The 56,670-nt window shown below is 61.4% G+C and carries 52 protein-coding genes (2 of these 52 running past the window's edge); 14 read left to right on the plus strand and 38 right to left on the minus strand.

Annotated elements, in window-relative coordinates; translation table 11 throughout:
* Positions 1–1,013: the 3' portion of a CaiB/BaiF CoA-transferase family protein gene (locus tag J4E53_RS00930; RefSeq protein WP_103307908.1), read on the plus strand. 187 nt of this gene lie to the left of the window's left edge; only the last 1,013 of its 1,200 coding nucleotides appear in the window; its start codon lies beyond the left edge, outside the window; it ends in the stop codon at positions 1,011–1,013.
* Between the two features lie 327 nt (positions 1,014–1,340).
* Here J4E53_RS00930 and J4E53_RS00935 read toward each other — a convergent pair whose 3' ends face one another.
* The 11 genes from J4E53_RS00935 to ffh form a co-directional block, all read right to left on the minus strand.
* A complete protein-coding gene (locus J4E53_RS00935; RefSeq protein WP_060739052.1) occupies positions 1,341–1,628 on the minus strand; it encodes a DUF3509 domain-containing protein in 288 nt (95 codons plus the stop codon).
* A 163-nt stretch (positions 1,629–1,791) separates the two neighbouring features.
* Positions 1,792–3,180: a transporter substrate-binding domain-containing protein gene (locus J4E53_RS00940; RefSeq protein WP_103307909.1), complete on the minus strand. Its 1,389-nt coding sequence runs from the start codon at positions 3,178–3,180 to the stop codon at positions 1,792–1,794.
* 120 nt (positions 3,181–3,300) lie between these two features.
* Positions 3,301–4,710 (minus strand): threonine synthase, encoded by a 1,410-nt coding sequence (gene thrC, locus J4E53_RS00945; RefSeq protein WP_060739054.1) that lies wholly within the window; start codon positions 4,708–4,710, stop codon positions 3,301–3,303.
* A 104-nt stretch (positions 4,711–4,814) separates the two neighbouring features.
* The gene (locus tag J4E53_RS00950; protein ID WP_060739055.1) at positions 4,815–6,119 is read right to left on the minus strand and encodes a homoserine dehydrogenase; all 1,305 of its coding nucleotides are present in this window, start codon (positions 6,117–6,119) and stop codon (positions 4,815–4,817) included.
* 132 nt (positions 6,120–6,251) lie between these two features.
* Positions 6,252–6,983 carry a bifunctional protein-disulfide isomerase/oxidoreductase DsbC gene (dsbC, locus tag J4E53_RS00955; protein ID WP_060739056.1) on the minus strand — a complete coding sequence of 244 codons (732 nt, stop codon included), beginning with the start codon at positions 6,981–6,983 and terminating at the stop codon, positions 6,252–6,254.
* A 260-nt stretch (positions 6,984–7,243) separates the two neighbouring features.
* The gene (gene xerD, locus J4E53_RS00960; RefSeq protein WP_103307910.1) at positions 7,244–8,140 is read right to left on the minus strand and encodes a site-specific tyrosine recombinase XerD; all 897 of its coding nucleotides are present in this window, start codon (positions 8,138–8,140) and stop codon (positions 7,244–7,246) included.
* 132 nt (positions 8,141–8,272) lie between these two features.
* Entirely contained in the window at positions 8,273–8,623 is a 351-nt protein-coding gene (gene rplS, locus J4E53_RS00965) for a 50S ribosomal protein L19 (protein WP_003175895.1), read from the minus strand.
* Positions 8,624–8,668: 45 nt separating this feature from the next.
* Positions 8,669–9,442 carry a tRNA (guanosine(37)-N1)-methyltransferase TrmD gene (gene trmD, locus J4E53_RS00970; protein ID WP_170845966.1) on the minus strand — a complete coding sequence of 258 codons (774 nt, stop codon included), beginning with the start codon at positions 9,440–9,442 and terminating at the stop codon, positions 8,669–8,671.
* Positions 9,424–9,960: a ribosome maturation factor RimM gene (rimM, locus tag J4E53_RS00975; RefSeq protein ID WP_058544503.1), complete on the minus strand. Its 537-nt coding sequence runs from the start codon at positions 9,958–9,960 to the stop codon at positions 9,424–9,426. Before rimM ends, trmD begins: the two co-directional genes overlap by 19 nt.
* A 5-nt stretch (positions 9,961–9,965) precedes the next feature.
* Positions 9,966–10,217, minus strand: a complete 252-nt coding sequence (gene rpsP / locus J4E53_RS00980; RefSeq protein ID WP_003198088.1) for a 30S ribosomal protein S16 — start codon at positions 10,215–10,217, stop codon at positions 9,966–9,968.
* A 251-nt stretch (positions 10,218–10,468) separates the two neighbouring features.
* Complete coding sequence (gene ffh / locus J4E53_RS00985) at positions 10,469–11,845, minus strand: signal recognition particle protein (RefSeq protein ID WP_060739058.1); 1,377 nt, start codon at positions 11,843–11,845, stop codon at positions 10,469–10,471.
* 195 nt (positions 11,846–12,040) lie between these two features.
* Here ffh and J4E53_RS00990 point away from each other — a divergent pair, with 195 nt between their 5' ends.
* The 8 genes from J4E53_RS00990 (at position 12,041) to cmoB (ending at position 21,523) form a co-directional block, all read left to right on the plus strand.
* Positions 12,041–12,853, plus strand: a complete 813-nt coding sequence (locus J4E53_RS00990; RefSeq protein ID WP_060739059.1) for an inner membrane protein YpjD — start codon at positions 12,041–12,043, stop codon at positions 12,851–12,853.
* A 12-nt stretch (positions 12,854–12,865) separates the two neighbouring features.
* Positions 12,866–14,107, plus strand: a complete 1,242-nt coding sequence (locus J4E53_RS00995) for an HlyC/CorC family transporter (protein ID WP_060739060.1) — start codon at positions 12,866–12,868, stop codon at positions 14,105–14,107.
* A 392-nt stretch (positions 14,108–14,499) separates the two neighbouring features.
* Complete coding sequence (locus tag J4E53_RS01000) at positions 14,500–15,813, plus strand: MFS transporter (protein WP_060739061.1); 1,314 nt, start codon at positions 14,500–14,502, stop codon at positions 15,811–15,813.
* Between the two features lie 152 nt (positions 15,814–15,965).
* Positions 15,966–18,380: an endopeptidase La gene (lon, locus tag J4E53_RS01005; RefSeq protein ID WP_103307911.1), complete on the plus strand. Its 2,415-nt coding sequence runs from the start codon at positions 15,966–15,968 to the stop codon at positions 18,378–18,380.
* A 215-nt stretch (positions 18,381–18,595) separates the two neighbouring features.
* A complete protein-coding gene (locus J4E53_RS01010; RefSeq protein WP_103307912.1) occupies positions 18,596–18,988 on the plus strand; it encodes a protease inhibitor I42 family protein in 393 nt (130 codons plus the stop codon).
* Positions 18,989–18,990: 2 nt separating this feature from the next.
* Positions 18,991–19,626, plus strand: a complete 636-nt coding sequence (locus J4E53_RS01015; RefSeq protein ID WP_060739064.1) for a lysoplasmalogenase — start codon at positions 18,991–18,993, stop codon at positions 19,624–19,626.
* A 200-nt stretch (positions 19,627–19,826) separates the two neighbouring features.
* A complete protein-coding gene (gene cmoA, locus J4E53_RS01020) occupies positions 19,827–20,570 on the plus strand; it encodes a carboxy-S-adenosyl-L-methionine synthase CmoA (protein ID WP_018611163.1) in 744 nt (247 codons plus the stop codon).
* Entirely contained in the window at positions 20,567–21,523 is a 957-nt protein-coding gene (gene cmoB, locus J4E53_RS01025) for a tRNA 5-methoxyuridine(34)/uridine 5-oxyacetic acid(34) synthase CmoB (RefSeq protein WP_103307913.1), read from the plus strand. Before cmoA ends, cmoB begins: the two co-directional genes overlap by 4 nt.
* A gap of 144 nt (positions 21,524–21,667) precedes the next feature.
* Here cmoB and tadA read toward each other — a convergent pair whose 3' ends face one another.
* The 8 genes from tadA to J4E53_RS01060 all read right to left on the minus strand — a co-directional run bounded on the left by tadA (position 21,668) and on the right by J4E53_RS01060 (position 30,902).
* Complete coding sequence (gene tadA, locus J4E53_RS01030; RefSeq protein WP_060739067.1) at positions 21,668–22,165, minus strand: tRNA adenosine(34) deaminase TadA; 498 nt, start codon at positions 22,163–22,165, stop codon at positions 21,668–21,670.
* Entirely contained in the window at positions 22,165–23,541 is a 1,377-nt protein-coding gene (locus J4E53_RS01035) for a multicopper oxidase family protein (protein WP_060739068.1), read from the minus strand. The genes tadA and J4E53_RS01035 overlap by 1 nt, the downstream gene beginning before the upstream one ends.
* A 153-nt stretch (positions 23,542–23,694) precedes the next feature.
* The gene (locus J4E53_RS01040; protein WP_103307914.1) at positions 23,695–26,412 is read right to left on the minus strand and encodes an AAA domain-containing protein; all 2,718 of its coding nucleotides are present in this window, start codon (positions 26,410–26,412) and stop codon (positions 23,695–23,697) included.
* Between the two features lie 56 nt (positions 26,413–26,468).
* Entirely contained in the window at positions 26,469–26,993 is a 525-nt protein-coding gene (locus J4E53_RS01045) for an AlpA family transcriptional regulator (RefSeq protein WP_103307915.1), read from the minus strand.
* 4 nt (positions 26,994–26,997) lie between these two features.
* A complete protein-coding gene (locus tag J4E53_RS30655) occupies positions 26,998–27,273 on the minus strand; it encodes a hypothetical protein (RefSeq protein ID WP_103307916.1) in 276 nt (91 codons plus the stop codon).
* A 243-nt stretch (positions 27,274–27,516) separates the two neighbouring features.
* Positions 27,517–27,924: a DUF6632 domain-containing protein gene (locus J4E53_RS01050; protein WP_060739070.1), complete on the minus strand. Its 408-nt coding sequence runs from the start codon at positions 27,922–27,924 to the stop codon at positions 27,517–27,519.
* Between the two features lie 123 nt (positions 27,925–28,047).
* Positions 28,048–30,027 (minus strand): lipopolysaccharide assembly protein LapB, encoded by a 1,980-nt coding sequence (locus J4E53_RS01055; protein WP_103307917.1) that lies wholly within the window; start codon positions 30,025–30,027, stop codon positions 28,048–28,050.
* 317 nt (positions 30,028–30,344) lie between these two features.
* Complete coding sequence (locus J4E53_RS01060) at positions 30,345–30,902, minus strand: hypothetical protein (RefSeq protein WP_103307918.1); 558 nt, start codon at positions 30,900–30,902, stop codon at positions 30,345–30,347.
* 185 nt (positions 30,903–31,087) lie between these two features.
* On the opposite strand from J4E53_RS01060, the gene J4E53_RS30660 reads away from it, so the two are divergent.
* Complete coding sequence (locus J4E53_RS30660; RefSeq protein WP_103307919.1) at positions 31,088–31,399, plus strand: hypothetical protein; 312 nt, start codon at positions 31,088–31,090, stop codon at positions 31,397–31,399.
* Positions 31,400–31,519: 120 nt separating this feature from the next.
* Here the strand turns inward: J4E53_RS30660 and J4E53_RS01065 are convergent, their stop codons facing one another.
* The 4 genes from J4E53_RS01065 to J4E53_RS01080 form a co-directional block, all read right to left on the minus strand.
* Complete coding sequence (locus J4E53_RS01065) at positions 31,520–32,383, minus strand: class I SAM-dependent methyltransferase (protein ID WP_103307920.1); 864 nt, start codon at positions 32,381–32,383, stop codon at positions 31,520–31,522.
* A gap of 66 nt (positions 32,384–32,449) precedes the next feature.
* Positions 32,450–33,295, minus strand: coding sequence for an alpha/beta fold hydrolase (locus J4E53_RS01070; RefSeq protein ID WP_063321978.1), 846 nt, complete (start codon positions 33,293–33,295; stop codon positions 32,450–32,452).
* Positions 33,296–33,464: 169 nt separating this feature from the next.
* Positions 33,465–33,842, minus strand: coding sequence for an antibiotic biosynthesis monooxygenase (locus J4E53_RS01075; protein ID WP_072408112.1), 378 nt, complete (start codon positions 33,840–33,842; stop codon positions 33,465–33,467).
* Positions 33,843–33,898: 56 nt separating this feature from the next.
* A complete protein-coding gene (locus tag J4E53_RS01080; RefSeq protein WP_103307921.1) occupies positions 33,899–34,792 on the minus strand; it encodes an NAD(P)/FAD-dependent oxidoreductase in 894 nt (297 codons plus the stop codon).
* A 105-nt stretch (positions 34,793–34,897) separates the two neighbouring features.
* Between J4E53_RS01080 and J4E53_RS01085 the strand changes: the two genes are divergently transcribed.
* Positions 34,898–35,527, plus strand: coding sequence for a TetR/AcrR family transcriptional regulator (locus tag J4E53_RS01085; protein WP_103307922.1), 630 nt, complete (start codon positions 34,898–34,900; stop codon positions 35,525–35,527).
* Between the two features lie 220 nt (positions 35,528–35,747).
* Here the strand turns inward: J4E53_RS01085 and guaA are convergent, their stop codons facing one another.
* The 4 genes from guaA to J4E53_RS01105 all read right to left on the minus strand — a co-directional run bounded on the left by guaA (position 35,748) and on the right by J4E53_RS01105 (position 40,510).
* A complete protein-coding gene (gene guaA / locus J4E53_RS01090) occupies positions 35,748–37,325 on the minus strand; it encodes a glutamine-hydrolyzing GMP synthase (RefSeq protein ID WP_045155136.1) in 1,578 nt (525 codons plus the stop codon).
* Positions 37,326–37,404: 79 nt separating this feature from the next.
* A complete protein-coding gene (gene guaB, locus J4E53_RS01095; RefSeq protein ID WP_060739079.1) occupies positions 37,405–38,874 on the minus strand; it encodes an IMP dehydrogenase in 1,470 nt (489 codons plus the stop codon).
* Between the two features lie 253 nt (positions 38,875–39,127).
* Complete coding sequence (locus J4E53_RS01100; protein WP_103307923.1) at positions 39,128–39,676, minus strand: sugar ABC transporter ATPase; 549 nt, start codon at positions 39,674–39,676, stop codon at positions 39,128–39,130.
* Positions 39,677–39,742: 66 nt separating this feature from the next.
* Positions 39,743–40,510, minus strand: a complete 768-nt coding sequence (locus J4E53_RS01105; RefSeq protein WP_103307924.1) for a sulfite exporter TauE/SafE family protein — start codon at positions 40,508–40,510, stop codon at positions 39,743–39,745.
* A gap of 245 nt (positions 40,511–40,755) precedes the next feature.
* Here J4E53_RS01105 and xseA point away from each other — a divergent pair, with 245 nt between their 5' ends.
* From xseA to leuA, 3 genes are all read left to right on the plus strand, one after another.
* Complete coding sequence (gene xseA, locus J4E53_RS01110) at positions 40,756–42,135, plus strand: exodeoxyribonuclease VII large subunit (RefSeq protein WP_103307925.1); 1,380 nt, start codon at positions 40,756–40,758, stop codon at positions 42,133–42,135.
* A gap of 3 nt (positions 42,136–42,138) precedes the next feature.
* Positions 42,139–42,960: a peptidoglycan DD-metalloendopeptidase family protein gene (locus J4E53_RS01115; RefSeq protein ID WP_060739083.1), complete on the plus strand. Its 822-nt coding sequence runs from the start codon at positions 42,139–42,141 to the stop codon at positions 42,958–42,960.
* A 488-nt stretch (positions 42,961–43,448) separates the two neighbouring features.
* Positions 43,449–45,128: a 2-isopropylmalate synthase gene (leuA, locus tag J4E53_RS01120; RefSeq protein WP_103307926.1), complete on the plus strand. Its 1,680-nt coding sequence runs from the start codon at positions 43,449–43,451 to the stop codon at positions 45,126–45,128.
* Between the two features lie 198 nt (positions 45,129–45,326).
* Here leuA and J4E53_RS01125 read toward each other — a convergent pair whose 3' ends face one another.
* The 11 genes from J4E53_RS01125 to rlmN form a co-directional block, all read right to left on the minus strand.
* The gene (locus J4E53_RS01125) at positions 45,327–45,740 is read right to left on the minus strand and encodes a hypothetical protein (RefSeq protein WP_060739085.1); all 414 of its coding nucleotides are present in this window, start codon (positions 45,738–45,740) and stop codon (positions 45,327–45,329) included.
* Between the two features lie 63 nt (positions 45,741–45,803).
* Entirely contained in the window at positions 45,804–46,598 is a 795-nt protein-coding gene (locus tag J4E53_RS01130) for an amidohydrolase (RefSeq protein ID WP_060739086.1), read from the minus strand.
* Complete coding sequence (locus J4E53_RS01135) at positions 46,586–47,734, minus strand: pyridoxal phosphate-dependent aminotransferase (protein WP_103307927.1); 1,149 nt, start codon at positions 47,732–47,734, stop codon at positions 46,586–46,588. The genes J4E53_RS01130 and J4E53_RS01135 overlap by 13 nt, the downstream gene beginning before the upstream one ends.
* A gap of 235 nt (positions 47,735–47,969) precedes the next feature.
* On the minus strand, positions 47,970–49,442 hold the full coding sequence (gene der, locus J4E53_RS01140; protein ID WP_053118638.1) for a ribosome biogenesis GTPase Der: 1,473 nt from the start codon (positions 49,440–49,442) through the stop codon (positions 47,970–47,972).
* A gap of 201 nt (positions 49,443–49,643) precedes the next feature.
* Complete coding sequence (gene bamB / locus J4E53_RS01145; RefSeq protein WP_060739088.1) at positions 49,644–50,795, minus strand: outer membrane protein assembly factor BamB; 1,152 nt, start codon at positions 50,793–50,795, stop codon at positions 49,644–49,646.
* On the minus strand, positions 50,788–51,429 hold the full coding sequence (locus tag J4E53_RS01150) for a tetratricopeptide repeat protein (RefSeq protein WP_003198017.1): 642 nt from the start codon (positions 51,427–51,429) through the stop codon (positions 50,788–50,790). The genes bamB and J4E53_RS01150 overlap by 8 nt, the downstream gene beginning before the upstream one ends.
* Before the next feature lie 40 nt (positions 51,430–51,469).
* Entirely contained in the window at positions 51,470–52,759 is a 1,290-nt protein-coding gene (gene hisS / locus J4E53_RS01155) for a histidine--tRNA ligase (RefSeq protein WP_025212010.1), read from the minus strand.
* Between the two features lie 22 nt (positions 52,760–52,781).
* The gene (ispG, locus tag J4E53_RS01160; protein WP_003185136.1) at positions 52,782–53,891 is read right to left on the minus strand and encodes a flavodoxin-dependent (E)-4-hydroxy-3-methylbut-2-enyl-diphosphate synthase; all 1,110 of its coding nucleotides are present in this window, start codon (positions 53,889–53,891) and stop codon (positions 52,782–52,784) included.
* A gap of 3 nt (positions 53,892–53,894) precedes the next feature.
* On the minus strand, positions 53,895–54,929 hold the full coding sequence (locus J4E53_RS01165) for a RodZ family helix-turn-helix domain-containing protein (protein WP_103309424.1): 1,035 nt from the start codon (positions 54,927–54,929) through the stop codon (positions 53,895–53,897).
* Positions 54,929–55,687, minus strand: coding sequence for a type IV pilus biogenesis/stability protein PilW (pilW, locus tag J4E53_RS01170; RefSeq protein WP_060739090.1), 759 nt, complete (start codon positions 55,685–55,687; stop codon positions 54,929–54,931). Before pilW ends, J4E53_RS01165 begins: the two co-directional genes overlap by 1 nt.
* A 12-nt stretch (positions 55,688–55,699) precedes the next feature.
* Positions 55,700–56,670: the 3' portion of a 23S rRNA (adenine(2503)-C(2))-methyltransferase RlmN gene (gene rlmN / locus J4E53_RS01175; RefSeq protein WP_053118626.1), read on the minus strand. It continues 178 nt past the right edge of the window; 971 of the gene's 1,149 nt are visible here — the last part of the coding sequence; its start codon lies off the right edge, out of view — the gene reads right to left on this strand; it ends in the stop codon at positions 55,700–55,702.

Below are 56,670 nucleotides of genomic sequence, written 5' to 3' on the forward strand. Positions count from 1 at the left end.
TCGTCCAGGCACGCAACAAGAAGTCCCTGACCTTGAACCTCAAGCACCCCGAAGGCCTGGCGATCCTGAAAAAACTGCTCGGCGAGGCCGACATCCTGATCGAGAACTTTCGCCCCGGCGTGCTGGAAAAGCTCGGCCTGGGCTGGGAGGTGCTGCATGCACTGAACCCGAAACTGGTGATGGTGCGGCTTTCGGGCTTCGGCCAGACCGGGCCGATGAAAGACCAACCGGGGTTTGGCGCGGTGGGCGAATCCATGGGCGGCCTGCGCTACATCACAGGGTTCGAAGACCGCCCGCCGGTGCGCACCGGGATTTCCATCGGCGACTCCATCGCCGCCCTCTGGGGGGTGATTGGCGCATTGATGGCCCTGCGTCACCGGGAGATCAACGGCGGCACCGGACAAGTGGTGGACGTGGCCTTGTACGAGGCGATTTTCGCCATGATGGAAAGCATGGTGCCGGAGTTCGACGTGTTCGGTTTCATCCGCGAGCGCACCGGCAATATCATGCCCGGCATCACCCCCTCGTCCATCCACACCAGCGCCGATGGCAAGCACGTGCAGATTGGCGCCAACGGCGATGCGATCTTCAAGCGTTTCATGCAGATCATCGGCCGTGACGACCTGGCCAATGACCCGCAACTGGCCAGCAATGATGGCCGTGACAGCCGGCGTGACGAGCTGTACGGGGTCATCGATCGCTGGGTCAACGCGCTGCCGCTCGATAGCGTTATCGACCAACTGAACCAGGCCGGGGTGCCGGCCAGTCGGATCTTCAGCGCCGAGGATATGTTCAGCGACCCGCAGTTCCTCGCCCGTGAGATGTTCCTGCAGGCCAAGCTGCCGGACGGCAAGGCGTTCAAGCTGCCGGGGATCGTACCGAAGCTCTCCGACACCCCGGGCACCTGCGAATGGGTCGGGCCGGCACTGGGTGAACACAACGCACAAGTGCTCGGTGAGCTGGGCTACGACCCACAGCAGATCGCCAAACTGCGCAGCGACGGCGCCATTTGAGGCACCGCAGGGAGGCAGTCACTGGAGATCAAACCGTGGGAGCGAGCTTGCTCGCGATAGCGTCAGATCAGCCGCATCGATATCGACTGACACTCCGCTATCGCGAGCAAGCTCGCTCCCACAAAAGCGTCCTGCGCCCGACAGAACACACCAAAAAACATAAACGCCGGGCAAAAAGAAACCCCGAGAAGTGGGGAGACGACTCGGGGTTAAACGTGACCATTCAAGGTACGTACAACAAGCGACAAGCACCGGAGCACAATGCTCGCTCTTGCTGGTAAAGGGTCTGACTGGTCAAGGCGTAGGAAGGTTCCCACAAAAGCCCAGTCAATTCGCCGCGACCATGACCTTGTCGCGCGCCAGATTGCGCAGCGCCGCAATCACACAGGGCTCCAGGCGCCCCTCGGCAATCAGCACATCGCGATGCAGGCCATCGACTACGTCCGTCAACTGACGCTTGTCGGTCAATTGGGCCTGATTGAACACTCGCTCGACCATGATGACCCCGCTGGCATTCTTCAGCGTCACCCGGCATTCGCCCTTGGCGCCGGAGGGAGTCAGCGAGACCTGATACGGGCTCAAGGCTTCATTCAGCAATAGGCTGATACTTTCCATTCGCTCACCCTTCAATAGTCCGAAACAACTGCATGTGCACAGTAAATGACCGTGGGCCGCAGCAGAAAGTTCGTCAGCGCACCGAACCGGCATGCCTTCAACCTGTTCAACCGAGCATGCGCGTCCAATATGACAGGCAAACAACAGCGCTCTGCGAGAGCCGTTACGAGGTGACGGCCGGCTCAGCCAGGCCCCTGTCGCAACGACGCCACCGCCGCCCGACATCGGTCCAGCCGCCCAGAATGCCGCGCAGCTGCCCATCAGCCCCATAGAACGGCACCGACCAATGATAGATTTCCCGCAATCCGCCGCTGAACATCAATTGCCGGTCGACGAATCGAGATTGGCCGGTGCGCAATTGCTCCATCACTTCCCCGTGCAGCAGCTCGGCGGTGGCCGGCGGGAATGATGCCGAGTCGGTAAGCCGCGTGCCCCGCAGTTTTTCGAAGCGGGTCGCAAACTGATCTTCATAGCTTTTGTTGCACATGATCAGGCGCCCTTCCAGATCACAGATGAAAATCGGGTCGGGAATGGCATCCATCAAGGCCCGCTGGAGCATCAACTGGTCCTTGAGGACCGCTTCGGCCTTGAGGCGTTGGTCGATCTGTATCTGCAGGCGGCGGTTCCACAGCAGGGACAAGAGGCCAAACACTACGACCACGGTCACACACCAGTAACCCCAGCGGGACATCCGCTCCCAGATCGATGGCGCCTGGACGGGCGTAGCACCGGCCATCCATTTCGAACGCAGTGCACGCATGTCCTCGGCGGGGAAGGCTTCCAGCGCTTTATTCAAGATACTCAACAGCACGGTCAGGTCCTGGCGCACTGCCAGGTAGTCCGGTTCCCACTTGCCCTCAAGGCCGCTGCCGACCTGCAACTGCCCGGCGGGATAGAGATGCACCCCGGTTTCATTTTCGATGGTGGCATAGGCTTCCCGGCTCTCCACCAACGCCCGCGCCTCGCCAAAGGTCTTGGTCGTACGCAATTTGATCGCCGGGTAATCGCGCCTGATTTCCGCCTCCAATGCATGCCGTGCCGGCAGTGCCAGGACCTTCCCTTCGAGCTGCTCCAGCGAATGGAGGGACGATTCCCCGTCACGGCCGACGAATACCCAACCGGAACCCCCGAATGCGTGGCTGAAACTCAGGAAGTCCCGACGTTCTTCATTCATCGCCAGCAGGGTCGTCATGTCGGCCTCGCCATTCTCCAGCATTGTCAGCAACTCGCCGGGGGAGAACGATTCACGATGCACGAACTCAAGACCGGTCATGTGCGCGATGCGCTGGAGAACGTCGTGGTTCAGCCCATTCCACTGCCCCTGTTCGTTCTTGAACAGGTACAACGGAAACTGCATCGTGGCCACGATGACCCGGGGGTTCTCCTTGATCCACTTCAACTCCTGCGCGTCCAGCACCAGCCGTTCGCCAGGGTTGGGCGGTGGCGTTTCGAAAGCCGCCAGCGGCGCCGCGTTGCCTCCCTGCGTCCAGTACATCAGGGCCAGGCCCATTACCCAGCCCAGGGCCGGTTTGCCTTTGATAAAAAACGACATCTGCATTTCCTTCGAGATGACTCGCCCATCCCTCCAAGGGCGAAAACCCGGCCAGTTTGGCATGCAGAAACAAGAAAGCCCGTCAGGAGACGGGCTTCAAAATGTGACAGGTTTACCCGGTCAGAGAGGCTTGCCGCGATTGCCATGCTGGCTGACAAAGGCCTGCACGGCTTTCAAGTCGTTGGGCAACACGGTGCAACGCTCATCTCGCTCAAACAAATCAGAAAGATGCGCAGGCAGTTCGAGCGCTTTTCCTACACCGGCTTTCTCCACCGCTTCCGGGAACTTGACCGGGTGAGCGGTGCCCAGGATCACCATCGGGAGGTCCAGGCTGCGACGGCATTCACGGGCCGCCCTGACGCCGATGGCCGTGTGCGGGTCGAGCAGTTCGCCGCTCTGTGCGAACACCTCGGCGATGGTTTCGCAGGTTTGCTCATCGTCCACGGCCAGGGAGTCGAACAACTTGCGGGCTTCGGTCCAGCGCTCAGGCTCGACGCTGAAACCGCCGCCCTGGCGGAAGCTGTCCATCAGCCCGGCAATCGCCGCACCGTTGCGACCGTGCAGGTCGAACAGCAGGCGCTCGAAGTTCGACGACACCATGATGTCCATCGAAGGCGACAGCGTGGCGTGCAGGGTTTCCTTGACGTACTGGTTGCCGCTCATGAAGCGGTGCAGGATGTCGTTGCGGTTGGTGGCGACGATCAATTGGTTGATCGGCAGCCCCATGTTGCGCGCCAGGTAACCGGCGAAGATATCGCCGAAGTTGCCGGTCGGCACCGAGAACGATACGGAACGGGCCGGACCGCCCAATTGCAGGGCCGCGTGGAAGTAATAGACGATCTGGGCCATGATCCGCGCCCAGTTGATCGAGTTCACCGCCACCAGCCGCGTGCCCTTGAGGAAGCTCTGGTCGGCGAAGCTGGCCTTGACCATTTCCTGGCAGTCATCGAAGTTGCCTTCGATGGCGATGTTGTGGATGTTGTCGCCGAAAATCGTCGTCATCTGGCGACGCTGCACTTCCGAGACGCGGTTGTGCGGATGCAGGATGAAAATGTCGACGTTTTCGCAATGCTTGCAGCCTTCGATGGCCGCCGAACCGGTGTCGCCAGAGGTGGCACCGACGATCACCACGCGCTCGCCACGCTTTTGCAGCACGTAGTCCAGCAGGCGACCGAGCAGTTGCAGGGCGAAGTCCTTGAACGCCAGGGTCGGGCCGTGGAACAGTTCCATGACCCATTCGTTACCGTTGAGCTGGCGCAGCGGTGCGATGGCATTGTGGGAAAAGACGCCATAGGTCTCTTCCAGGATCTTTTTGAAATCGGCGTCCGGGATGCTGCCGGTGACGAACGGGCGCATGACCCGGAACGCCAGCTCGTGATACGGCAGGCCGGCCCAGGAAGCGATTTCCTCCTGGGTGAAGCGCGGCAGGTTTTCCGGCACATAGAGACCGCCATCCGTGGCCAGGCCGGCCAGGAGGACATCTTCGAAATTCAGGGCCGGTGCCTGGCCGCGGGTGCTGATATAGCGCATTTTTTGGCAAACCTTCGGTTTGAGCTTCAAGGTCAAGCGGCAAGCGACAAGTCAAAGCGGCTCAGCTTCTACTTGCGGCTTGCAGCTTATAACTTGCCGCTAAATTAATTCAAATGTTCGACACGGATACGGACCACCGGCCCAACGACACCCTGGAGCGCTTCCAGCGCCGCAATCGCGTCGTTGATGCTCTGCTCGACCACCCGGTGGGTCAGCAGGATCATCGGCACCAGGCCGTCGTGTTCCTCGACTTCCTTCTGCATGATCGACTCGATGTTGATGCCGCGTTCCGAAAGGATACTTGCCACTTGGGCCAGCACGCCTGGATGGTCCTTGGCCTGGATACGCAGGTAGTAGGAGCTTTCGCACGCCTCGATCGGGAGAATCGGGTGCGCCGACAGCGAATCCGGCTGGAAGGCCAGGTGCGGTACACGGTTTTCCGGGTCCGAGGTCATGGCGCGAACCACGTCCACCAGGTCGGCAATGACCGAAGAGGCCGTCGGTTCCATGCCCGCGCCGGCGCCGTAGAACAACGTCGAGCCCGAGGCATCGCCGTTGACCATCACCGCGTTCATCACGCCGTTGACGTTGGCGATCAGGCGGTCGGCCGGGATCAGCGTCGGGTGCACGCGCAGCTCGATGCCGCTGGCGGTGCTGCGCGCCACGCCCAGGTGCTTGATGCGGTAGCCCAAGGCTTCGGCGTAGTTCACGTCAGCGGTGGTCAGCTGGGTGATGCCTTCGGTGTAGGCCTTGTCGAACTGCAACGGAATGCCAAACGCAATGGACGCCAGGATCGTCAGCTTGTGCGCTGCGTCGATGCCTTCCACGTCGAACGTCGGATCGGCCTCGGCGTAGCCCAGGGCCTGGGCTTCGGCCAGCACGTCTTCGAAGGTGCGACCCTTCTCGCGCATCTCGGTGAGGATGAAGTTGCCGGTGCCGTTGATGATCCCCGCGACCCAGTTGATGCGGTTGGCCGACAGGCCTTCGCGGATCGCCTTGATCACCGGGATACCACCGGCCACGGCGGCTTCGAATGCCACGATCACGCCCTTCTCGCGGGCCTTGGCGAAAATCTCATTACCGTGAACAGCGATAAGCGCCTTGTTCGCGGTGACCACATGCTTGCCATTCTCGATGGCCTTGAGTACCAACTCGCGGGCAACGGTATAGCCGCCCACCAGCTCTATGACGATGTCGATCTCAGGGTTCGTGGCCACTTCGAAGACATCGTTGGTAATCGCAATACCGGTCGTCTGGAACTGAGGCTTTGGCGTGCGCATGGCAATTTGTGCCACTTCGATCCCACGCCCGGCACGACGAGAAATTTCCTCGGCGTTGCGCTGAAGTACGTTGAAGGTGCCGCCACCGACGGTACCTAACCCACAGATGCCTACTTTGACCGGATTCACTCTTGACTCCCCATGAAACGGCCGACGCAAGGTCGGCCGTGAAATACAGCCGCGAAGCTACGCGACTCTGTGTTTAACGGCCCGACGAATGTGTTCGTCGAGCCGTGATCTTCAAAAGCGCACCGCACATGATCATTTCGCGCCCAGGGCCAGTTTGGCCACTTGTGGCGCCGGCTGGTAGCCCGGAATTACCTGACCATCGGCCAAAACAATCGCCGGCGTACCGTTCACACCTATTGACTGTCCGAGCGCAAACTGCTTGGAAACCGGGTTATCGCACTTGGCGGCCTTGATTTCCTTGCCGTCGACCATCTTGTCCATGGCCGCTTTCTTGTCCTTGGAGCACCAGACCGCCTGCAACTGCTCATCGCCCGGCGAACCCAGGCCCTGGCGCGGGAACGCCACATAGCGCACTTCGATGCCGCGCTTGTTCAGTTCCGGCACTTCGGCGTGCAGCTTGTGGCAATACGGGCAGGTAGTGTCGGTGAACACGGTGATGTGGGACTTGGTTTCGCCGATCGCCGGATAAACCACCGTTTCAGCGACCGGAATGCCGTTGATCAACTTGGAAATGCCCTGGCGCTCGGTCATCTCCGTGAGGTTGACCGGCTTGCCGTCCTTGAGCTCGAACAGGTTGCCCTGGACGATGTACTGGCCGTCGGCGCTGGCGTACAGCACGCGGCTGCCCTTGAGCTTGACTTCATACAGGCCGGCCATGGGGCTGGCCGAGATGGCTTCGATCGGCACTTCAAGCTGAAGGTTTTCCAGGCTCTTGCGGATAGCCTTGTCGGCCGCGTCATCGGCGATGGCAAAGGTACTGGCCAACGCAATGGCGGCGGCGGTGAACATCTGGATCAAACGCATGGGGACTCCTGAGGCGAACAAATGAGACGGGAAACGCCGACCCGCAGATTCGGGTTCCAACCGCCCACTGTGCAAACCGGCAAAGCCTACCACATAAGGCTGGCGTGGCCGAATGCCGCTGACGCACGACATGGGTGGAGGCTTTCTGTGGGAGAGGGCTTGTGGGAGCAAGGCTTGCCCGCGATGAACGATAACGCGGTTCAGTTGTTACACCGCGGCGCGGCCATCGCGGGCAAGCCTTGCTCCCACAGGGATTTCATTCAGCCCCGTGGATGATGCTTGGCATGCAAGTCCTGCAACCGCGCCCGGGCCACATGGGTGTAGATCTGGGTGGTGGACAAGTCGCTATGGCCGAGCAGCATCTGCACCACCCGCAAGTCGGCACCGTGATTGAGCAGGTGCGTGGCGAAGGCATGGCGCAAGGTGTGGGGCGAGAGGGACTTGCCGATCCCGGCCACCTTGGCCTGGTGCTTGATGCGGTGCCAGAACGTCTGGCGAGTCATCTGCTCGCCACGCAGGCTGGGGAACAGCACATCGCTGGGACGCCCGCCCAGCAATTCATGACGGGCATCGCGCATGTAACGCTCGACCCAGACAATCGCTTCCTCGCCCATCGGCACCAGGCGCTCCTTGCTGCCCTTGCCCATCACTCGCAGCACGCCCTGGCGCAGGTTGACCTGCTCCAGCGTCAAGCTGATCAACTCGGTGACGCGCAAGCCACAGGCATACAGGACTTCCAACATGGCCCGGTCGCGCTGACCGATGGCCTCGCTGAGATCAGGTGCCGCCAGCAGCGCTTCGACATCGGCCTCCGACAGGGACTTGGGCAGCGGACGCCCCAGTTGCGGCATTTCCACACGCAAGGTCGGGTCTACCGCGATCAGCTTTTCCCGCAGCAAATAGCGATAAAACCCACGCAGACCGGAGAGAAACCGCGCGGTCGAGCGGGGTTTGTAGTTCTGCTCCAGGCGCCACGCCAAGTGATCGAGGATCAACTCGCGACCGGCATTGACCAGTTCCAGGTGATTTTCCTGCAACCAGCCGTTGAACAACGCCAGGTCGCTGCGGTAGGCATCGCGGGTGTTATCGGACAGGCCCTTCTCCAGCCACAGGGCGTCGAGAAACTGGTCTATCAGCGGATGATCGATGGCTGGCATAAGAACTCTTGAAGGATGCGGGCACACACGGCATCGAAATGGAAAATGAAGCTATGCAGGGTGCTCAAAGCGCAAATCGCAGGCAACAAAAAAGCAGCCCGCAGGCTGCTTTTTTTGCATCGGAAGCTGGACTTAAGCCAGTTTTTCCTTGATGCGAGCTGCTTTACCCGACAGGTCACGCAGGTAGTACAGCTTGGCTTTACGTACGTCACCGCGACGCTTGACAGCCATGCTGTCGATTTGCGGGCTGTAGGTCTGGAAAGTACGCTCTACGCCAACACCGTTGGAGATTTTACGAACGGTGAACGCACTGTTCACGCCACGGTTACGCTTGGCGATAACGACGCCTTCGAACGCTTGCAGACGGGAACGGTCGCCTTCCTTCACTTTCACCTGGACGACAATGGTGTCGCCTGGGGCAAAGGTAGGGATTTCTTTGGTCATCTGCTCTGCTTCGAGTGCAAGGATGATTTTGTTAGTCATGCTGTGCTCCTAAGGCGAGTCGTCGGACTCACCATCGATACGTTGTTAACTATCGTCCCGCTCGCGGATGTATTCCTCGAGCAGCTTCTTCTCTTCTCCAGAAAGCGAGCGGCTTTCCAGAAGATCGGCGCGTCGTTCGTAGGTCCGACCAAGGGACTGCTGCAAACGCCAACGCCGGATGTGCGCGTGGTTGCCACTTAGCAACACGTCGGGAACACGCTGATCCGCATACACCTCCGGTCGGGTGTAGTGCGGGCAATCCAGCAGACCATCCGTAAAGGAATCTTCCTCAGCGGAATCCGCATGCCCTAAAGCTCCAGGCAGCAGTCGTGTAACCGCATCGATCAGGACCATCGCCGGCAGCTCGCCGCCAGACAGTACATAGTCGCCAATCGACCACTCTTCATCGACATGAGCTTCAATGAAACGCTCGTCAATGCCTTCATAACGGCCGGCAATCAGGATCAATGCATCCGAATTCGCCAGCTCGCGTACCGCCGACTGAGTCAGCTGGCGGCCTTGGGGCGACAGGTAGATCACCTTCGCACCCTCCCCGGCTGCCGTCCTGGCCTGAACCAGCGCATCTTCCAGGGGCTTGATCTTCATCACCATGCCCGGACCACCGCCAAACGGGCGATCGTCCACAGTGTGATGCCGATCCGTGGTGTAGTCCCGCGGATTCCAACAGGTGAGCTGCAACAGCTCCTGTTTCACCGCGCGGCTGGTTATGCCGTACTCGCTGATGGCGGAAAACATCTCGGGAAACAATGTGATGACTTCAACGCGCAAATTAGCCACGTTTAGAAATCCGCATCCCATTCCACCTTCATCTCGCCTGCGGCAAGGTCGACGGCCAACACGCATTGCTCGGTATAGGGCAACAGGCGTTCGCGATCATCCAGGCTGCCGACGCAAGGCTTGACCACCATGACATCGTTCGAACCGGTCTCGAGCAGGTGATCGATTTTCCCGAGCAATTGCCCGAGGTGGTCGATGACCTTCAGACCCACCAGCTGGTACCAGTAGTACTCGCCGTCGGTCAGTTCAGGGAACAGGTTGCGCGGCACGCAGATCTCATAACCGGCCAGAAGACGAGCTTCCTCACGATCATCGAGACCCTTGAGCTTTGCGACCAGGAACTTGTCGTTCCCGCGTCCGCTGACCAGCTCCACCTGTTTCACGCTACCTTCGCGCTTGAGCGTCCAGGTTTTGTAGTCCAACAGGTTCTTGATCGGATCAGTAAAGGAATACACCTTCACTTCGCCGCGAACGCCATGTACAGAATAGATCTTGCCGACAACGATCAAATCATCAGCATCTTTTGGCGTCGCGTTCATATTGCTCAGGCCGCAGCCTTAGCCGATTCCTTCAACAACTGAGCAACGCGCTCAGAAGGTTGTGCACCAACGCTCAGCCAGTAGGCTACGCGCTCTTGGTTCACGGACAGACGAACTTCCTGACCACGGGCAACAGGGTTGAAGAAACCAACCTGCTCCTTGTGGGAACCGTCACGCGGGTTGCGGCTGTCGGTTACGGTCAGGTGGTAAAACGGGCGCTTTTTGGAGCCGCCAAGGGCAAGACGGATTGTTAGCATGTGAACATCGTTCCTGTAGTCGGTGCTGCAAATCTAAATGCACAGCGGGCATAGGTGCCCGAAAGGCCGCATATTCTAAGGAATATCCGGACTTTTGCAAATGTCTTTTTCCGGCGCCATGCGCCATGCGATCAAGATTTGCCATAGAGCCGTCATGAAAAACGGCAGGTCAGCTCCCGCATAGCACGGGTTTGCTGGAGATCCCCGCATCCGTGCGGGGCAACGCCGGCATGACAGCCGGCGCAGATTCTTTACATTTTCGGCATGCCGCCGCCGGGCAACATACCGCCCATGCCGCGCATCATCTTGGCCATCCCGCCCTTGGCGGAGAATTTCTTCATCATCTTCTGCATCTGCTTGTGTTGCTTGATCAAGCGACCGATGTCCTGCACCTGGGTGCCGGAACCCATGGCGATGCGGCGCTTGCGCGAACCGCTGATCAGCTCAGGGTCGCGGCGCTCGGCCGGGGTCATGGAGTTGATGATGGCTTCCATCTGCTTGAACTGCTTTTCAGCCGCGCCCTGGGCATTGCCCATCTGCGCCAGGTTCACGCCACCGATGTTCGGCAGTTTGTCCATGAGGCCGCCAAGGCCGCCCATGTTCTTCATTTGTTGCAGCTGGTCACGGAAGTCTTCGAGGTCGAAGCCCTTGCCCTTCTTCAGCTTCTTGGCCAGTTTGTCGGCCTTGTCCTTGTCGAGGGTCTGCTCGGCCTGCTCGATCAGGCTGAGCACGTCGCCCATGCCGAGGATGCGCGAAGCGATACGCTCGGGGTGGAACGGCTCGAGCGCTTCGCTCTTCTCGCCCATGCCGATGAACTTGATCGGCTTGCCAGTGATGGCCCGTACCGACAGCGCGGCACCGCCACGGGCGTCACCGTCGACCTTGGTCAGGATCACGCCGGTCAGCGGCAGTGCATCACCGAACGCCTTGGCCGTGTTGGCCGCGTCCTGGCCGGTCATGGCGTCGACCACGAACAGGGTTTCCACCGGGTTGATCGCGGCATGCAGCGCCTTGATCTCGCCCATCATCTCTTCATCGATGTGCAGGCGACCGGCGGTATCGACGATGACCACGTCGATGAACTTGAGCTTCGCTTCCTTAATAGCCGCCTGGGCGATGTCCACCGGCTTCTGGCTCAGGTCGGACGGGAAAAACGTCACGCCGATGTCGTTGGCCAGGGTTTCCAGCTGCTTGATCGCCGCCGGACGGTAGATGTCCGCCGACACCACCATCACCGACTTCTTCTTGCGCTCTTTAAGGAAGCGCGCCAGCTTGCCGGCGGTCGTGGTCTTGCCCGCGCCCTGCAGACCGGCCATCAGCACCACCGCTGGCGGTACGGCGGCGAGGTTCAGGTCCTCGTTGGCGGCGCCCATCAGGCTTTCGAGCTCGGCCTGGACGATCTTCACGAACGCCTGGCCCGGCGTCAGGCTGCGCGACACTTCGGTGCCGACGGCGCGTTCCTTGACCGAATTGACGAAGTCCTTGACCACCGGCAGGGCGACGTCGGCTTCGAGCAACGCCATGCGCACTTCGCGCAGGGTGTCTTTGATGTTGTCCTCGGTCAGTTTCGCCTTGCCGGTGACATGGCGCAGCGTCTGCGAGAGACGGTCGGTTAGGTTTTCAAACATGCGCGATCCTTTCAGGCCCAGATGAGACCGGGATAATGGCGGCCCAGACCGTGAAAAATGTGCTCGGCGAGCCTGCGGCGTGGGCAGGTCGCGGATTATAGCGAAGAAGCGTGCGGCGTACACCTGCTGTGGTCTTTCGTGTGGAGGGGGTTCTATGCCAAACTCAGCGCCTTTCGGGCTTGCCTAACAGGATTTATGCTCCCCTTGTCACCCAGCTTGCTTGCCACCCTCGCCGCCGCTTGCCTTTATGCCGCTGCGACCCTCTATCAAGGCACCCGCCTGGCCACCGGCGCCAAGGCGAACAAACGCCTGCTGGTCACGCTTGGCGTGCTGGCGGTGCTCGGCCACGCGGCCAGCCTTTATACCCACCTGATGACGCCGATCGGCCTGGGCCTGGACTTTTTCAACGCCGCCAGCCTGATCGCCGTCGCCGTGATCGCCCTGACGTTGCTGGCCTGCTCGCGCATCCCGGTGGAAAACCTGCTGGTGCTGCTGTTCCCACTGGGGCTGGCCACGGTGTTGCTGGCGCAGTTCGCGCCGTCGGGCACCGTGCAGATCATCGACGAAGAGCCGGGCATCCTCGCCCACATCCTGCTGTCGATCCTCGCCTACGGCCTGTTCACCATCGCCGTGTTCCAGGCCCTGTTGCTGCTGGTACAGGACCACCAGCTCAAGAACAAGCACCCCTCCGGACTGATCCGCAACTTCCCGCCGCTGCAAACCATGGAAAGCCTGTTGTTCGGTTTCCTCTGGGCCGGCTGGAGCCTGCTGTCGCTGTCATTGATCTCCGGCTGGTTGTTCGTCGAGAACCTGTTCGCCCAGCACCTGGTACACAAGACCCTGCTGGCCTGCCTGGCGTGGGTGGTCTTCAGCGTGCTGCTGTGGGGCCGCAACCGCCTCGGCTGGCGTGGGCACAAAGCGATTCGCTGGACCCTGGCCGGTTTCTGCCTGCTGATGCTGGCGTACTTCGGCAGCAAGCTGGTCCGTGAATACATCCTGCATATCTGACGGACGGACCTGATGGATACGTTGCCCGTAGCGCCGTTGTTCGCCGTGCTGGTGGTGCTGATCCTCTGGTCGGCCCTGTTCACGGCCATCGAAGCCGCCCAGCAACACCTGCTGGCCCAGCGCACGGCTTCGCGCGCCAGTGACAAACCACTGGCGACACTGACCTTCCCGCTGCCCAGCCTGATCCTGTGCAATACCCTCTGTCGCGCCCTCGCCGTGGTCATCGGCACCTTGCTGGCGATTTTTACCTGGCTGGAAAACGGCCCCTGGGTCGCCTGGCTCGGCACCAGCGCCGCCCTGCTGGTGTTCGCCGACTACCTGCCGCGCACCCTGGCCACCCGCCAGCCCGACGCGGTGCTGGCACTGGGTAACACCTTGCTGGGCATACCGTTGAAGATCCTCTATCCATTTGCCTGGCTGTTGAATGGCGCCAGCCAGTTGTTGCTGCGTCCATTTGCCCGCAAGCCCGGCATGGTGCAGCAGAGCGACGACGAAATGCCCGCGCCACCGCGCAGCGAGCAAGAGTCAGAGCAAGGCAGTGGCCGGCTGCATCCGATTTCCGGCATCCACGCCCTGGACAACATCACCGTCAACGATATCCTCGTGCCCCGCAGCGAGGTCGATGGGATCAACCTCGACGACCCCATCGGCGAGATCATCGAACAGTTGCGCCTGAACCGACGGACGCGCCTGCCGGTGTTCCACAGCGATATCAACCAGGTCGAAGCAGTGCTCAACACTCGCCAGATCCGTCACCTGCTGGCGGACGCGAGCCTGACCAAGGAAGCGCTGCTGGCCGCCTCCCATGAACCCTACTTCGTGCCCGAAAGCACACCGTTGCAGCTGCAACTGCTGAATTTCCACAAGCAGCAGCGGCGCCTGGGCATGGTGGTGGACGAATACGGTGAAGTACTGGGCATCGTCACCCTGGAAGACATCCTCGAAGAAATCGTCGGCGAATTCGAGAGTCAGCACAGCCTCGACAACCCCCACGTCCATCCCCAGCCCGATGGCCGCCTGATGATCGATGGCGCGGCGTCGATCCGCGAATTGAACAGGACCCTGGGCTGGCATCTGCCTTGCGACGGCCCCAAGACCCTCAACGGGCTGGTGACCGAAGCCCTGGAAACCATCCCCGAAAGCCCGGTCTGCCTGAAGATCGGGCGTTATCGCCTGGAAATCATCGAGACCGTGGACAACCGCGTCAGCCAGGTGCTGGCGTGGCATAACAGTTCGGTGCCCACGGCGCTCTAAACCCCTTTGTGGCGAGGGAGCTTGCTCCCGCTAGGTTGCGAAGCGGCGCCGAACCAGGCAGCGCGGTGTATTAGTCGGGCTGGGGTCGCTGCTTTGGGGTTGCTTCGCAACCCAGCGGGAGCAAGCTCCCTCGCCACGGGGTTCTGCGCAATGTGTGCGGACTCTCTTGTTGATTCGTTAGCCCCCTTCCTATACTCAACCCGCTTACCCAGCTCCGCCCGAACCCCGTGCCTACCCCGCGCCCGGTCGGTTCCGGCCAGACCATCGGCAAAATCCGCATCAACCCTGGGACTGTTCCTACCCGAAACAGCGACGGGATACCCGTCCGCATCCCTGGGCGTTCGACCATAATAATCGCTCCAACGGAGCACATGACTGTCAGGGATAACCGCATGACGACCGCTACCTGCAACGAAGCTGTGCCTGCCCAGCCGACCAACTCGGCCACTCGCGTGGCGACCGCGAGTTTCATCGGCACTGCCATCGAGTTCTACGACTTCTACGTCTATGCCACGGCGGCGGCCCTGGTGATCGGGCCGGTGTTCTTTCCACAAACCTCAGGCACGGCACAGATGCTGTCGTCTTTCCTGACGTTCGGTATCGCCTTCCTCGCCCGTCCGCTGGGTTCTGCGCTGTTCGGCCATTTCGGCGACCGGATCGGGCGCAAGTCGACGCTGGTGGCCTCCCTGCTGCTGATGGGCGTGTGCACCACGCTCATTGGCGTGCTGCCCGGCTACGCCAGCATTGGCGCCTGGGCGCCGATCCTGCTGTGCCTGCTGCGTTTCGGCCAGGGCCTGGGGTTGGGGGGTGAATGGGGCGGAGCGGCACTGCTGGCCACCGAGAACGCGCCCAAGGGCAAGCGCGCCTGGTTCGGCATGTTCCCCCAATTGGGGCCCTCCATCGGCTTCCTGGCGGCCAACGGACTGTTCCTGACCCTGGCCATGAGCCTGGACGACGAGCAATTTCGTGACTGGGGCTGGCGGATTCCGTTCCTGCTCAGTGCCGTGCTGGTGATCGTCGGCCTCTACGTGCGGCTCAAGCTCCATGAAACCCCGGTGTTCGCCAATGCCATGGCCCGCCAGGAGCGGGTCAAGGTGCCGTTGGTCGAGCTGTTCAGCCAATACTGGGCGCCGACCTTGCTGGGCGCCGCGGCGATGGTGGTGTGTTACGCGCTGTTCTACATCTCGACGGTATTTTCCCTGAGCTACGGCGTATCCACCCTCGGCTACAGCCGCGAGACATTCCTGGGCCTGCTGTGCTTTGCCGTACTGTTCATGGCCGCCGCTACGCCGTTGTCCGCCTGGGCCAGCGACCGCTACGGCCGCAAACCGATATTGATCATCGGTGGCCTGCTGGCGATTGCCTCGGGTTTCCTCATGGAACCGTTGCTGACCCACGGCTCGACCGGCGGCGTGGCGCTGTTCCTGTGCATCGAGCTGTTCCTGATGGGGGTGACCTTCGCTCCCATGGGCGCCTTGCTGCCGGAACTGTTTCCGACCCACGTGCGCTATACCGGCGCCTCGGCGGCCTACAACCTCGGCGGTATCGTCGGCGCCTCGGCCGCACCGTTCTTCGCCCAGAAACTGGTGGCGATGGGCGGCTTGAGCTATGTCGGAGGCTATGTTTCAGCGGCCGCGCTGCTCAGCGTCATCGCCGTGCTGTGCCTGAAGGAAACGCGCCACAACGACTTGAACCGGGTCGCCTAGGCCGGGCCCGTGGCGAGGCTCCGCGCCTCGCCACGCAAACCTGTCGCCAGCCTGAACGGCCACCAATGAAATAACCGTTAACAATCGCCCACCATTGAAACCACCCCCCACCTGCCCCATCTAAGACCCATACCCCATTGCGCAGGTGCCCCATGAGCGACCAGCACTCGACTGAAGCCACTAACGACTACGCTGACTCCGAACACATCGAACACACTTCCTCCGGCACCGGCCTGGCGCTGCCCGGCCAGAACCTGCCGGACAAGGTCTACATCATCCCCATCCACAATCGCCCCTTCTTCCCGGCCCAGGTGTTGCCGGTCATCGTCAACGAAGAACCGTGGGCCGAGACCCTGGAACTGGTGGCCAAGTCCGATCATCACTCCCTGGCGCTGTTCTTCATGGACACGCCCCAGGAAGACCCGCGCCATTTCGACACCTCGAAACTGCCGCTGTACGGCACGCTGGTGAAGGTCCATCACGCCAGCCGGGAAGGCGGCAAGCTGCAATTCGTCGCCCAGGGCCTGACCCGCGTGCGCATCCGCACCTGGCTCAAGCACCATCGCCCCCCGTACCTGGTGGAAGTCGAGTACCCGCATCAGCCAAGCGAGCCAACCGACGAGGTCAAGGCCTACGGCATGGCGCTGATCAACGCGATCAAGGAACTGCTGCCGCTCAATCCGCTGTACAGCGAAGAGCTGAAGAACTACCTCAACCGCTTCAGCCCCAACGACCCTTCGCCGCTGACCGACTTCGCCGCCGCGCTCACCTCCGCCACCGGCAATGAGCTGCAGGAAGTGCTCGACTGCGTGCCCATGCTCAAGCGCATGGAAAAAGTGCTGCCGATGCTGCGCAAGGAAGTCGAAGTGGCGCGGTTGCAGAAAGAGATTTCCGCCGAGGTCAACAACAAGATCGGCGAACACCAGCGCCAGTTCTTCCTCAAGGAACAGCTTAAGGTCATCCAGCAGGAACTGGGGCTGACCAAGGACGACCGCAGCGCCGACCTCGAACAATTCGAGCAGCGGCTGGAAGGCAAAGTGCTGTCGACCCAGGCACAGAAGCGTATCGAAGAGGAGATGAACAAACTCTCCATCCTGGAAACCGGCTCGCCGGAATACGCCGTCACCCGCAATTACCTGGATTGGGCGACCTCCGTGCCATGGGGCGTGTATGGCCAGGACAAACTCGACCTCAAGCATGCGCGCAAGGTGCTCGACCAGCACCACGCCGGCCTGGGCGACATCAAGGACCGCATCCTCGAATTCCTCGCCGTCGGCGCCTACAAAGGTGAGATCAACGGTTCCATCGTGCTGCTGGTGGGCCCGCCGGGCGTGGGCAAGACCAGCGTCGGCAAGTCCATCGCCGAATCCCTGGGCCGGCCGTTCTACCGCTTCAGCGTCGGCGGCATGCGCGATGAAGCCGAGATCAAGGGCCATCGACGCACCTACATCGGTGCCCAGCCGGGCAAGCTGGTGCAGGCGCTCAAGGATGTCGAAGTGATGAACCCGGTGATCATGCTCGACGAAATCGACAAGATGGGCCAGAGCTACCAAGGCGACCCGGCCTCGGCGTTGCTGGAGACCCTTGATCCGGAACAGAACGTCGAATTCCTCGACCACTATCTGGACCTGCGCCTGGATCTGTCGAAAGTGCTCTTCGTGTGCACCGCCAACACCCTGGACTCGATCCCCGGCCCGCTGCTGGACCGGATGGAAGTGATCCGCCTGTCGGGCTACATCACCGAAGAAAAAGTCGCCATCGCCAAACGGCACCTGTGGCCCAAGCAACTGGCCAAGGCCGGTGTGTCCAAGGGCAGCCTGAGCATCAACGACAGCGCCCTCAAGGCCCTGATCGACGGTTACGCCCGTGAGGCCGGGGTGCGACAGTTGGAGAAACAGCTGGGCAAACTGGTGCGCAAGGCGGTGATGAAGCTGATCGACGACCCGAAAGCGGTGATCAAGCTCGGGCCGAAGGACCTCGAGGCTTCCTTGGGCAAGCCCGTGTTCCGCAACGAACAGGTGTTGTCCGGCATCGGCGTGATTACCGGCCTGGCCTGGACCAGCATGGGCGGCGCGACCTTGCCGATCGAAGCGACGCGCATCCACACCCTCAATCGTGGTTTCAAGCTGACCGGGCAACTGGGTGAGGTGATGAAGGAGTCGGCGGAGATCGCCCACAGCTACGTCAGTTCGCACCTGAAGCAATTTGGCGGCGATCCGAAGTTCTTTGACGAGGCCTTCGTTCACCTGCACGTACCGGAAGGCGCCACACCCAAGGACGGCCCGAGCGCCGGCGTGACCATGGCCAGTGCCTTGCTGTCCCTGGCCCGCAACCAGCCGCCGAAAAAAGGCGTGGCCATGACCGGCGAACTGACCCTCACCGGGCACGTCCTGCCGATTGGCGGCGTACGCGAGAAGGTCATCGCCGCGCGCCGACAAAAGATCAACGAACTGATCCTGCCGGAAGCCAACCGGGGCAACTTCGAAGAATTGCCGGACTACCTCAAGGAAGGTGTGACCGTGCACTTTGCCAAGCGGTTTGCGGATGTGGCGAAGGTGTTGTTCTGAGGTTTTTTATAGCCGCTGTACCGGCCTCATCGCGAGCAAGCTCGCTCCCACAAGGTTTGGTGTGGATCACAAATGCTGTGAACACCACAAATCCCCTGTGGGAGCGAGCTTGCTCGCGATGGCGTCATCCGCAACAACACATCCCCACCTGACACACCCAGTAGCATCTTCGGTTATGCTCGCCGTTCGTCGTGAATGCCGGAGCCGTTGCCCTTATGTCCCTCACTCGCCTGTTCGTCCCCCTCAGCCTCGCCCTGCTGAGCGCCTGCGCCACGCAAACCAGCAACAACGTGACCGTGGAAAAACTGAGCCAGTGCCCCGTAAGGCTCAATAACGGACAGAACCTGATCCTGAGCCTGCCCAGCAACCCCAGCACCGGTTATCGCTGGGCGATCCAGGATTCGGCCGGTGGCGTGTTAAAGGGCTTGGGGCCGGAGGTTTATCGCAACCCGGAAGACGCCGGCATCGTTGGCGCCGCAGGTGTTTCGACCTGGCGCTTCCAGGCGTTCAGCGCCGGCACCGGGCGCTTGCGCCTGACTTATCAACAGCCTTGGGCGCCGGAAGTGCCGCCCGTGGAAACCTTTGACTGCGCTATCGCGGTGAACTGACCGTGGGTTGGCTGATCCTCGCACTGATGGGTGCGGCCACCTACCTGTACGGCCTGGCCATGCATGCCACGCTGCTGTGCCTGCTGGTCAAGCCCATGCCGGTGCTGGCCCTGCTCGGCTGGCTGCACGATGCGCCGCCCAGCGAATATCGGCGCTGGATCAGCCTCGGGCTGATTTTCTCGCTGGTGGGCGATGTGCTGCTGGCCTGGCCGGGGGACCTGTTCGTGTTCGGCCTTGGGGCGTTTCTGCTGGCGCACCTGGCCTACCTGAAAGCCTACCTCAGCGACTGCCGCCGACCGGCGCTGCTGCCCTTGGCCCTGGCCTTGGGCATCGGCGCGGTGCTCCTGGCAATCCTGGTGTCGAGCGGTCTCGGGCCGTTGCTGGTGCCGGTGGTGATCTACGGCCTGGTCATCAGCGCCATGCTCTGGCGGGCGTTGGCACGACTGGGCACCGACGTGCCCAAGCGTTCGGCGTGGCTGGCCGCCACCGGGGCGCTGGCGTTTGTGTTTTCCGACAGCCTCATCGGCATCAACCGGTTCGTGCACCCCTTCCATGCCGCGCCTTACCTGATCATCGTCAGTTATTGGCTGGGCCAATGGGGCATTACAGCGTCGGCGTTCGCCCGAAAGCCACACTAAACAAAGCTCAATATGGGAGCAAAGGTTCTGTGGGGCACGGCTCTGTGGGAGCAAGGCTTGCCCGCGATGAACGATAATTCGGTCTTGCTATAGACCGCGGTGCCTTTATCGCGGGCAAGCCTTGCTCCCACAAAGCTCGCTCCCACTGGTTTTTTGGTTAAAATGCCGGCCTTTTCACCACCCATGCCGCTGGAACCGCCGTGAGCAAAGACCCCGATCGCCTATTCGCCCAGCCCCTGGCCCAAGTGCCGGACTTCGCCTTCAACGAGGACGTGGTGCGGGTGTTTCCGGACATGATCAAGCGTTCGGTGCCGGGTTACCCGACCATCGTCGAAAACCTCGGCGTGCTCGCCGCGCAATTCGCCCAGCCGGGCAGCGTGCTCTACGACCTCGGCTCGTCCCTGGGTGCGGTGACCCAGGCCCTGCGCCGTCATGTGCGCACCGACGGTTGCCGGGTGATCGCGGTGGATAACTCGGCGGCCATGGTCGAGCGCTGCCGTGAATACCTCAATGGCCAGGACTCGATGTTCCAGGAGCTGCTGCCGGTGGAAGTGATCGAAGGCGACATCCTCGCCCTGACGTTCCAGCCAGCCTCGGTGGTAGCACTGAATTTCACCCTGCAATTCATCGCGCCGGACCAGCGCACCGCACTGTTGAGCCGCATCCGCCAGTCCCTGCTGCCGGGTGGCGCCCTGATCCTGTCGGAAAAATTGCGTTTCAACGATGCAGAGGAACACGCCCTGCTCACCGACCTGCACGTTGCGTTCAAGCGCGCCAACGGCTACAGCGAGCTGGAGATTGCCCAGAAACGCAGCGCCATCGAAAACGTCATGAAGCCCGACAGCCTCGAAGAGCACCGCGAGCGCCTCTTGGCGGCCGGCTTCTCGAAAGTCGTGCCATGGTTCCAGTGTCTTAACTTCGCCTCGTTGATTGCCCTGCCATGATCGATCTGTCCCCCCTCGCCCGCCATCTGGCCGGCACGCCCCTGGCCGATTGGGCCGCGACGCTGCAGACGCAACTCGACAGCAAGATGGAAAAGGGCCACGGCGACCTGGAGCGTTGGCAAAACGCCCTCGATGCGCTGCCGGTTTTGCAACCCACCACCGTCGACCTGCTGAATGGCCTGACCCTCGACACCGATTGTTCCGACGAAACCCGTGGGCAAATGCGTACCGCGTTGATGGGCCTGTCACCATGGCGCAAAGGGCCTTTCGACCTGTTCGGCGTGCACGTGGACACCGAATGGCGCTCGGACTGGAAGTGGTCGCGGGTGGCTCCGCACCTGGATCTTGCGGGCAAGCGCATCCTCGATGTGGGCTGCGGCAACGGTTATTACATGTGGCGCATGCTCGGTGCCGGGGCGGACACGGTGATCGGCGTCGACCCCAACTGGCTGTTCTTCTGCCAGTTCCAGGCGGTACAGCGCTACCTGTCGCAGCCCAACGCCTGGCATTTGCCGTTCCCGTTCGAGGCCCTGCCAGCGGAACTGGAAGGCTTCGACACGGTGTTTTCCATGGGCGTGTTCTACCATCGCCGCTCGCCGATCGAACACTTGCTCGCCCTGAAGGATTGCCTGGTCAAGGGCGGCGAACTGGTGCTGGAAACCCTGGTGATCGAAGGCGACGAACACCAGGTGCTGGTGCCCGAGGACCGCTACGCGCAGATGCGCAACGTGTGGTTCCTGCCGTCGGTCCCGGCCCTGGAACGCTGGCTGCGCCGCGCCGGGTTCAGCGACGTGCGTTGCGTGGACGTGAGCCTGACGACCGTGGAAGAACAGCGCAGCACCGAGTGGATGAAGTATCAGTCATTGAGTGATTTCCTCGACCCCGCCGATCACAGCAAGACCATCGAGGGGCTGCCGGCGCCGATGCGGGCGGTGATTGTGGCGCGTAAATAAAACGCCCAAGCCGCCTGTGTGAGAACTTCTGTGGGAGTGAACCTGTGGGAGCAAGGCTTGCCCGCGATGACAGCACCGCGGTCTATAGCAAGGCCGCGTTGTCGTTCATCGCGGGCAAGCCTTGCTCCCACAGGGGATCGGTGTTTAGTCTGAAGACTTGGCTCTTCGGGCCTTGAAGAACTCACTCAGCACCGTACTGCACTCCTCGGCCAACACCCCGCCCTCGAACATCACCCGATGGTTCAGGAAACCCTGGCTGAAAAACTGCCCCTGGCTCTGCACGATGCCGGCCTTGGGCTCCAGGGCGCCGTAGACGACCCGGGCGATGCGCGAGTGGACGATGAGGCCTGCGCACATGCTGCACGGCTCCAGCGTCACATACAGGGTGCTGCCGGGCAGGCGATAATTGCTCACCGCCTGGGCAGCGGCGCGGATGGCGACCATTTCCGCATGGGCGCTGGGATCGTGGCCGCTGATCGGGCAGTTGAAGCCGCGCCCGATGATCTCGCCGTCCTGCACCAGCACCGCGCCCACCGGCACTTCCCCCAGGGCGGCGCCTTGGGCGGCGAGGGCCAGGGCTTCGCGCATGAAGTCCTGGTCACGACTGCGGTCGATGATTCTGGCGGGGCGAATCTGGCGCATCACGCCACCTCGATGGCGGCCATCAGGCCGGTTTCCATGTGGTCGATCACATGGCAGTGGAACATCCACACCCCTGGATTATCCGCCACCAGCGCCACCTGCGCCCGTTCGTTCTTGCCCAGCAAGTAGGTGTCAGTGAAGTACGGCACGACCTTGTGCCGGTTCGACGCGATCACCTTGAAGCTCATGCCGTGCAAATGGATCGGGTGCTGGTACTGGGTCATGTTCTTCAATTCGAAAATGTAGCTCTGGCCTTTCTTCAGCGTGGCGATCGGCCGGTCGGCGCAAGTCTTGTCGGTGATGTCCCAGGCCTTGCCGTTGATCTGCCACAGGCTTGGCGGCTTGCCGTTGTCGACATTGACCGACACCGAGCCGACCCATTCGAAATTGAAGTTGAGTTTCTGCGCATTGGCCAGGTCCGGCTCGGACACCGGGTTGGCTGGCAGTGCCGGCGGCCACTGGGTCGGTGCGTCACTGTTGGGCACCGAACGCAAGGTGCCCAGGCGCACCGGACCATTGCGCAACGACAATTCTTCACCGGCCGGCGGCGCCTTGATCGCCAGGCAAATGCGCATGCCCGGGCCCAGCCAGTATTCCTTGCCCAGCGGGCGCGGTTCGATGGGGTTGCCGTCCAGCGCATAGATCTGCGCTTCAACGCCTGGGATGTTGATACGGTAAGTCAGGGTATTGTCGAGGTTGAGCAAACGCACCCGGGTGATCTGCCCGGCCGGCAGATCGATCACCGCCTGCGGCACACCGTTGATGGTCGCCAGCCGCCCGGCCGTGCCACCACGCGCCGCCTCACGGGGAATGCTGAACGCCACGAACTGGCCTTGCTCGTCCACATGCCAGCTCTTGAGGCTCAGGGTCTGTTCATACTTGAATCCGGTCGGCTCACGTTCCTCGACGATCAACGGTCCCACCAGCCCACGTCCCAGTTCTTCGCTGCTGTTGACGTGGGGGTGGTACCAGTAACTGCCGGCGTCCGGCACGCGGAATTTGTAGTCGAAATATTCGCCCGGCAGCACCGGCAGTTGCGAGACATACGGCACGCCGTCCATCTCCAACGGCAAACGGATCCCGTGCCAGTGAATGGTGGTGGCGACCGGCAGGTGGTTGATGAAGCGCACCCGCAACCATTCGCCCTGGCGCACCCGCAGCTCGGTGCCCGGCGCCGAGGGGCCGAACGCCCAGGCCTGGGTCTTGTGCCCGGCCACCAGTTCCACGTCCAGGGGCGCCGCGATCAGTTCATAGTCGTGACCGGCCTCGGCGTCGGCCCGCTTGCCCAGCCAGTACCGCGACGCACCGCCTGCACCCACACCAACGACAACAAGACCGGCCAGGCCACCGAGTATTTGGCGACGGGTAAAGGACATGAACGCAACCACCTATTGAATCCGCGCGAACCGTTGGGCCCGCAAAAGGCGAATACGATACACCCGCAATTGAGAAATATTAAGTGAAGGATTGTCGCGGCACTCGCCGTTGTCGTGGAGGCAAGGAGGGCCTCAAGCGCCCGGCAGCTCGATTTATCCCGCTGCGTCCTTTAGGACACCGGTTGCCCACTGCGTCACAAATGCCGCCACCCGCTCTTCAATACGACTTTCAACGGTTCGCAAGCGCAGCAAAGGGATACCGCACTTGCCCAAAATACTGTCTTTCAAGGCATCGAGCTTCGCCTGTTCCGGCGTGTCATGACTGCCTCCGTCGACCTCTATCACCCCCAGCGGTGTTTTCCCAACCTTGAAATAGAGTACGAAATCACAACTGGAGCCGTTGTTCATGAAGTCCAGCTCCCGCGGGACCAGTCTCGCATTGGTGCTCGGGGCCACTTGCTTCAGCGGTATCTGCGAGTGGAACATGAGCCCTCGGCAGACTTCCTGCTCCAGCGTCTCACGCAGGATCTGCGCCACGATCCGCTCTGACTTGTAATCGGAATCTTCCCGCCGCAGCCGTTTATCGAGGCGTTCGAGCGATTGATCGTACTCCGCGTACAGCAGATCGAAGGCCGAGATCACTGGCGCGCGATGCACCTGCCTGTCCTCCGCGTAATACTCGATATAGCGCACCAGCGCCGCAATATGCCCATTGTTCGCTGTGAAGACATCATCTCCCGTGACCAACGTAAAGCCGTTCTTGGCCCGAGACACTGCCACATTGACCATGCGCGGATCATCAACGAACGCCAGGAACTTCGGGGTGATGCTCTTTTTGTCCAATACCGTGGAGAAGACAATTTCGTCGCACTCGCGGCCTTGGAACTTATGCACGGTGTCATTGATGAAATCGCCCGGTAAAAGCGTCCCGGAAAGTGTGGCCTGTGCCCGGAAAGGCGCGATGAATCCCCTCCCATCCTTGCCTGTCCAGGCACTTTCGCCTTCACCGGCAAGCGTCGCCAGCAATGAATCCAGCTCCCGCAGGTTCGTGGTCTTTCGCGTGTGATTTCCCTTGGCTGTCACCAGCAACGACAGAGGCTTTTCGCCTCTGTCCTTCGTCATCGGGACCAACTGGTCGTCATAGAACTGCTGGTTACAAAACTGAATGATTTGCGGGTGGCAGCGATAGTGTTCCTTGAGTAGCGTCGTCGGAATGGAGCCGTTGAATACACGGATACACGAATCGAGCAGGCTGAATGTCTCGCAATCGTAGTGCTCCCTGTCCTGGGGCGCGGCCAGCCCCAGCCGTGCCGGGATATGCGCCAACTGTTTCCTGTCGCCAACGATGATCAGTTGCTTCGCGCAGCCTAACGCCAATATTCCCGGAACGATGTCCTGCTGCGAGGCCTCATCGATGATCACATAGTCGAGCATCGTCCCGGCTGGAAGCGAGTTGATGATCGAATGTGTACTGCTGGAAATGATCGGATAGCGCGTCACGAACTCATCGAATCTACGCTTGTAGGTCTTGGCTTCGAAGGGTGCGGGTGGCGGCACCTGTTGGTGCAGATGCTGCTTGAGGTATTTCATCGAAGCGCTGGTCAACTCATCCAGCAGTGCCTGGTAATTGCCGAGTCGCAACGCCTGCTGATGAGTTTCCAACAGTGCATTCTTTTCCTGCAGCGCCTTGTCGTAAAAATGGAGTTGTAGGCCATAGAACATTGACTGGCGCTTTTCCCAGTTATCGAACGGCCGGGTACGCAGAATCCTGAAGTTGAACAGCAGTTCGATTCTGTCCTTGACCCTGACGCGACTGCCTCCCAGGTGGGTCAGATAGGCCATCAGGTCCGCAGACTTCTGCGGGGTCAGCTTGTACCTGTCCAAGGGCGGAATCTGTACGCCGTTATCCTGTTGCCATTGCTGCAGATAGCGGCGCTCCACTTCCAGCTCATTGATTTCGAGCTGCAACTGCGCCACCGCATTGCGGGTACCCAGATAGCCCTTGAGCTGTTGCAGAACAATCTGGATCCGATCCATCGAAGGCGCGGCTTCGGGAGTCACCGAGGGACGGGGACGTGGATTGGCGAAAAATGCCTCGCGATTTTCGGTGCTGCCCAATTCGGCAACTAGGTAATCGAGCCCGGACTTGCGCAGTTTTTCGCAGACATTCGCCACAGCTGAATTGTTATTGGACACCACCGCCACCGTACTCTCACGTAACAGGATATTGGCGAGGATGTTCAGAATGGTCTGGGTCTTGCCAGTGCCGGGCGGCCCTTCGATCAAACTGATCTGTGAGGTGAAGGCCTGCTCGACGGCATGAAGCTGACTTTCATTGATGCCGAAAGGAAAGACGAAATTCCCCGCTTGTACCTGCCGTTCATTCTTCCCGATGCAGTAAGCGTGCAATGCCGTGTCTGCACACGGAAGTATTGAGTTCAACTGGCGCAGCACATTCTCGGCGATCAGCTTATCCACTGGTTTCGTGGCATGATCGACTCGGGCACTGGCCACGGAAAGGAAATAATGAAAGAGCGACTCTTCCTTCATCTTCGTCGGTGCGACAAGCTCGATAGCATCCAGCTTGAACACGTAATTTGTCGTCTTCCCGGAATACTGAACGACGGCATATTTCTCACCGTAGATCACGGCCTTCTCAATTGGACTGAGCACCGCGCTGCCCTTCTTACGCAGAAGCTTGTCACTCACTACTCGGGTTGGAACGACCTCACAGTCTTCAAGCGGACTTGGGAAGCTCTTGCCGGAAGGAAAGTGGCAAATCAACAAAAGTCTACCGTTCCTGTCACTCTTGATTGTCCAGTCGCTGATCTGCCGAGTCTTGTCTTCACCGCGCACGTTGATAAAAACCATATAATCCCTTACTCAGGCTTGTTCAAAGCCTGGACACGTCCATGTTGTCGGAATCCTTACCCAACCAAAGCTTCCAACTCTTTGGCAGCCAGGCTCGGTAACCGTCGGCCCTCTTTCGCAACGTTGACCTGGGAGGCCACCAGGGCCACGTCCAGCACGCTCTTGGTAAGCGAATAGCTGCCCTTTGCCTGCAGCCAGGTCAGAACGTCCGCCAAGTGCCAGATAGACGCACTTCCCTCGTGCACCGGCGTCGGGAAGCTGCTCGGATGAGCCAACATCAGCTTGCGCATGTTCTGCCGAGAGACACCTACGATCTCAGCTACGTCGGTCAGGCCCACCAGGTCAGGGGCAACCTCGATCAGTTTGGCCGACGGCACCGCGCGGCGGACGTCGCTCAGAGCGCTAAACACGGCCTTGACCGCATCGGGAGCCTCGCGAGTGAACTCAAGCGCCAGCCGCCCCGGCTGCCCAATGCCGACCAGGGCATCGTCACAGCCAGCTTCACCCAGCCGCTCGACCAGCTCATCCGAGGCACAGTCATCGTCAGCAAGCTGATATTTCAAGGTAAAGGTATATTCCATCGTTCTATTCCTCAGCAGCGTCATCAGCGCCACACCTATTGCGATGCGTGGTGCAATTGTCCACGACGCGTCGCAATGCTCGCGCATGATTGCCAGGGTTCTTCGGTGTGCTCCATATCGATGTGATGCAGAACTCACCACAGCGGCACTCCTCGTCGTTGTATGGACAATAAGTCCGCCCCCAGGCGTGGCTGCCGCCGACTTCTACGCGCCACCCCAACGCTTCGGCATGTCTCAACGCTTCTTCGACTTCCTTTTTCGGATGCGAGGGACGAATCATCAGTGGTCTCCAGTATTCGCATGACCTGCAAGGTTGTCAAATGACAACCAAACTCCTCCCTTGGATGATAAGCACTTCTCGGCAAACTCGATGAGGGCAGAATCGTAGCGAAAGGTGACGACACCGAGCGGCTTTAAGCGACAACTCCCAGGGCACCGCTGAGAAAAATCGGGATGACCACCCAAATGGAAAAGCCCTGAAGAGATCATCCACAGGGCTTTCAGGCACGCCGCAACGCAAGGATCAGCCCGCCAATAAACGCGCCTTCTCACCCCGAGGCGTGAAGAACGCCAGCGCCGCCGCGACGACGAACAGCGCGGGTACGTCGCCGAGCAGATGGCCGTAATGGCTCATCCCGTCCATACCGACACCAAAGGACTGCACGGCCATGATCGCGCCGTGCACGACGCTCGACCATACGGTGAACCAGATCAGGCTCAAGTGCCTCATCGGATCACGGGAAGCCCTCAGCAGGAATACGCCCAGGGTGGCGTAGAGACCGACAATCATCAGCGGATAGTCGGAATGGCCGCTGTGCCAAGTCCAACCGGACGGCCACAGGATCATCAGTGGCCAGATCGCGAACACGGCGATCAGCCCCACAACGATTAAAACGATACGTAACGCGGCGAGTCGTTGGGTGTCATTCATGGCAGGCTCCTTATTCCGGCGTGTCTGTCGCCGTAACTGGACGCCCTTGAGTATAGGACTCTCCTCGGACATGCCCCCTTGAACCCGCACCGTCAGTCGCCCTGACGGTGGTCGAGAGCCCCGTTATTCGCTGATTCGCGCCAGCCAGGCCTTATGTTCAGGCCGTGTATCAGCGGGCAAGTCCCGAATGTGGGCGTGTAACTCTGCCTGCATACCGAACACCCTCCATATCAGCGGAGCCAAGCGCAATACAGGGCTGCGCGCCTGTTCCAACTCACGCAGCAATTGCAGGCTGCGTTCTTTGTATTCGGCGAGTACGTCCGACTGGTAATCGAAGGCTTTGCCCAACCCGGAGATGTACATCAATTTTGCGACTTCAACCGTCGGCCAGTGGAGGGCCATGTTGAGCGGCCAGTCGAGCATGGCGCGCTCACCCCACATTGCGGACTTGGGCATATGCCCGTTCGCCAGCAGCGTCAACGTGAAGGCCTGGCCCAGCTCGGTCAGGTACACCGGCAGAACTTCGGCCGTGGGATGCAGGTAGAACGAATCCAGTGGTGTCTCGCGCCTCAGTCCAATGCCGGCCAGCAAGCGCGTCTCAAGATCGAGTACCAGCGCGCCGATGTCTGCTGTCACCGCGCTGCCGACTTCCGCGGCCTGCTGGGTGCGGGTCGCGCAGTCCCAGAGCTTCAGGGAAATCTGCCATTGGGCTTGATCACCTTCACCCGAACAGCCGATCTCGCCGGTGATGAAGGACTTCATCGTCGGCGGCACGATATCGAAAAGCGCGTGGCCGTCGGCTTCACACCCCGATAGCACCGGGCCGCCGCCTTCCACGATTTGGATGTAACAAGTGCCTACATGGTCGCTCCAGTAGTGCACGGCTTCAGACAGGTAAAGAGGAATCGCGCGCGCGAAGCGCCCCAGTTCATCCTCCCGTTGCGATTCGGCGCGCTCTGATCCGTCTGTGCTTTTGGATAACGCGAAGAAGCCGATTTCCGATGCCCCTTCCGGTTTCTGCGCAAAGAACCAGTCGGCGTTGCGCAAACCGTAGTGCCAGATCGGCTGGCTCAATGCCAACGTCGCGAACCTCAGGCTTTCAGGATCAACCGGCACGCCTTGGTCGTCCTGTTTGTGCATTTGCAGGAAGGCTTGGGCAAACTGATCGAGTTGGCTTTTGATCGGTGCAAAACCCAGGGCATACAGGCGGGCGAGCAGCGCCTCGCCTTCGACCGCATTCCCGAGTGCCTGATAGGCGCGCAGCAAGTTGATACCGGCCATGGGGTCGTGTTTGCGTTCATCGTAGACAGGCCCGACCAACTCAACGATCAGTGGGATCTGGCCGTTGTTACCCAAGTCGCCCGAGATCATCATCAGGGCATTGCCGTCGAAGGTACCCGCCGTCAGCACCTGCGCGTAAAACCTGCGTGCCGACTCGACGTCGTTCTGTTCCAGGCAATGACGCGCCAACCACAATGGCGCACGCCAACTGCCGGGTAACGCCGCCACGGAACGCAGCGCCTCGAGATAGCCCGCCTCGCCGGCCCTTTCCCGCTGCATGGCTGCCCACCACAACAGGCCGTTCTCCAGGTTGGGGTCGGCCTGGATCGCGCGCCAAAGCGTTTCATCGGCAAGCACTGGCTCGCCTCGCTCGCTGAAGACCTTGGCCAGGTTGGTCAGCAAGGTACCCGTCGCGCCCACTTTCGCCATCCCCGTGCGCAGCGTGTTTTCGGCGGCATCGAGCTGGCCGTTCTCCATCAGCACAATGCCCTGGATGACATGGCTGCGCTCGGGATTGCTGTCGATCTCGACAAGTTGCGCAGCGGCCGGGATCAAGTCAGCGACAAAGCCATCATTCAACCCCGAGATAATCAGGCTGTAGAGCTCGTCGGCAGAACGCCATTTCTCCTGCAGGTTTGGCAGGAAGACTTGGTCGCGCCACTCGTTGCGGGTGATCTTCATCTCACGACCGTAGCTGTCGTAGACCGTGATAAGTTCATTGTCGGCCGGCTGGGGCGGCGTCGCCTCAGGGTGCGCAGAAGAAACGGGTGTCGAAGTGCGGGACTTCTTACCGCCCAGGGCGGACAGGATGCGTTTGAACATAAGGGCAATGACACCGTTTCTGAGTTTGTCGGCACGGTGTTCTTGGGATGGAAGTCTGCAGTCTTCTTGTGAGCGGCCGACAGCTTTGCGCATTCACTTGCAGAGAGCGACAAACGTGGACAAGCCAAGAGCAACGATGGGGGAAGTTGGCATTTAAGCACAACTTCAAACACGACTTTGCGCAGCCGCTGGGCACAGACACCTTGGAAACGTCTATCCCCCTGTGGCGAGGGAGCAAGCTTCCTCGCCACACTGATAGGTTGCCGAATGCCTTATTGGAAAGTTCTTATCGTCATGAAAAGACTATCCCTGCACGGTCAGTTTGCGTCGGCATCCTTTTTTGGAACGCCAATGGTTTTGCGTTCACCCGTTGCGGAGATTTCGTACACGTTCATGACCCAAGTGTCGGCGATCACGGTTTCAACCAGGTAATTCTTCTTGGCTTGCGGCGTGAATTGCTGCGCAACAGGCTGTTCCTTGTCGAACGGCGTGGGCATGGGAATACCGTTAAAGGTAAACGGTTTGTCCTTGACCTCCCCTTTTACGTACACCGTTTTGTCCGATTCGACCAGTTGACTGATGTTGTCAGTCCCACCGGCGATTTTCTTCAGATAAGCCGGTATGCGCTTGAAGTAAGCAGAGTCGTAAACCCGCTCACCCGCGCTCATGAATCCAGTATTGGCATACCCGTACAGGTAACTGACAGGACGATCACCCTCGCCGCCTATGGTACGGAAAGTCACGCTGGCTTGATGGTCATTCATGGCCAGTGGAACGACCGGCCCTGAAGTAAGATCACCCGCCTGACGGCTGCTGCAGCCGGCCATGACAAGGGCGAAAGTGATTGCTAATGGAAACGCCAAAGAAGTTTTCATTCGATCCCTGAACAGTTTAAAAAGGACTGTATAGAAGCATTTGCAGAGTGGAAGTTCCCTGTACGCTGTCGGTGCTGCTGTGGAATTGCCCCGTCTGCCGGCGCCACGCTGATCCTACACCACTGGAGAGACTCACCCGACGGCGTCTCACACTTGATCCGAGTCAAACCATAAGGAATAACGCCATGTGCACGAGGAGCCTGTTGCTGAGTTTGTGCGCAGTGTTACTGGTTGGCTGCACGGGAAGGGGCTTTCAACCGCCGCCTGGGGACTTCACACAATGGTACAAAAAGGGGGTGTCCCAATCGGGCGTCGATAACGCCATGCGTGCTTGCGGGTATACCAATCTTGATGGCGCGGGAGACACCTCGCCGATTGATGTTGTGCTGACCCGGTTCTACTGCATGAAAGACGCAGGGTTCTCGCGCAGGGACAATCTCGACCTGTGCAAGGAAGGCCGCATCGGCGAATCATCGGTGTGCGAAGGCCTCCGGTAACGTTTTCGAGTGTCATGAAAACGCTGTAAACGACGGCTTCCAAGCCAGAAGGGGCATCAATCTGACCGGCCAAAGACACCCCGCGCCACCGAGCGGGAGCGTCCTCCCTGTTACTCCCTGTCAGCTTGCCGGATTGCGTGCCGTGACGATCCACGCCGCGCCGTCGATCATCACCGACCGCTCGCCGGGGAGGCCCGCGAAGGCGGCACGAACCGCGGCCCAGGCGCGGGCGCGGATGTCGTCGGGCTGGTCAGCGAGCACAAGCGACAGCGGGCCGCCCTCGAACGCCATCTTCACCCCGTCGTCGATCGCTTCGTCCCGTGTCCCGCCCTCACCGAACGGGATAGAAGCATCGAAGGGCGCGATCGCGATATCGGTGAAGCCGGCCGCCGTCAGGATGCGTGTCACCCGCCCCCGATCACCGAACGAGAATGGGCCGGGCGCTTCGGGATCGGGCGGTGCGGTCAGTGGGACGATGCCCTTGATCGCGCCCATCGGCAGGCGCACCCAATCGTTCTCGGCCACGCCGCGCCAGCAGACGAAAGCGACCCGCCCGCCCGGCCGAAGCGCGCGTCGCATATGGGTGAAGGCCCCTGTCGGATCGTCGAAGAACATCACTCCGAAGCGCGAGAACAGGATGTCGAACGCGCCCTCGGGTAGCTCGGCGCGGCTGGCGTCGGCTACCCGGAACCGGGCCGGCGTATCCTGGGGTGCCCGTGCGTGCGCTCGGCCGATCAGCGGTTCGGATATGTCCACGCCCAGCACATGGCCGCCCGCGCCGACGCGGCCAGCCAGATCCAGACTCGATGCGCCCGCGCCGCAGCCGACGTCCAGCACGCGTTCGCCCGTGGCGGGCGCGGCGGCTTCGATCGCGGCCTGGCCGAACACCGCAAACATGGCGTCGAGCCGGGCCTGGTTGGCGGCCCAGTACTCACCGCTTTGGCCATTCCAGTCGGCGACCTGAGGGGCTTTTTGCTCTGTCATGACATCTCCTCGTTTTGATTCGTTCTTGACCAGCGCCCCTTTGATCGAGGCAAGGAGGAAAGGACGCTACTTGGCCCATGCCGCGATCCGTTCCGCGATCGCCTCAGGGGCCTCGATGTGCAGGAAGTGACCGACGCCGGGGACGACCTCCATCGCGTGCGGGGCGGCGAACCGATGTCGGTCGTCGACCTGCGCGGGGAGGATGCAGCCGTCGTTGGCACCGTGAAGCTGCAACAGGGGCACCGTGATCGGCTGAGACATGCGGCGCGTCGCACCAATCATGCCGGGGCGCAGCATCGCCCGGTAATACTTTAGGGGCGCGGGCATGCTCTTGCGCAGATGCTCGTGTAGCTCTGCCTTGAGAGCGGGATCGAGCGAGAAGCCGGGCGACCACTGACGCCAGAGGCGGTCGATGAAGGCGAGATCGCGGGCGGTGGCGATCCAGCCGCTTCCAGGCAGTTGAAAGAGCCCCATGTACGAGCTCCGGCGCAGTTGAGCGGGGTGCGTCAGCCGGCTCATGAACGTGAGCGGGTGAGGGATTGCGAGCGCGACCGCGCGTTCGATCCGCTCCGGCGCGGTGACGCAGGCGTCATAGGTGATCAGGGCGCCCCAGTCGTGGCCAATCAACTCCACGGCTCGCCCCGGAGACCAGCGGTCGATCAGCGCGAGCACGTCGCTGGTGAGGGCTGCGAAGTCGAACGGGCCCGCGGTCGGGGACGGTGAGTAACCGCGAAGCCAGGGTGCGATGACGTGACGGCCACGGCGGCCGAGCTCGGCAAGGAACGGCTTCGCGGTCGGCGGATGATCCGGGAAACCGTGCAAGACGATCGTCGGTTGACCATCGGGATCCCCTCCCTTCAACGCATGAAAGGTGCCGTGTGGCAGGTCGAAAGTGACGTGTTCGAACTCCATGTGTGTCAGCCTTTTTTCAAGAGTGGTCGGGCGAGAATGCTGATGCTGGCTTCGGTTTTTCTGCTCTTGGACATGTGCGCCTCCATGCTCATCTCCAATCTGTGCTCTCAAGCCGGCATCGACTGCTGGGCGAAGGTACCCGCCATCGCGCCTTGCCATATTTCTGGAGTCAGGCCGTGCAAAAACCGGGGACGGCAACCTTCTGGAACAAGTGCGGGGTGGCTACGACGGATGACGGATAGGCCGAAACCTTCGCGACGAATTCGGGACGAGCGAAGGCATCGCGGAGCGTCTCGGTGGACTCCCACACCACATAGTTCAGGAACGTCGGGCTATCACCGATCGCTCGGTGCAATTGGGTGGAGATGAAACCCGGCTGCTGCTTCAGGGTTTCGCCTGCCGCCTTGAAGGCGTCCAGGAAGCCCGCTTCGTCGGCGGAACCGACCGTGAATATGTTGATGAGTACGATTGGCGCGGCCGAGATGCCGAGTTGGCGCTCAAGCGGGAATTTATCGTCTAGCGGCTTGAATTTCTTCAGGACTTCCATGGTGGCACTCGCGTCTGTTGTGAAATTGGAATTGGCGTGATCGATGCTGCTTGATCTCAAACCAGCATCGACTGCTGGGCGGAGATACCCGCCGTCGCGCCTTGCCATGATGCCGTGGTGACCGAGGGCATTGCGAGGCTGGCGAGGTCGCCGGCGGCGTAGATGCCGGGCACGCTGGTTTCGCGGCGCTCGTCGACCTTGAGGACGATGCCCTGGGGCGTATCGACCGTGGCGAGACCCAACGATTCATGCAGGCGTGCGGACGGCTTGTTGCGCGGATGCGCGAACAGGATGTCGACCGCGACAGAGGGGCCGGCGTCGAGCCTGACGGTGGCGTTATGGCTCTCGTCATGGTCGATTTCGGTGACCCGGCCATCGACGACAGGGATGCCACGGCGCGCCAGATCGGCCCGGATGTCGGGTGGAATGTCGTGACCATTGGCAAAGACCGTCAACGTGTCAGTCCAATCGTGGTACAGCCTGACGTAGTTGTGCGACATTGGGCCGGACCAGACGAGGCCCCAGTGCCGGCCGGCAACTTCAAAGCCGTCGCAATAGGGGCAAGGCACGATGGAGGTGCCCCAGCCTTCGGCAAAGCCGGGAAGTTCAGGCATCTGGTCGGCGACGCCATAGCTCAGGATCAGGCGGCGCGCCCTGAGGGTTTCGCCCTCGCCCGTGAGGACGGAGAAATCGTCGATGGCGCCGGAGACGCTCTCGGCCCGGGCAGTGACCAGCTGGATCGTGGGATAGCGTGCCAGCTGCTGCCGCGCCTCGGCCAGGATCTCCAGCGGTGGCTTGTGGTCGTGGCCGAGCAGGCCATGGGAGTGGTCGGCGAAACGATTGCGCGGCAGGCCGGTATCGAGAACGGTGACCTTGCGGCGGGCACGGCCGAGTTGCAGGGCGGCGGCAAGACCGGCAAAACTGCCGCCGATGATGATGACGTCATTCATGGTGATGGGCTCCGCGCTGTGGATGAAGGGAGATCGCTTGCACAATTAAGAAACTAGGAAGTACCATAATTCACCAATTTAGATACTGTCAAGTACTGGAATTTTATGACCGAACACAGTCAGGCCCGACGCGGCCGGCCCGCCAACGATGCGCTAGGCCAGACGATCATCGACGCCGCGGGCGAACTTTTTGTGGAATTGGGTTTTCAAGCGACGACAATGGACAAGGTCGCCCAGCGGGCAAAGATATCCAAGCTCAGTATCTATCGGCACTTCGAGAACAAGGAGGCGCTGTTCAGTGCGGCCATTGCGGCCCACTGCCAACAGTTTGCACCGCAGGCCCTTATTGAAGGCGTCGGCGGTTCGGCGGCAGATCAGCTCATGGCGGTGGGAACATCCCTGCTTCGCACGTTGTTGAGCACCGACGTGCGCAGTGTCGAAGCCATGATCATGGCCGACAAGACGAATCAAAAATCGTTAAGCAAGCGCCATTACGAAGCCGGCCCCGCCTATGTCATTGCCCAGATCGAGGCCCTGTTGGGTCAGTTGCACGCGAAGGCGGTTCTGAACGTGCCCGATCCTCTCCAGTCCGCCCGCTTGTTTGCCGCGCTGTTCAAAGGATCCGATCTCCTGATAATCGCGCGCTTCGATGAGGCCTGGGCAGAGGACGACAACGAAATCGAATCCTATTGCCGGGCGGCCGTCGCCATGTTCATCGCCGCGCACGAAAAATAAAACCGTACCCGGAAAAGCACTCACGCATCACGAGAGAACCCAATGAAACCGGGCTGATCAAGAGATTTGATCCCAGGGCCTTCCCTGCCGAGGCGACAGGGTATCGAGCACCCGGCAGGGCATTTGACTCAGCCAATGCCCCAAAAAGCCAAAAGCCCGCAATTACGCGGGCTTCAGGGCATTTTTTGCTAATGGGTGCCGGACAATGCCGGACGTCCCATCATTCCCACTCAATCGTCGCCGGCGGCTTGCTCGACACGTCATACGTGACGCGGGAGATGCCTTCGATTTCGTTGATGATGCGCCCGGAAACGGTTTCCAGCAGCTCGTACGGCAGGTGTGCCCAGCGAGCGGTCATGAAGTCGATGGTTTCCACGGCACGCAGGGCCACGACCCAGGCGTAACGACGGCCATCGCCAACCACGCCCACCGATTTCACCGGTTGGAACACCACGAACGCCTGGCTGACCTTGTGGTACCAGTCGGCCTTGCGCAGTTCTTCGATGAAGATGTGGTCGGCGCGACGCAGCAGGTCGGCGTATTCCTTCTTCACTTCACCGAGAATCCGCACGCCCAGGCCCGGGCCCGGGAAGGGGTGGCGGTAGACCATGTCGTAGGGCAGGCCCAGTTCAAGACCGAGGCGACGCACTTCGTCCTTGAACAATTCGCGCAGCGGCTCGACCAGCTTGAGGTTCATTTCCTCTGGCAGGCCGCCGACGTTGTGGTGGGACTTGATCACGTGGGCCTTGCCGCTCTTGGCGCCAGCCGACTCGATCACGTCGGGGTAGATGGTGCCCTGGGCCAGGTACTTGATGTTGTCCAGCTTGCAGGATTCGGCATCGAACACGTCGATGAAGGTGCGGCCGATGATCTTGCGTTTCTTCTCCGGGTCGGACTCGCCGGCCAGGTTGTTCAGGAACTGCTCTTCGGCGTTGGCGCGGATCACCTTGACGCCCATGTTCTCGGCGAACATGGCCATCACTTGCTCACCTTCGTGCAGGCGCAGCAGGCCGTTGTCGACGAAGACGCAGGTCAACTGGTCGCCGATGGCCTTGTGCAGCAATGCGGCAACCACCGAGGAGTCGACGCCGCCGGACAGGCCCAGCAGCACGTTGTCGGTACCGACCTGGGCGCGGACTTGGGCGATGGCGTCTTCAGCGATTTTCGACGGGGTCCACAGGGCTTCGCACCCGCAGATGTCGAGGATGAAACGCGACAGGATGCGGCCGCCCTGCTTGGTGTGGGTCACTTCAGGGTGGAACTGCACGCCGTAGTAACGGCGATCATCGTTGAACATGCCGGCGATCGGGCAGCTCGGGGTGCTGGCCAGGATGTGGAAGTCTTCCGGCATCTTGGTGACCTTGTCACCGTGGCTCATCCACACGTCCAGGCCGAACAGGCCGTCGGCGTCGACGTGGTCTTCGATACCGTCCAGCAGGCGGCTCTTGCCGACCACGTCGACGCGGGCATAACCGAACTCACGCAGGTCCGAACCTTCGACCTTGCCGCCCAGCTGTTCCGCCATGGTCTGCATGCCGTAGCAGATACCGAAGACCGGCACGCCCAGGTCGAACACGGCTTGCGGGCAGCGCGGGCTGTCGGCTTCGTGCACGGACTCGGGGCCGCCGGCGAGGATGACGCCTTTCGGAGCGAATTCGCGAATCGCTTCGTCATCCATGTCGAACGGATGCAGTTCGCAGTACACGCCGATTTCACGCACGCGGCGGGCGATCAGCTGGGTGTACTGGGAACCGAAGTCGAGGATCAGGATGCGGTGAGCGTGAATGTCGAGGGCCATGACTCATTCTCATGTAGTGAATCAGAAACAACTCGGGGCTGAATGAACAGCCCCGGTGATTAACGTTTTGCTGGAAGCCTTAACCTACGCGGTAGTTCGGCGCTTCCTTGGTGATCTGCACATCGTGGACATGGGACTCGGCCATGCCGGCGCCGGTGATGCGCACGAATTCCGGCTTGGTACGCATCTCTTCGATGTCGGCGCTGCCGGTGTAGCCCATTGAGGAACGCAGGCCGCCCATCAGTTGATGGATGATGGCGCTCAGGGTGCCTTTATACGGCACGCGACCTTCGATGCCTTCCGGCACCAGCTTCTCGGCACCCGCGGAGGAGTCCTGGAAGTAACGGTCGGAAGAGCCCTGGGCCTGGGACATGGCGCCCAGCGAACCCATGCCGCGATAAGCCTTGTAGCTACGGCCCTGGAACAGTTCGATCTCGCCCGGTGCCTCTTCGGTGCCGGCGAACATCGAACCCATCATCACGCAGTAGGCACCGGCGACGATGGCCTTGGACAGGTCACCGGAGAAGCGGATACCGCCGTCGGCGATCAACGGCACGCCCGTGCCTTCAAGGGCGGCGGCGACGTTGGCGATGGCGCTGATCTGCGGCACGCCGACACCGGCGACGATACGGGTGGTGCAGATCGAGCCTGGGCCGATACCGACCTTGACCGCGTCGGCGCCGGCTTCGGCCAGGGCCTTGGCGGCTTCGCCGGTGGCGATGTTGCCGCCGATCACCTGCACGTCAGGGAAGTTCTGCTTGACCCAGCGAACGCGGTCGATCACGCCTTTGGAGTGACCGTGGGCAGTGTCGACCACCACCACGTCAACGCCGGCATTGACCAGGGCAGCGACGCGGTCGCCGGTGTCCTTGCCGGTGCCGACCGCAGCGCCGACACGCAGACGACCCTGGTCGTCCTTGCTCGCCAGCGGGTAGGCCTTGGCTTTTTCGATGTCGTTGACGGTCATCATGCCCTTGAGGGCGAATTTGTCGTCGACGATCAGCACGCGCTCGATACGGTGCTTGTGCAGCAACTCGCGGACTTCGTCCTTGTTGGTGCCTTCCTTGACCGTGACCAGGCGCTCTTTAGGCGTCATCACTTGGCGGACGGAAGCATCGAGACGGTTCTCGAAACGTACGTCACGGGAGGTGACGATGCCGACCAGGTCGCCATCGTGCAGTACCGGAACGCCGGAGATGTTGTGCATGCGGGTCAGTTCGAACAGATCCCGGACCGTGGCGTCAGCCTCGATGGTGATCGGATCCTTGACCACGCCAGCCTCGAACCGCTTGACCTTGCGCACTTCGGCGGCCTGCTGTTCGATGGTCATGTTCTTGTGGATGATACCGATACCGCCTTCCTGGGCCATGGCAATGGCCAGACGGGCTTCGGTCACGGTGTCCATGGCGGCGGAAACCAGGGGGATATTCAGTTCGATGCCACGGGTGAGACGGGTTTTGAGACTGACTTCGTTAGGCAGTACTTCGGAATAACCGGGCACTAGGAGAATGTCGTCGAAGGTCAGAGCTTCTTGGCTGATACGCAGCATCGCGGGGGCTCCCGAGCGGGAAAATGGAAGCGCGCCATTATACTCATGGACCCCGTCTGGCTCAATGTAAAACTCTGTCTATTATTGGCGGGCTGATTGACGGGGCAAAACCACCACACTCTCATACAACACAGAACCCCTGTGGCGAGGGAGCTTGCTCCCGCTGGGCTGCGAAGCGGCCCCGGCTTTTGGCGGTTGCTGCGCAACCGAGCGGGAGCAAGCTCCCTCGCCACGGGACCGCATGCCTCCTCACCTACAACTCCACCCTCACCCAACTCACCGGCTGATCGAGCCAATCGGCGAACTCATCGAGAAAGTCCTGCTTGAACCCCGCCTCCAGCCAGTTGTTGAAAATGAACCCCAGGTTGGAAAAGCCGCACGGCTGCAGGAACAGAAAACCATTGATGTCATCTTCATGACCGCATTCGGGGCAGGTGAAGTTGTCGGTGCGCGCTGGCATCCAGTCTTCCAGGCTTTCGAACAACGCTTCGCCGACTTCCTTGCGGCACTCGGCGCAACCGGCTTCTTCGAGAAAGCCCTTGGCTGGCGTATAGATGCAGCGCTTGGTGATGATCTCCAGGCCATTGATCGCTTCGCCGAACGGCAAGGCATCGGGGTGCAGGACCACCGCCCGTGCGCCGGGGGCGATGGCGTGGGCCATGCGATTGCCGGTGCGCCCGCAGGTGGTCAGTTGTTCTTCGACGATATTTTTGCGCACCAGCCAGCGCACGATCGCCCGGGCCCGGGGCTCGTGGACCGGCAGGGTGGAAATTTTCGGGACGATGATGCTTTGCGAATTCATGACGAGGCCTGGAGGTTCCCATGGGGGCGAATAAAGGCCGGCAGCTTAATCCCTGGCCGAGCCAGGTCAAGCACTCAGGTAACGCCCGATCAAGGCAATGCCGCTGGCGAGCACCAGCCAGGTCACCAAGCGCACGAACGCCTCGCGCGACAACCTCATGGTCAGGCGACGACCCACCCACAGCCCCAGCGCCATGGCCGGCAACAAACACAACGCCAGTACCAACAAGGGTAGCTCGGCATACACACCGGCGACGATAAACAGGCTCAAGCGCACCACCGTGCTGCAACTGATCAAGGCACTTTGCGTGGCCCGGGCCGGGTCCTTGGGCAGGCGGCTATTCAAGTAGATGGCATATAAAAAGCCGCCACTGCCAAACAACGCCCCGAACATCCCGCCCACCGTGCCCATCGGAAACGCCCACCGCGATGACAGCTGCGTCGGCCGGGTTTTTATCAACAGGCTATAGATGGCATAGCTGCTGATGAACAGCCCCATCAACAGCAACAACAGGTCGGACTTGAGGTTGAGCAGGAAAATCACTCCCAGGGTGCAGCCCAGTGCCATGCACGGCAGCAACCGCAACAGCTCCGGCCGGGACACGTCCCGACGCGATGGCAACAGGTTGCCGAAGGCCGCGACAAAATCCAGCAGGACCAGCAGCGGGATGATCTTCGACAAGGGCATGAACAGCAGCAGGATGGGCGCAGCCACCAGCGCCGTGCCGAACCCGGCGATGCCGAACACGATGTAGGCCAGGGCAATGGCCGAGCCGATCACCAGCCATTCCAGGGGGGCAAATGCCCACTGGCCCAACCACGACAGAAGATTCATCCGGCACTTCCTTGATGACGAAGCGGCGACTTTAGCCAGATGTGTCGGGGCATATCCAGCATTTGTGGTGACAGCTCCACCACTATCGCGAGCAAGCTCGCTCCCACATTGGATTTCCATTGGATTCAAATGCTGTGTACGACGCAGCACCCTTGTGGGAGCGAGCTTGCTCGCGATGCAGGCGACTCGGTCTAATTCTCTGTACACATGGAGATTCAGCTACAAATGCCCTTATCATGCCGCCCATGATTAAAGATCCCTTTGCCCGACTGGGCCTGGACCGCGAGGTCCTGACTGTCAGCCAGCTCAACGGCCGTGCGCGGGTGTTGCTCGAAGACGTGTTCAGCAACATCTGGGTCGAGGGCGAGATTTCCAACCTTGCCCGGCCGGCCTCCGGCCATGTGTACTTCACCCTCAAGGACAGCGGTGCCCAAGTTCGTTGCGCACTGTTCCGGCAGAATGCCGCGCGGGTGCGCCAGGCCTTGAAGGACGGGCTGGCGGTGAAGGTGCGCGGCAAGGTTTCGCTGTTCGAAGGCCGTGGCGATTATCAGTTGATCCTCGACACCGTGGAGCCGGCCGGCGATGGCGCCCTGCGCCTGGCCTTCGATGCCCTGAAGGAAAAACTCAGCGCCGAGGGCCTGTTCAGTGCCGAACGCAAGGTGCCGCTGCCAGCCCATCCACAACGCATCGGCATCATCAGCTCGCCCACCGGCGCGGTGATCCGCGACATCATCAGTGTGTTCCGCCGCCGGGCGCCGCAGATTGCCCTGACCCTGATTCCCACCGCCGTGCAAGGCCGCGAAGCCACCGGGCAAATCGTCCGCGCCCTGAAACTGGCGGACGCCCGTGGCTTCGATGCGCTGATCCTGGCCCGGGGCGGCGGTTCGCTGGAAGACTTATGGTGCTTCAACGAAGAAGCCGTGGCTCGGGCGGTGGATGCCTGCGTCACGCCAATCGTCAGCGCCGTCGGCCATGAAACCGACGTGTCCATCAGCGATTTCGTCGCCGATGTGCGCGCCCCGACCCCGTCCGCCGCCGCCGAACTGCTGGCGCCGGATGCCGGCGACCTGGTGCGTCGGGTCGAAAGCCTGCATCGCCGGCTGGTGATGCGCATGCGCGACCGGCTGATGCGCGATCAATTGCGCCTCGAAGGCCTCACCCGGCGCCTGCGTCATCCCGGTGAGCGCCTGCGCCAGCAAGCCCAGCGCCTCGACGACCTGGACATGCGCCTGCGCCGGGCCTTCGAACGCAACCTCAATACCCGCCGCGAGCGGCTGATCCGCCTGGAAACCCGCCTCGCCGGGCAACACCCGGGCCGACAGTTGGCCATGTTGCGCCAGCGCCTGGACAGCCTGGCCGAACGCCTGCCCCGGGCCATGCGTGAAGGCCTCAAGGCGCGCCGCGTGCAGTTGCACAACCAGATGCAGACGCTGCACATCGTCAGCCCCCTGGCGACCCTCGGCCGCGGCTACAGCATCTTGCTCGACGAACGCGGCCATGCGATCCGCAGCGCCGGGCAAACCCAGACCGGCCAGCGCCTGACCGCCAAGCTCGGCGAAGGCGAACTGCTGGTGCGGGTCGAAGACAATCACCTGACGCCAGTCACCCTTTCTTTACTGGACTGATTCATGCCGCGATATCTCGCCCCATTGTTCTTGCTGTGCCTGACCTTCAACGCCCACGCCGACAGTTACATCACTCGCTTGTTGAACAAGCCAGTGCCCGGCGGCGTGGCTGTGGTGGACCTGGGCAGCGCGGCCCAGGCCCCCAAAGCCACTTACCAGGGCAAGCCGGTGCTGGTGGTCAAGGAACAGGACAACTGGCTGGCGATTGTCGGCATCCCGCTGACGGTCCAACCCGGCACCCAACAGATCAGCAGTGGCGGCGGCACCCAGCCGTTTGTGGTCGGCTACAAAAAGTACCCCGAGCAACACATCACCTTGAAGAACAAGCGTCAGGTCAACCCGAACCCGGCGGACCTCAAGCGCATCGACGCCGAGCTGGCGGTGCAACTGAAGGCCTACCGCAGCTTCAGTCCGAACATCCCCAGCAACCTGTTGCTGGACAAACCGGTCAACGGCCCGCTGTCGAGCAAGTTCGGCGTGCGTCGTTTCTTCAACGGCGAAGAGCGCAACCCCCACGCCGGCCTGGACTTCGCCGTGCCCGCCGGTACACCGATCAAGACCCCGGCCGCGGGCAAGGTGATCCTCACCGGCAATTACTTCTTCAATGGCAATACGGTGTTCGTCGACCATGGCCAGGGTTTCATCAGCATGTTCTGCCACATGTCGAAGATCGACGTGAAGGTCGGCCAGCAATTGGCCCGAGGCACCGTGGTGGGCAAGGTCGGTGCCACCGGCCGCGCGACCGGGCCGCATATGCACTGGAATATCAGCCTGAACGATGCGCGGGTGGATCCGGCGATTTTCATCGGGGCGTTCCAGCCCTGAGATGTGTGCTGAGGCGACTGGCCTCATCGCGAGCAAGCTCGGCTCCCACAGGGACGACGCTGTTCTTAAAAGTACCTACTTCCACAGGTTCAGCACTATTTCAGAAGTACCGAGCTACCCTGTGGGAGCCGAGCTTGCTCGCGATGGGGCCAGCAGCAGCACCGTCTCTCCCTGAATTGCCGAGCCACAAACATCGACGCAATAAAACTACAAATTTCCGAAGAACTCGCGATTAAATCTCGCTAAACCTCCCCAAAGCAAAACTTCTCTCAATTTTTTCCGACTGCTTGCGATCCGCCGTTCACGCGGTTAGGGTTGGAGCATGAAAACCTCTCACACCCTTATCCAGCTTCGCCAGCACCGCAGCCTGTGCCTCGTCAGCGCACGACTGCCGGGCTGAATCGCGGCACCTCGTCCAGGCTTCAAGCCACCCCATTCGAACCACCGGCAGGCCGCCTTTTTCCGGCCACGACAATAAGGATTTCCCCATGAGCATGCTCAAAGACCCGTCTTCCAAATACCGCGCCTTCCCGACCATCAACCTGCCGGATCGCACCTGGCCGTCGAAGACCATCACCGCCGCGCCGATCTGGTGCAGCTCCGACCTGCGCGACGGCAACCAGTCGCTGATCGAGCCGATGGACGCGGTCAAGAAGCTGCGCTTCTGGAAAACCCTGGTCGCGGTGGGCGTGAAGGAAATCGAGGCATCGTTCCCGGCCGCTTCCCAGACCGACTTCGACTTCGTGCGCACCCTCATCGAAGAAGGCCACATCCCGGACGACACCACCATCCAGGTGCTGACCCAGGCCCGTGAAGACTTGATCGCCCGTACCTTCGAATCCCTGCGCGGTGCGAAAAAAGCCATCGTCCACCTGTACAACGCCACCTGCCCTTCGTTCCGCCGCATCGTGTTCAACCAGGACAAGGAAGGCGTGAAGGAAATCGCGGTGAACGCGGCCAAGCTGTTCGTCAAATACGCCGCCCAGCAGCCGGAAACCCAATGGCAGTTCGAATACTCGCCAGAAACCTTCAGCGCCACTGAGCTGGAGTTCGCCAAGGAAGTCTGCGACGCGGTGATCGAAGTCTGGAACCCGACGCCCGAGCACAAGGTGATCCTCAACCTGCCCGCTACCGTGGAAGTCGCCACCCCGAACATCTACGCCGACCAGATCGAGTGGTTCCACCGCAACATCACCCGGCGTGACAGCGTGCTCATCAGCCTGCACACCCACAACGACCGTGGCACCGGCGTGGCCGCCACCGAGCTGGGCCTGATGGCCGGCGCCGACCGTGTCGAAGGCTGCCTGTTCGGCAACGGCGAACGCACCGGTAACGTCGACCTGGTGACCGTGGCGCTGAACCTCTACACCCAGGGCATCAACCCGGAGCTGGACTTCTCCGACATCGACGGCGTGCGCAAAGTGGTCGAGGAATGCAACCAGATCCCGGTGCACCCGCGTCATCCGTACGTCGGCGACCTGGTCCACACCGCGTTCTCCGGCTCGCACCAGGACGCCATCCGCAAGGGCTTCGCCCAGCAGAAACCGGACACCCTGTGGGAAGTGCCGTACCTGCCGATCGACCCGGCCGACATCGGTCGCAGCTACGAGGCGGTGATTCGCGTCAACAGCCAGTCGGGCAAAGGCGGTATCGCTTACCTGCTGGAACAGGAATACGGCATCAGCCTGCCGCGTCGCATGCAGATCGAGTTCAGCCAGGTGGTACAGCGCGAAACCGATCGCCTGGGCCTGGAAATGACCGCCCAGCAGATCCACGGCCTGCTGCAGCGTGAATACCTGCAAGCCAACACCCCGTACGCGCTGGTCAGCCATCGCCTGCAGGAAGAGAACGGCAACAGCGCCGTAGAGGTGGAAGTGGCAAGCAAGGGCCAGGGCGAGACCAACCTGCACTGGCGCGGCAAGGGCAACGGCGCCCTGGAAGCGCTGGTGGCCGGCCTGCCGATTCCAGTGGAGATCATGGACTACAACGAACACGCCATCGGCGCCGGCACCAATGCCAAGGCGGCGGCCTACATCGAACTGCGAGTCAACGGCGAGCGTGCGGTGCATGGCGTGGGTATCGATGAGAACATCACCACGGCGAGCTTCAAGGCGCTGTTCAGTGCGCTGAACCGCTCGCTGAGCCAGCCGGAAGCCAAGGCAGCCTGATTCCTGGGCTGAAATGCAAAAAGGCCCCGGGGTGTGAACCCTGGGGCCTTTTTGTTTGGCTGATGGTTGGGTGCTGACTGTACTGGCCTCATCGCGAGCAAGCTCGCTCCCACACTGGATCTTCAGTGAGGCCGAAATCCTGTGCCCCCTGTGGGAGCGAGCTTGCTCGCGATGACGGCCTGTCAGACAACCAAACTGTCAGGCATGGGTATCGACAGAAACGGTCATGGCCTGCAACAACGACGCCCGCAAGGTTTGCAGCATTGCCTGGGTACCCATGATCTGGGTCTGGATGGCCATGGCCTGCTGGGCCTTCTGCTCTTCGTTGGCCTGGCTCTTCTGCACGCGGGCCAACTGAGCTTGCTGCTGAGCCAGCAGTTTTTCGGCCTGCTCGATCTGCTTTTTCAGTTGCTCAATGATGTCCACACCGCCGCTGGCGGGAGCGCCGGCGACATTCGCGCCGCGGGTATCGACCTGCAGGGTCTTGTCCTTGTCGTCGGCGTCAGTCGATGTCACTGGACTGACCGCTTTCTCTTCTTCAGTCCCGCGGATGGAGACTTTAGGGGCTGACAACGGATAAGGGTTTACGGTGGTTGCGCTGATGCTGGTCATAGGGACTTCTCCTTGGCTGACCGGTTATCGGCACGCAACACCGTTCCTTGAGGCTGAATCGTTTCAATTCGTGAATTCGAAGCGATCGGCATCCAGGTTCGCCGGGAACCGCGTGCGATACGCCGCCAGGTCCACCGCATTCAAACACACGGTGAACACGCCATCCGCGTCGCCGGCGCTGAGCAAGGTTTCACCCTGGAAATCCAGCACCTGGCTGTCACCGGTGTAGGCGAAGCCCTTGCCGTCGGTGCCAACGCGGTTGACCGCCGCCACGTAGCACAGGTTCTCGATCGCCCGGGCCGGCAGCAGCCGATTCCAGTGCATACGCCGCGCTCCGGGCCAGTTGGCGGTGTACAGCAAAAGGTCGGTGTCCTCGGCGTCGCGGCTCCACACCGGAAAGCGCAGGTCGTAGCAAATCAACGGGCGAATCCGCCAGCCCTTGAGTTCGAACAGCACCTGTCGCTCGCCCGGCGTGTAGTGGTTGTGCTCGCCGGCCATGCGAAACAGATGGCGCTTGTCGTAATGCAGCACTTCACCGTCCGGTCGCGCCCACAGCAGGCGATTGCGATGGCTGCCGTCGCCGGCCTGGACGATCACGCTCCCGGTGATGACAGCATCCAGTTTCTTCGCCTGGTCCTTGAGCCAACGGCGGGTGGGGCCGTTTTCCGGCTCCGCCAGGGTCTCGGACTCCATGGAAAAACCCGTGGTGAACATTTCCGGAAGGATGATCAGGTCAGCCCCGCGCGCCTGCTCGAGCAGCGCTTCGAAATGCTCCAGGTTCGCCTCGCGGTCGTGCCAGGCCAGGGTGGTCTGGACCAGGGCAATGTCGAGGTCCGGCAACGCGCTCAAATCACGCATAGTTTTTCCGCCGCTTCGCGCAGCGTCTCCTCGCGTTTGGCAAAGCACAGGCGCACCAGGCGCTGGCCTTGGGGTGGGTCCTGGTAGAACACCGAGATCGGAATCGTCGCCACGCCATGCTCGCGGGTCATCCACACCGCCATGTCGACGTCATTCAGATCCGGGCGAATCCGCGAATAATCCACCAACTGGAAATAAGTGCCGGTCACGCGCTTGAAGCTGAACCGTGACGGGGCCAGCAGATCGCAGAACAGGTCGCGCTTGGCCTGGTAGAAGTCCGGCAGTTCGTCGACGTGTTCCGGATGTTCGGCCATGTAGTCGGCCAGGGCGTACTGCAACGGCGTCACGCCGCAGAAACTGACGTACTGGTGCACCTTGCGCAGCTCTGCCGTCAGGGCCGCTGGGGCCACCACGTAGCCGGTTTTCCAGCCAGTGACGTGGTAGGTCTTGCCGAACGAGCTGACCACGAAGGCGCGGCGGTACAGTTCTTCGTGGGCCAGGACACTGGCGTGGGCGACGCCGTCGAACACCAGGTGTTCGTAGACCTCATCGCTGACCAGGTAGATGTCACGGTCGCGAATCAGCGTCGCCAATTGATCGAGTTCGGCGCGGCTGATCAGGGCGCCGCTGGGGTTGTGCGGCGAGTTGAGGATGATCATGCGCGTGCGCGGGCTCAGGGCTTCGCCGAGCTTCTCGAAGTCGATGGCGAAGTCATCCAGGCCCAATGGCACGTGTATGCAGCGCCCACCGGCCAATAGAACGGAAGGCTCGTAGCTGTCATAGCTAGGGTCGAAAACGATCACTTCGTCACCGCTGTGGACCACCGCCGCGATGGCACAGAAAATCGCCTGGGTCGCGCCAGGGGTCACGGTGACCTCTTGATCGGCATCGACGTTGGCGCCGTAGCTGCGGGCGATCTTCGCCGCGATCTGCTGGCGCAGCGCCGGCAGGCCGGTCATCGGTGAGTACTGGTTATGGCCTTGAGCAATATGCCGGCCAACCGCATCGCGCAGGGCCTGCGGGCCATCGAAATCGGGAAAGCCCTGGGACAGGTTCAGCGCACCCGTCTGCGCGGCGAGCTGGGACATCTGGGTGAAAATCGTGATGCCGACGTTCGGCAACTTGCTGGTGATCATGGAGGGTCCCTGCTCTGCACCCGGCTCTGGTACGGCGCGGGAGAGCTCGAGGATAGCCCAATCGCCGGGCATGAAAAAGGGTGCCACAAAGGGCACCCTTCTCACACTGAAACAACTCATACCCTGTGGGAGCGAGCTTGCTCGCGATGGCGGTGGATCAGCCTGCATCCCTGTTGATGTACTGCCGCTATCGCGAGCAAGCTCGCTCCCACAGTGGATCTGCGGTGACTATCGATCAACGCTTGTCGCGGCGCTTCTTGTCGGCCTTCTTGTGGTGCGACATCAAGCGGCGCTTCTTGTTGACCTGGCGGTCGGTGAGCGTGTTCTTGTTGCCTTCGTACGGGTTCTCGCCACCCTTGAACTCGATGCGGATCGGCGTGCCGACCAGCTTCAGGACGCGACGGTAGGTGTTTTCCAGGTAACGGACGTACGACTTGGGCACCTTCTCGATCTGGTTACCGTGGATCACGATAATCGGCGGGTTGGCACCGCCCAAGTGGGCATAGCGCAGCTTGATCCGACGGTTGTTGACCATCGGTGGCGCGTGCTCGCCTACCGCATCTTCGAGGATCTGGGTCAGGCGGTTGGTCGGCCAGCGGGTGACCGCCGACTTGAACGAGTTCTGCACCGAAGCGTAGAGGTTGCCCACGCCCGTGCCGTGCAGGGCCGAGATGAAGTGGATGTCGGCGAAGTCGACGAAGAACAGCCGGCGCTGCAATTCGACCTTGACGAAATCCCGCTCGCTCGGCGTCATGCCGTCCCACTTGTTGATCGCGATGACCAGCGCACGCCCGGCTTCCAGGGCGAAGCCCAGCAGGTTCAGGTCGTGATCGACCACGCCTTCGCGGGCGTCCATCACGAAGATCACCACGTTGGCGTCTTTGATCGCCTGCAAGGTCTTGACCACGGAGAACTTTTCAACTTCTTCGTGGATCTTGCCGCGCTTGCGCACACCGGCGGTGTCGATCAGCGTGTACTTCTCTTCGTTACGCTCGAAGGGAATGTAGATGCTGTCACGGGTGGTGCCAGGCTGGTCGTAGACGATGACCCGGTCTTCACCGAGCATGCGGTTGACCAGCGTCGACTTGCCCACGTTGGGACGGCCGATGATCGCGATCTTGATCCCGTCTTTTTCGCTCGGGCCCGGAATGCGCTTGGCTTCCTCACCCTCGGCAACGATCTCTTCCTCGCCCTCTTCCGGCTCTTCCGCGTCGTCCTTGGGGAAACTCTCCAGGGCGATTTCCAGCATCTGGGTGATGCCACGACCGTGGGCGCCGGCGATCGGGATCGCCTGGCCCATGCCCAACGGGGCGAACTCGGCGCGGGCCATGTCCGGGTCGATGTTGTCGACCTTGTTGGCGACCACGTAGGAACGCTTGTTACGCTTGCGCAAATGCTCGGCGATCATCTGGTCGGCGGCGGTAAAACCAGCCTTGGCGTCTACCAGGAACAGCACCACATCGGCTTCTTCAATGGCGAGCAGCGACTGCTCGGCCATTTTTTCGTCCATGCCATGTTCATCACCGGAGATGCCGCCGGTGTCGACCAGAATATAGGTACGCCCTTGCCACTTGGCCTCACCGTATTGGCGATCACGGGTCAGACCGGACAAGTCGCCGACAATGGCGTCGCGAGTCCTGGTCAGGCGGTTGAACAAGGTGGACTTGCCGACGTTCGGTCGGCCCACCAGGGCGATTACGGGAACCATGCGGCTCTCCACTTCGTTATTTCAGAAAATACAAAAGCCGCTGCGAGGCAGCGGCTGGTGCTCGGAGGCAGTCCTGTAGGAGCGGGCTTGCTCGCGAAAGCGGTGTGTCAGTTAACAAATTTTCTTCTGATACACCGTATTCGCGAGCAAGCCCGCTCCCACAAAGGACGGGCCGCTTGAGATCTAGCCCCAAGCATAGTCTTACTTGATGGTCAGGGCTTCCAGTTTGCCGCTGTTGCCATACACATAGATCATGTTGCCCACCACCAGCGGACGGGCACGCAGGCCGTCGCTGTCGATGCGCTCACGGCCGACGAAACGACCGTCCACCTGGCTGAGCAGGTGCAGGTAACCTTCCAGGTCACCCACTGCGACGTAGCTGGAGAACACTTCCGGGGCCGACAGCTGACGACGGGCCAGGGAGTCGTTGCTCCACAAGGCGGTGGTGGAACGCTCGTCAACGCCTTCGACTGTGCCCGAGGACAGGCTCACGTAGACGCTGCCAAAGCCCTGGGCGACACCGGCGTAGCTGGACGCATCGCGCTGCCACAACGGACGACCGCTTTCCAGGTCCAGTGCCGCCACGCGGCCCTGGTAGCTGGCGACGTACAACGTACCGCCGGACAGCAGCAAGCCGCCGTCGATGTCGACCACACGCTCCAGTTCCGAACGACCTTGTGGGATCGCCACGCGCTGTTCCCAGACCGGCACGCCGTTGGAAACATCCAGGGCCACCACTTTACCGGTCGACAAGCCAGCCACCGCCAGGCGGTTGGTGACGATCGGCGCGCTGGTGCCGCGCAGGGTCAGTACCGCCGGGGTGCTGTCATACAACCAGCGCTGGTTGCCGGTGGCGGCATCCAGGCCGATCAGGCGGTCGTCCTGGGTCTGGATCACCACCACGTCACCGTTGGTGGCTGGCGGTGCGAGCACTTCGCTGGTCACGCGGGCGCGCCATTTCTCTTCACCGCTGCTCGCGTCCAGGGCGACGATCTCGCCCTTGAGCGTGCCGATCATGACCAGGCCGTAACCCACGCCAACGGCGCCGGAAACGGGCAGTTCAAGATCTTTCTCCCATTTGACGTCGCCATTGCTGCGGTCCATGGCCATGACCACGCCCGTGACGTCGCCGGCATAGATGGTGTCGCCATCGATGGCCGGCACCAGCATGTTGTAGGTTTCACCCTGGCCATCGCCGATGGAGCGGCTCCACTGCTTCTGCAGCACGACTTCTTCTTTGAAGTCGGTCAGTTCGGCTGGCGGCAGTTCTTTCTTGCTGTTGCTGCTGCAACCCGCGGCCAGAATGGCCAGGGCCAGCAATGCTGCATGTTTCCACTGGATCACGTCACGCATCCCCTTTGGCCAGGTCGTCCAGCTTGATTTGCAGGCCACCGACTGCGGCTTCATCCGACAGCGCAGCCTTGGCTTTTTGGTAGGCCGCATGGGCCTCATCGGCACGGCCCAGCTGTACCAGCAGGTCGCCCTTGAGTTCTTCGCGGGTCGCCAGGAACGCCTTGTCGGCATCGCCGTCGAGCAGCTTCAAGGCGTCTTCGGCCTTGTTCTGGGCCGCCAGCACCTGCGCCAGGCGCTGACGCGCCACTTCGCCCAGGGTCGGGTTGGCCGGTTTGTCGACGATACCTTTGAGCTCGGTGGCCGCGTCGTCCAACTTGCCGCTGTCCACCGCCACCTTGGCCACGAACAGGCGACCGTACTGCGCGTAGGCAGTGCCGCCGAATTCCTTGTCCAGCTTGCCGGCCAGGTCCGCCACGCGGGCCGCGTCAGGCTTGCCATCCGGGGTCAGGGTGGTTTCCAGCAATTGCTGGTAGAGCACCGAGGCGCCTTGCGACTGGTTGCTCTGGTATTTCTGGTAGGCCTGCCAGCCGAACACGATGACCAGCGCCAACAGGCCGCCAGTGACCAGCGGCTTGCCGTTGCGCGTCCACCAGTCCTTCAAATCCGCCAGCTGTTCATCTTCGGTACTCGACACCCCAATACTCCTTAATCGCTAAATCGGCTGTTTGACAGCTTCAACCCTGCACGACGCAGGTGGCCAGGTGTGCAGCAAGCGCATCCCAGGCAATGCTTTGTTGTTCGCCCTGGCCACGCAGGGGTTTGAAACCTACCACTTGTTGGGCCAGTTCGTCGTCACCGAGGATCAGTGCATACAGCGCACCGCTCTTGTCGGCCTTCTTGAATTGGCTCTTGAAGCTGCCGGCGCCGGCGTTGATCTGCAAGCGCAGGTTGGGCAACTGGTCGCGGATCCGCTCGCTCAACGACAAGGCGGCCAGTTCGGCGGCCTCGCCAAAGGCGCACAGGTAGACGTCGACCTGACGGGACAGTTCTTCGGGCACCTTGTCCAAGGCTTCCAGCATCAGCACCAGGCGCTCGATGCCCATGGCAAAGCCCACGCCCGGGGTCGGCTTGCCGCCCATCTGCTCCACCAGCCCGTCGTAGCGGCCGCCGGCACATACGGTGCCTTGGGCGCCGAGTTTGTCGGTGACCCACTCGAAGACCGTCTTGCTGTAGTAATCCAGGCCGCGAACCAACTTGGGGTTGATCACGTAGGGAATGCCCACGGCGTCCAGGCGCGCCTTCAGCCCTTCGAAGTGCGCACGGGATTCGTCGTCGAGGTAGTCGGCCATTTTCGGCGCGTCGACCAGGACCGCCTGGGTGTCGGCATTCTTGGTGTCCAGCACACGCAGTGGATTGGTCTTCAGACGGCGCTGGCTGTCTTCGTCGAGCTTGTCCAGGTGCGCGGAAAGAAACTCCACCAACGCTTCACGGTAGCGGCCACGGGACTCACTGGTGCCCAGGCTGTTGAGCTCGAGCTTGACCGCGTCACGCAGCCCCAGCTCGCCCCACAGGCGCCAGGTCATGACGATCAGCTCGGCATCGATGTCCGGACCTTCGAGGTTGAACACTTCCAGGCCAATCTGGTGGAACTGGCGATAACGGCCTTTCTGCGGGCGCTCGTGACGGAACATCGGGCCGACGTACCAGAGCTTCTGCACCTGGCCGCCGCCGGTGATGCCATGTTCGAGCACCGCACGTACGCAGGCCGCAGTGCCTTCGGGGCGCAGGGTCAGGGAATCGCCGTTGCGGTCGTCGAAGGTGTACATCTCTTTTTCGACGATGTCGGTCACTTCACCGATGGAGCGCTTGAACAGCTCGGTGAACTCGACGATCGGCATGCGGATCTGCCGGTAACCGTAGTTATCCAGCAGGCGCGCCACGGTGCCCTCGAAATAGCGCCACAGGGGCGTCTGCTCGGGCAGGATGTCGTTCATGCCACGAATGGCTTGCAGAGACTTGCTCACGTCTATTCCTTAATCTTTCGACTTAACCGCGCGCGATGACCGCTGCGTCGGCTTCGACCTTTTCGGCCGCTTTCTGGCGAATCAGCCGTTCCAGCTCATCCACCAGATTGTCATTCGTCAGTTTCTGCGACGGCTTGCCGTCGATGTAAATCAGGTTCGGTGTACCGCCAGTCAGGCCGATATGGGCCTCCTTGGCTTCGCCCGGCCCGTTGACCACGCAACCGATCACCGCGACATCCAGTGGCACCAGCAGGTCTTCGAGGCGCCCTTCCAGTTCGTTCATGGTCTTGACCACATCGAAGTTCTGCCGCGAGCAGCTCGGGCAGGCGATGAAGTTGATGCCACGGGAACGCAGGTGCAGGGACTTGAGAATGTCGTATCCGACTTTCACTTCCTCGACCGGGTCAGCCGCCAACGAGATGCGGATGGTATCGCCAATCCCTTCGGCGAGCAGCATACCGAGGCCGACGGCGGATTTCACCGTGCCCGAACGCAACCCACCGGCTTCGGTGATGCCCAGGTGCAGCGGCTGGACGATTTCCTTGGCCAGCAGGCGGTAGGCTTCGACGGCCATGAACACGTCGGACGCCTTCACGCTGACCTTGAAGTCCTGGAAGTTCAGGCGCTCAAGGTGCTCGACGTGGCGCAGGGCGGATTCCACCAGCGCCGCCGGGGTCGGTTCGCCGTATTTCTTTTGCAGGTCTTTTTCCAGGGAACCGGCGTTCACACCGATACGGATCGGGATGCCCCGGTCGCGGGCCGCATCCACCACGGCACGTACACGGTCTTCGCGACCGATGTTGCCCGGGTTGATACGCAGGCAATCGACGCCCAACTCGGCCACGCGCAGGGCGATGCGGTAGTCGAAGTGAATGTCGGCGACCAAAGGCACCTTGACCAGTTGCTTGATCTTGCCGAACGCCTCGGCGGCGTCCATGTCCGGCACGGAAACGCGCACGATGTCGACACCGGCGGCTTCCAGGCGGTTGATCTGCGCGACCGTGGCGGCCACGTCATTGGTGTCGCTGTTGGTCATGCTCTGCACAGCGATAGGCGCATCGCCGCCCACGGGCACGTTACCGACCCAGATCTTTCGGGATTCGCGACGCTTGATTGGAGATTCGCCGTGCATGACTTATTGACCCAACTTCAGGCGAGCGGTCTCGCCACTGGTGAACGGAGCGATGTCGACCGGCTGGCCGTTATAGCTGACCTGTGCGCCACGGGCATAACCCAGGCGTACGGCAAACGGCGGCTTGCCATTGACGGCAGTGCTGTCGCCCTTGCGCTTGAGGCCACTGAACAGCACCTTGCCGTTGCCGTCGGTGATCTGCGTCCAGCAGTCGGCGACAAACTGGATCTGCACCTGGCCTTCACCCGCGACTGGCGCCGGGGTCGGGGCCGCTGGAGCTGCCGGGGCGACTGGAGCGGTAGGCGCGGCGTGGGTCGCAGGCGCAGCCGCGGTCGGTGCTGGCGTACTCGGCGCGGCCGGGGCCGTGGCAATCGGTGCGCTGCCGGTGTTCGGGGCAGCCGGTGCAGTCGGCGTGGTCGGTGCTGGAACAGCCGGCTCGGCACCGGCCTGGGCATCGGCGTCGTCCTGGCTTTGTGGCAACGCCAGGGCGGTTTCGCCTTCGGTCTGGCCTTCGATGACAGCCTGGTCTTCCGGCTCGTCCAGCGGATGGATCTGGGTGGTGCCGTCAGCGCCCTCGACCTCGACGTGCTCGGGGTTCATGGCGACGGGCTCCTTGTTGCGCAAGGACGCCTGGTCCTGCCACCAGACAAAACCGCCACCGATCACCGCGATCAGCAGCAACAGGCTGACAATTCGCAAAATGGTATGGGAAACGCGAACCGGTTCCTCGATGCGCCCCAGGCTGTGCACGTTGCTGCCCTGGGCATCGGAACCGGTGTATTGATCGAATTGCTGGACCAGCACGGTCTGGTCCATGCCGAGCAACTTGGCATAGGCGCGGATGTAGCCCCGGGCGAAGGTGTGCCCGGGCAGCTTGTCGAACGCGCCCGCTTCCAGATTGCCGAGGGAAGCCACGGTAAGATTGAGCTTGAGGGCCACTTCGGCCAGCGACCAACCATTGCTTTCGCGGGCTTGACGCAGGGTCTCACCGGGATTTACGCGAGTCGCTGCTACAACTTCGGGATGCGCCGCTTTCATCATTGCTCCGACAGGTATTGCTGATATTCCGGCGTACCGGGATAGAGTCTTTTGAGTTGCAAGCCGTAACTCGCAGCTTTGTCGCGATCTTCAAACACATGTGCCAGCCGAACGCCGAGCAATAGACTACGTGCATTTTGCTCGCTCAGCAGGCTAAAACGCTCGTAGTAGTCACGGGCGGGCACATAATGCCTGTCTTCGTAAGACAACTCAGCCATTTCCAGCAGCGCCCGCGGTTGCTGGCGGTTGAGCCGCAGCGCCTTTTCGAGCTGCTGGCGGGCCAGGTCACGCTGGCCCAACTGCGCGGCCGTCATGCCGAGGTTCTCGAAAACCCGCGAACGCTCAGGGTAAAGGGTATCGGCGGCAGCCTGCTCGAAGCGCTCGTAGGCTTCCTTGTAGCGTTTCTGCTCGAAAAGAAAGCTGCCGTAGTTGTTCAGGATCCGTGCATCCTGGGGCCGGCCGGCCAACGCCTTGCGAAAATGCTGGTCGGCCAGTTCCGACTCCATCTCGGCCTGGAATACCAGGGCCAGAGCCGCGTTGGCATCCGGGTCGGAATCGTCCAGCTCCAGGGCCTTCTTGAGCGGCACCTTGGCCCGTTCGGTCATGCCCTGCTGCAGGTAGCCGATGCCCAGTTGCACATAGGCCACACGTGCCTCGTCACGCCCTTTGCTGGTCTTCATCGGGTTGTAGTCACCCGACAGGACACAACCGGAACAAAGGCCGGCCAACAGCAAAACGAGCGCGAAGCGCAGGGACATAGAGTTCCTCTCTTAGTGACTGTTCGCAGCGTTTTGCACCGCATCATCCGCGGCGTTCAACTCACGCACGGCAATGTAGCGTTCGCTGCGACGGGTGCGATCCAGCACCTGTCCTACCAATTGGCCACAAGCGGCGTCGATGTCTTCGCCGCGGGTGGTGCGCACGGTGACGTTGAAGCCAGCGTGGTGAAGCTGATCCTGGAAGCGACGAATCGCGTTGTTGCTCGGACGCTCGTAACCGGAATGCGGGAACGGGTTGAACGGGATCAGGTTGATCTTGCACGGGATGTTCTTGAGCAACTCGATCATCTCGACCGCGTGCTCGACCTTGTCGTTCACATCCTTGAGCAGCGTGTACTCGATGGTCAGCACGCGTTTTTCGCCCAGGGACGACATGTAGCGCTGGCACGACTCGAGCAGCATCTTAAGCGGATACTTCTTGTTGATCGGCACCAATTGGTTACGCAATGCGTCATTGGGTGCGTGCAGCGACAACGCCAGGGAGACGTCGATGTGCTTGGCCAGCTCATCGATCATCGGCACCACGCCAGAGGTGGACAGGGTCACGCGGCGCTTGGAGATGCCGTAGCCCAGGTCGTCCATCATCAGGTGCATGGCGGAAACGACGTTGTCGAAGTTCAGCAGCGGCTCACCCATGCCCATCATCACCACGTTGGTGATGGCACGGTCGACGGTCGCCGGGACGCTGCCAAAGGATTTGTTGGCAATCCACACCTGGCCGATCACTTCGGCGGCGGTGAGGTTGCTATTGAAGCCTTGCTTGCCGGTGGAGCAGAAACTGCAATCCAGGGCACAGCCTGCCTGGGACGAAACGCACAAGGTGCCGCGCTTGCCCTGGGGAATGTAGACGGTCTCGACGCAGCTGCCGGACGCCACGCGCACCACCCACTTGCGGGTGCCGTCGCTGGAAATGTCCTGGCTGACCACTTCGGGGCCGCGAATCTCGGCAACAGCCTTGAGCT

It is taken from the genome of Pseudomonas sp. FW305-28, from assembly GCF_017351395.1.
In the GTDB taxonomy this organism is placed as follows: domain Bacteria; phylum Pseudomonadota; class Gammaproteobacteria; order Pseudomonadales; family Pseudomonadaceae; genus Aquipseudomonas; species Aquipseudomonas fluorescens_AA.

Excerpts from the sequence above, each read along its gene's own strand:
- J4E53_RS00935 (WP_060739052.1), bottom strand. The coding sequence starts at position 1,628 with ATGGAAAGTATCAGCCTATTGCTGAATGAAGCCTTGAGCCCGTATCAG.
- J4E53_RS00940 (WP_103307909.1), bottom strand. The coding sequence starts at position 3,180 with ATGTCGTTTTTTATCAAAGGCAAACCGGCCCTGGGCTGGGTAATGGGC.
- thrC (WP_060739054.1), bottom strand. The coding sequence starts at position 4,710 with ATGCGCTATATCAGCACCCGCGGCCAGGCACCGGCCCTGAATTTCGAA.
- dsbC (WP_060739056.1), bottom strand. The coding sequence starts at position 6,983 with ATGCGTTTGATCCAGATGTTCACCGCCGCCGCCATTGCGTTGGCCAGT.
- xerD (WP_103307910.1), bottom strand. The coding sequence starts at position 8,140 with ATGCCAGCCATCGATCATCCGCTGATAGACCAGTTTCTCGACGCCCTG.
- rplS (WP_003175895.1), bottom strand. The coding sequence starts at position 8,623 with ATGACTAACAAAATCATCCTTGCACTCGAAGCAGAGCAGATGACCAAA.
- trmD (WP_170845966.1), bottom strand. The coding sequence starts at position 9,442 with ATGGGATGCGGATTTCTAAACGTGGCTAATTTGCGCGTTGAAGTCATC.
- rimM (WP_058544503.1), bottom strand. The coding sequence starts at position 9,960 with ATGAACGCGACGCCAAAAGATGCTGATGATTTGATCGTTGTCGGCAAG.
- rpsP (WP_003198088.1), bottom strand. The coding sequence starts at position 10,217 with ATGCTAACAATCCGTCTTGCCCTTGGCGGCTCCAAAAAGCGCCCGTTT.
- ffh (WP_060739058.1), bottom strand. The coding sequence starts at position 11,845 with ATGTTTGAAAACCTAACCGACCGTCTCTCGCAGACGCTGCGCCATGTC.
- J4E53_RS00990 (WP_060739059.1), top strand. The coding sequence starts at position 12,041 with ATGCTCCCCTTGTCACCCAGCTTGCTTGCCACCCTCGCCGCCGCTTGC.
- J4E53_RS00995 (WP_060739060.1), top strand. The coding sequence starts at position 12,866 with ATGGATACGTTGCCCGTAGCGCCGTTGTTCGCCGTGCTGGTGGTGCTG.
- J4E53_RS01000 (WP_060739061.1), top strand. The coding sequence starts at position 14,500 with ATGACGACCGCTACCTGCAACGAAGCTGTGCCTGCCCAGCCGACCAAC.
- lon (WP_103307911.1), top strand. The coding sequence starts at position 15,966 with ATGAGCGACCAGCACTCGACTGAAGCCACTAACGACTACGCTGACTCC.
- J4E53_RS01010 (WP_103307912.1), top strand. The coding sequence starts at position 18,596 with ATGTCCCTCACTCGCCTGTTCGTCCCCCTCAGCCTCGCCCTGCTGAGC.
- cmoB (WP_103307913.1), top strand. The coding sequence starts at position 20,567 with ATGATCGATCTGTCCCCCCTCGCCCGCCATCTGGCCGGCACGCCCCTG.
- tadA (WP_060739067.1), bottom strand. The coding sequence starts at position 22,165 with ATGCGCCAGATTCGCCCCGCCAGAATCATCGACCGCAGTCGTGACCAG.
- J4E53_RS01035 (WP_060739068.1), bottom strand. The coding sequence starts at position 23,541 with ATGTCCTTTACCCGTCGCCAAATACTCGGTGGCCTGGCCGGTCTTGTT.
- J4E53_RS01040 (WP_103307914.1), bottom strand. The coding sequence starts at position 26,412 with ATGGTTTTTATCAACGTGCGCGGTGAAGACAAGACTCGGCAGATCAGC.
- J4E53_RS01045 (WP_103307915.1), bottom strand. The coding sequence starts at position 26,993 with ATGGAATATACCTTTACCTTGAAATATCAGCTTGCTGACGATGACTGT.
- J4E53_RS30655 (WP_103307916.1), bottom strand. The coding sequence starts at position 27,273 with ATGATTCGTCCCTCGCATCCGAAAAAGGAAGTCGAAGAAGCGTTGAGA.
- J4E53_RS01050 (WP_060739070.1), bottom strand. The coding sequence starts at position 27,924 with ATGAATGACACCCAACGACTCGCCGCGTTACGTATCGTTTTAATCGTT.
- J4E53_RS01055 (WP_103307917.1), bottom strand. The coding sequence starts at position 30,027 with ATGTTCAAACGCATCCTGTCCGCCCTGGGCGGTAAGAAGTCCCGCACT.
- J4E53_RS01060 (WP_103307918.1), bottom strand. The coding sequence starts at position 30,902 with ATGAAAACTTCTTTGGCGTTTCCATTAGCAATCACTTTCGCCCTTGTC.
- J4E53_RS30660 (WP_103307919.1), top strand. The coding sequence starts at position 31,088 with ATGTGCACGAGGAGCCTGTTGCTGAGTTTGTGCGCAGTGTTACTGGTT.
- J4E53_RS01065 (WP_103307920.1), bottom strand. The coding sequence starts at position 32,383 with ATGACAGAGCAAAAAGCCCCTCAGGTCGCCGACTGGAATGGCCAAAGC.
- J4E53_RS01070 (WP_063321978.1), bottom strand. The coding sequence starts at position 33,295 with ATGGAGTTCGAACACGTCACTTTCGACCTGCCACACGGCACCTTTCAT.
- J4E53_RS01075 (WP_072408112.1), bottom strand. The coding sequence starts at position 33,842 with ATGGAAGTCCTGAAGAAATTCAAGCCGCTAGACGATAAATTCCCGCTT.
- J4E53_RS01080 (WP_103307921.1), bottom strand. The coding sequence starts at position 34,792 with ATGAATGACGTCATCATCATCGGCGGCAGTTTTGCCGGTCTTGCCGCC.
- J4E53_RS01085 (WP_103307922.1), top strand. The coding sequence starts at position 34,898 with ATGACCGAACACAGTCAGGCCCGACGCGGCCGGCCCGCCAACGATGCG.
- guaA (WP_045155136.1), bottom strand. The coding sequence starts at position 37,325 with ATGGCCCTCGACATTCACGCTCACCGCATCCTGATCCTCGACTTCGGT.
- guaB (WP_060739079.1), bottom strand. The coding sequence starts at position 38,874 with ATGCTGCGTATCAGCCAAGAAGCTCTGACCTTCGACGACATTCTCCTA.
- J4E53_RS01100 (WP_103307923.1), bottom strand. The coding sequence starts at position 39,676 with ATGAATTCGCAAAGCATCATCGTCCCGAAAATTTCCACCCTGCCGGTC.
- J4E53_RS01105 (WP_103307924.1), bottom strand. The coding sequence starts at position 40,510 with ATGAATCTTCTGTCGTGGTTGGGCCAGTGGGCATTTGCCCCCCTGGAA.
- xseA (WP_103307925.1), top strand. The coding sequence starts at position 40,756 with ATGATTAAAGATCCCTTTGCCCGACTGGGCCTGGACCGCGAGGTCCTG.
- J4E53_RS01115 (WP_060739083.1), top strand. The coding sequence starts at position 42,139 with ATGCCGCGATATCTCGCCCCATTGTTCTTGCTGTGCCTGACCTTCAAC.
- leuA (WP_103307926.1), top strand. The coding sequence starts at position 43,449 with ATGAGCATGCTCAAAGACCCGTCTTCCAAATACCGCGCCTTCCCGACC.
- J4E53_RS01125 (WP_060739085.1), bottom strand. The coding sequence starts at position 45,740 with ATGACCAGCATCAGCGCAACCACCGTAAACCCTTATCCGTTGTCAGCC.
- J4E53_RS01130 (WP_060739086.1), bottom strand. The coding sequence starts at position 46,598 with ATGCGTGATTTGAGCGCGTTGCCGGACCTCGACATTGCCCTGGTCCAG.
- J4E53_RS01135 (WP_103307927.1), bottom strand. The coding sequence starts at position 47,734 with ATGATCACCAGCAAGTTGCCGAACGTCGGCATCACGATTTTCACCCAG.
- der (WP_053118638.1), bottom strand. The coding sequence starts at position 49,442 with ATGGTTCCCGTAATCGCCCTGGTGGGCCGACCGAACGTCGGCAAGTCC.
- bamB (WP_060739088.1), bottom strand. The coding sequence starts at position 50,795 with ATGCGTGACGTGATCCAGTGGAAACATGCAGCATTGCTGGCCCTGGCC.
- ispG (WP_003185136.1), bottom strand. The coding sequence starts at position 53,891 with ATGCACGGCGAATCTCCAATCAAGCGTCGCGAATCCCGAAAGATCTGG.
- J4E53_RS01165 (WP_103309424.1), bottom strand. The coding sequence starts at position 54,929 with ATGAAAGCGGCGCATCCCGAAGTTGTAGCAGCGACTCGCGTAAATCCC.
- pilW (WP_060739090.1), bottom strand. The coding sequence starts at position 55,687 with ATGTCCCTGCGCTTCGCGCTCGTTTTGCTGTTGGCCGGCCTTTGTTCC.